This window comes from Ruegeria sp. ABV4_181 (assembly GCF_056158465.1).
On the sequence record NZ_JBSWTI010000002.1, the window covers coordinates 1,648,119 to 1,703,327 of the forward strand.

Consider the following 55,209-nt stretch of genomic DNA (forward strand, 5'->3'; position numbering starts at 1 on the left):
CCGACGAATGCTGCATCGGTTCCATGTCACCGGCTGCGATCGCGTCGGCGTTCTCGGCGTTCTTCTTGTCGGCATAGGCGTTGAAAGCCGCGACAAGTTCAGCATTGGTAATGACGTTCTCGGGCGTGAAAACACCGGTACCGGTGATGGCAGGGGTATACATGGCTGGTCCTGACGGTTTCGAATCCGCCTAAAATGCAGTCACAATGTGATTTGATCAAGGGATGGTGACCCAAGGGAATATACTGGGCCCGATCAAATTCAACTTCACATCTTGAATAGTTCAAATTTTGAAGTATATGCACCCCCTGACGCGCACGGAGCCCCTCATGTCCGACGATATCAGCACCAGACTAAGCCGTCTCAGCCCCGAGATTCAGGCGATCATGGGCGTATATGCGCTGTACTGGAAACTGGAAGAGACGTTCGATTGTATCGAAACGGATCTGAGCCATCCAGAATGCCATATGCTGATTAAACTCGACCAGCCAAAGCGTATGGGTGTTCTTGCGGCTGACATGCTAAGCGTTCCTTCGACGATTACTGCAACTGCGGACGGCCTTGAAAAAGCGGGCTATCTGATTCGCGAACGTGACCCCGAAGATCGCCGGGCCTGGCTGCTGGTTCTGACTGCGAAAGGCGAGGAAGCCCGGAATATGCTGGTCGCCGAAGCGGGAAATCTGTTTCACCGCGCCTCTGGGCTGGACGCCCGGGAAACCGCCGAATTCGCGCGCCTGGCGTGCAAAATCCGTGACAACATTCTGAAAACGGGAATTCCCGAGGGACTGACGAAATGAAAATCCTCTCTGCTCTTAGCGTTGCGCTGATTGTGCTCGCAACGTCCACCGCTGCCGAAGAAATGGCCAAACCGGTAAAGCTGATGGTGGCCAAGGAAACGTCGCCGGGGTTTTCGCGCCAGTTTTTCGGGCGCGTTGCCGCGCGCCAAACCGTTGATCTGGCCTTTCAGGTTGCCGGACAGATTGTCGAAATGCCGGTGACCGAAGGCTTTGTGATCCCCGAAGGTGAGTTGATCGCGCAACTGGATCAGGAGCCGTTTCAACGTCGCTTTGACCGGGCGGTTCTGCAAAAGGATCAGGCGGACCGCACGGTGGCACGGCTGTCGCGGCTGCGGGGGACAACCGCCAGCCAGGTTGCTGTGGATGACGCCGAAACAGCCGCGCAGCTGGCGGATATCGCCGTGCGCGACGCGGAATACGATCTGGAGCAGGCGACCCTGAGTGCACCGTTCGACGCGCTGGTGTCCAGCCGCGCGGTTGAGGCATTCACCACTGTTTCGGCCGGAACGCCCATCGTGCGCATCCACGATATGTCCGAATTGCGGATCGAGGTGGACGTTCCCGAAATCCTGTTCCAGCGCTCGGGCCAGCAGGATGACCTGACGATTACCGCCAAATTTCCCGTCAGCGACGAAGTATTCCCTCTGCAAATCCGCGAATTCGATGCTGAATTGTCGAGCGTTGGCCAGACATTCCGCATCCAGTTCGGCCTGACCCCACCGGAAGGGCTGCAAATCCTGCCGGGGTCTTCTGTGACGGTGACGGTACAGGTGCAGGACAACCAGACGGGCATCGTCATTCCCGCCACGGCTATCGTCGCGGACGCCGAGGGCACGCTGAGTGTCATGGTGTTTTCACCGGCCGGTGCCGAGGAAGGCACCGTGCGCCGCGTACCCGTGACCATCCAGCCAACGCAGAGCGGAGAGGTCCGCGTGCTGACCGGATTGTCCGATGGTGACGAAATCGTCGTCGCCGGCGGGGCTGCGCTGACCGATGGTCAGACCGTCAGCCGCTTTGCCGGCTTTGCAAACTGAAGGGCGGACAGATGAATATCGCGCGCGCATCCATCGACCGGCCGATCTATACTTGGCTGGTCATTCTGATTGCCCTCTTCGGCGGCATCTGGGGTTTCCTGTCGCTGGGTCGTCTGGAAGACCCGGCTTTCACCATCAAGAACGCCGTCATCGCCACCCAATACCCCGGTGCAACTGCCGAGCAGGTCGCCCTGGAAGTGTCCGAACCGTTGGAATCGGCGATCCAGCAAATGGGCGAGATCGACACGATCACCTCGGTCAACCAACCCGGATTCTCATTGATCGAAGTCGAGATCAAATCCACCTATGACGGCACCGAACTGCCGGAGATCTGGACCAAACTGCGCGCCAAAGTGCGTGACGCCGCCCGGGCCTTGCCTTCAGGGGTCGGCCAACCCTTTGTCAATGACGGGTTTGGCGACGTCTTCGGGCTGTTCTACGCGGTAACCGCCGAAGGCTTTTCTGATGCCGAAAAGCACGAATTATCCACCTTTCTGCGGCGCGAGTTGCTGACCGTCGAAGGGGTCGCGGATGTCGAAGTGATGGGCCTGCCGGAAGAGGCGATCTTTATCGAGCCCGACCTGGCCATTTCCGTGAACCAGAACGTGCCCCTTCAGGCGATCAACGAGGCCATCGCCAACGCGGATTCGGTGAATGCATCAGGCTCTTTGCGGTCTGACGGTGACCGCACAACGATCTTGACAGCTGAAGGATCGGACAGCGTTTCGGCGATTGCCGGTCTGTCCGTGGGGTCTCAGGGTCAGGTCGTCAACCTGTTCGATATGTCGGACGTGTATCGCGGCCGCCAGACCGACCCCGAGGTCGTAATCCGTTTCAATGGCAGCGAGGCTTTCACCCTGGGCATCGCGGGCCTGTCGACCGAAAACATCGTCGAGGTCGGCAAACGCGCCGATGCCAAGTTTGCCGAACTGGATATGCAGATCCCATTCGGCGTCGAAATCCTGCCGATCTATCAGCAGCATGTGGTGGTCGAGCAAGCCTCGAACGATTTTCTGGTCAACCTCGCCCTGTCAGTGACCATTGTGGTTGCTGTGCTGGCCATTTTCATGGGCTGGCGCGCGGCGGTGGTCGTGGGATCGACGCTGTTGCTGACCGTTGTGGGCACGCTCCTGTTCATGTCGATTTTCTCGATTGAGATGGAGCGGATTTCGCTGGGCGCCCTGATCATCGCGATGGGGATGCTGGTGGACAATGCCATCGTGGTGGCCGAGGGCATGCAGATCGCCATGCTGCGCGGCAAGGATTCCCGCAGCGCGGCGGAAGAGGCTGCCTCGAAGACGCAAATCCCGCTGCTGGGCGCGACGATCATCGGGATCATGGCATTTGCCGGGATCGGTCTCAGCCCCGACGCGACAGGGGAATTCCTGTTCTCGCTGTTTGCGGTGATCGGCATATCGTTGTTGCTCAGCTGGGTTTTGGCGCTGACTGTCACACCGATGCTGGGCCACTATTTCTTCAAGCAGGAAAAAGAGGGCGCGGTGGATGCCTATGGCGGCATCATGTTCCGTATCTATGGTGGCATCCTGCGCTGGGCACTGCGGTTCCGCTGGCTGGTCATCGCAGCGCTTGCGGGGGTGACGGTGGCGTGTTTCGCGGGCTTCGGGCTGGTGAAACAACAGTTCTTCCCGGACTCCAACACGCCTCTGTTCTTCGTGCACTACAACCTGCCACAAGGCACACCCATCGCCCGCACCGCCGAGGATATGGCGGTGTTCGAAAACTGGCTGGCCGAACGGGAGGATGTCGTCTCGGTTGCCACCTTTGTAGGGCAGGGCGCGACGCGGTTCCTGTTGACCTATTCGGCGGAAAAACCGAACCCCAGCTATGGTCACATGATCATCCGCACCGAAACGCTGGACGACATTCCGGCGCTGCGCGCGGATCTCGAAGCGTTTGGATCGGCGCAGTTCCCCGAAGGTAAGTTCCGCACCAAGCGGCTGATCTTCGGCCCGGGCGGGGGCGATCCGATTCAAGCGCGGTTTTCGGGCAGCGACCCCGCGGTCTTGCGCCAGCTGGCAGATGAAGCGGTGCAGAAAATGCGCGCCGCGTCACCGAACGCCCTGAACGTGTATCACGATTGGCGCGAGCAGGAACTGGCGGTTCAGCCGATCTACGCGACCGAGCGCGCCCAGACCGCCGGGGTCACCCGCGAAGACATTGCCGCCACGCTGCAATTTTCGACCGACGGGATAAATGGCGGCGTCCTGCGCGAACGCGACCGTCTGATCCCCATCATTCTGCGCCGCCCTGCGGACGGCGATTACTCGATCGTGGATCAGGTCGTGTTTTCGGATCAGTCCGAACGGTTTGTGCCGATCGAGCAAATGGTCGACGGGTTCGAATACAAGTCCCTCAACACGCTGGTACACCGAAGAAACCGCGTGCTGACCATCACGGTAGGGGCCGACATCCCGCCGAATATGACTGCCGCGCAGGTGCACTCCGAAGTGCGTCAGGCCATTGAAGAGATGGAACTGCCCGCAGGGTATCGCATGGAATGGGGCGGAGAGTTCGAGAACGCCGGCGACGCCAACGCCAGCCTGGGCCGTCAATTGCCGTTGAGCTTGCTGATAATGGTGTTGATTTCCGTGTTGATCTTCAACGCGATACGGCAACCGATCATTATCTGGCTGTTGGTGCCCATGTCCGTCAACGGGGTCGTTATCGGCCTGCTGGGAACCGGCTTGCCGTTCACATTCACGGCCCTGCTGGGTTTGCTCAGCCTGTCGGGCATGCTGATCAAGAACGGCATCGTTCTGGTCGAGGAAATCGATCTGGTCCGCGAGACCGGGAAGGGTTTGCATGAGGCGATCATCGAAGCGTCGGTTTCGCGCCTGCGGCCTGTCATGCTGGCGGCCATTACAACCATTCTGGGAATGGCGCCGTTGCTGACAGACGCGTTCTTCCGGTCGATGGCCGTAACGATCATGGGCGGGCTGGCCTTTGCCACCATCCTGACAATGGTTGCCGCGCCGGTCTTCTACATGGTCCTCTTTCAGCGGGAAGAAAGACGAAAAACGGCACCGCAACCCGTTGTTTAAATGAAAAACCCCCGGTCGTTGACCGGGGGCTTTGCTTTTCTCCTCAGTGGGGTTTCTCACCCCTGCAGCGATTTCACCTCGACATCCCCTTCGGCCTGCGCCTTGATCGCCAATGCTGCGGCGTGACTGGCGGCTGCGGTCGTGAAATAGGGGATTTTGTCATAAAGCGCGATGGAGCGGATGGACTTGCTGTCCTCGACCGCCTGTGCGCCCTCGGTGGTGTTCATCAGCAATTGGACCTGCCCGTCCTTCAACATGTCCACCACGTCCGGACGGCCTTCATAGACCTTGTTGACCACGTCGCAGCCCACCCCATGGCTGGCCAGCCAGGACTGGGTGCCGCGTGTGGCCACCAGCGCAAAGCCCTGTTCGGCCAGAACCTGCGCGGCCTCCAGCATGGCGGCGGTTTTGTCGGCATCCTTGATCGAGATAAACGCACGGCCCGATGACGGCAGAACCATACCGGCCCCCATCTGCGCCTTGAGGAAGGCACGCGGGAAGTCGCGATCCCAGCCCATAACCTCACCGGTCGAGCGCATTTCCGGACCCAGAATGGTATCGACGCCGGGGAACCGGGCAAAGGGCAGTACCGCCTCTTTCACCGAGAACCACGGCATGTCCGGGTCGGCCAGCGTCATCTGGTCAGCGATCTTGGTGTCATCCACGGTCTTGTAGGCCGGGCGCATCGGGAAGTTCGAGAGTTTCTCGCCCGCCATCACGCGGGCTGCAATTGACGCAATCGCGCTGTCAGTTGCCTTTGCGACAAATGGCACTGTGCGTGAGGCGCGCGGGTTCACCTCGATCAGATAAATCTCATCGTCCTTGATCGCGAACTGCACATTCATCAGGCCGACGACATTCAGCGCCTTGGCCAGTTTGAACGCCTGATCCTTGATCTGGTTGATGATCTCTTTCGACAGCGAATAGGGTGGCAGCGAACAGGCCGAGTCGCCCGAGTGTACGCCGGCCTCTTCGATATGCTGCATGATGCCCGCGACGTGAACGTCCGTTCCGTCGCAGAGCGCATCCACATCCAGTTCCACCGCGCCGGCCAGATAGCTGTCCAGCAGAACCGGGCTGTCGCCCGAGACCACAACCGCCTCGTTGATATAGCGCCGCAGCTGATCCATATCGCGGACGATTTCCATCGCGCGGCCGCCCAGAACGTAAGAGGGGCGGATGACCAGCGGGAAGCCGATCTCGTCGGCAATCTCCAATGCCTGTTCGTCTGTTGAGGCGATGCCGTTCTTGGGCTGTTTCAGACCCAGTTCGTTGACCAGCGCCTGGAAACGCTCACGGTCTTCGGCCAGATCGATGGCATCCGGCGTTGTGCCGAGGATCGGAATTCCTTCGGCCTCCAGCGCATTGGCCAGTTTCAGCGGGGTCTGACCGCCGAACTGAACGATGACGCCGTGCAGCGTGCCGTTTTCCTGCTCTTTCGTCAGGATTTCCATAACGTGTTCGAAGGTCAGCGGCTCGAAATACAGCCGGTCCGAGGTGTCATAGTCCGTGCTGACCGTCTCGGGGTTGCAGTTGACCATGATGGTCTCATAGCCCGCATCGGTCAGCGCAAAACAGGCATGGCAACAGCAATAGTCGAACTCGATCCCCTGTCCGATGCGGTTCGGGCCACCGCCGAGGATGACAACCTTTTTCCGGTCGGAGGGGCGCGCCTCGCACTCGACCTCACCCATCATCGGGGCTTCGTAGGTCGAGTACATGTAAGGCGTCTGCGCCTCGAACTCGGCGGCGCAGGTGTCGATCCGTTTGAACACGGCGGTGACGCCCAGATTGCGGCGGGCGCGGCGAACGTTGCTTTCTTCGCGGCCGGTCAGGTTGCCCAAGCGCGCGTCGGTAAAGCCCAGCATCTTCAGCTTGCGAATGCCCTCTTCAGTCACCGGCAGGCCGTCTTTACGCACCGTGCGCTCGGCCTCGATGATCTCGCGGATGCGGGCCAGGAACCATGGGTCGAACTTGGTGACGCCAAAGATTTCGTCATCGGTCAGCCCATGACGCATGGCTTGCGCGATTGTGCGCAGGCGGTCAGGCGTCTGCTGGCTGATCGCCTTGATCACGGCGGCCCTGTCGTCAGCCTCATCCCAGAGACCCACGTTCAGACCGGCGATTTCGATCTCGTCAAACCCGGTCAGGCCGGACTCCATCGAGGCCAGTGCCTTTTGCATCGACTCGTGAATCGTGCGGCCAATGGACATTGCCTCACCCACCGACTTCATCGCGGTGGTCAGATAGGGTTCGGAGCCCGGGAATTTTTCAAAGGCGAATTTCGGAATTTTTGTCACGACATAGTCGATGGTCGGCTCGAACGAGGCCGGGGTCACTTTGGTGATGTCATTGTCCAGTTCGTCCAGCGTATAGCCCACGGCCAGCTTGGCTGCGATCTTGGCAATCGGGAAACCGGTCGCCTTGGACGCCAGCGCCGAGGAGCGCGACACGCGCGGGTTCATCTCAATCACGACCATCCGGCCATCATCGGGGTTGATCGCCCATTGCACGTTCGAGCCGCCGGTCTCGACCCCGATCTCACGCAGCACGGCGATCGAGCCGTTGCGCATGATTTGGTATTCCTTGTCGGTCAGCGTCAGGGCCGGGGCGACGGTGATCGAGTCACCGGTATGCACGCCCATCGGGTCGACGTTTTCGATGGAACAGACGATGATGGCGTTATCGGCCGTGTCGCGCACCACCTCCATCTCGTATTCTTTCCAGCCCAGAAGGCTTTCATCGACCAGGATTTGATTGACGGGCGAGGCATCCATGCCTGAGCGGCAGAAATGGATGTAATCCTCACGGTTATAGGCCACGCCGCCGCCGGTGCCGCCCAGGGTAAAGGCGGGGCGGATGATGGCGGGCAGGCCGATCTCTTCCAACTCGTCCAAGGCAAACTGCACACCGGCATCCAGATCGGCGCTGCCGTCTTCCTTGCGAGGGGCGGTGACAATGGTTGCCTTGGGGTTCTCAAGCCCGAGCCGGTCCATCGCCTCGCGGAACAGTTTGCGGTCTTCTGCCATTTCGATGGCGTCGCGTTTGGCCCCGATCATCTCGACACCAAACTCGTCCAGCACTCCCATTTCTTCCAGAGCAAGCGAGGTGTTCAAGCCGGTCTGACCGCCCATCGTGGGCAGCAGCGCATCGGGGCGTTCTTTTTCGATGATCTTGGCGACAACCTCGGGCGTAATCGGTTCGATATAGGTGGCGTCCGCCAGCCCCGGGTCGGTCATGATCGTGGCCGGGTTCGAGTTCACCAGAATGACCCGGTATCCTTCTTCGCGCAGTGCCTTGCACGCCTGAGCGCCGGAATAGTCGAATTCGCAGGCCTGACCAATGACAATGGGGCCTGCCCCGATTATCATGATCGACTTGATGTCGGTTCTTCTCGGCATGGCCTTGCCCCTTCGATTTTCCACGAGTCACGGGCACCGCCCAAGCGCCCAAATTGTCCTGCCTTATAGGCACCGCACGAAAAGGTTCAAGAGGTATCGGAATCGGGGATGAAATTGCCGCTTTCCCCTCTTTCCCTTGCCGACGTATTCTCTATACCGCGCAGCACGGCAAATGAGGATGCACTTGCGTATTCGTTTCGATCAGGGCCCGGCCGGGCCCGGAACCAGTTTCGACCGGCCGGCCGATGTGATCCGCGCAGACACGGCGGAGGATGTGCCCCAGGCGATGGCGGCGCTGGATGAGGCGCGGACCGAAGGCGCATGGGTGGCGGGTTACGCCAGCTATGAGCTGGGCTATGCGCTGGAGCCGCGGTTGGCCGACCGGCTGCCAAAGGGGCGGCGTCTGCCGTTGCTGTGTTTCGGTGTGTTTGACGAACCCGCACAGCGTGACCTTCCGGCGCCTGCCGGTGGGGTCACCGGGTTCATCCCGCGCTGGAACGAGGCGCGGTATACGCAGGCTTTCCGGCAGGTTCATGATGCCATTGGGGCGGGCGACATCTATCAGGCCAACCTGACCTTTCCGATCGACCTGACCCTGGAAGGGGACAGTTCCGCCCTCTATGCCACGCTTGCAGGCGGCCAGACAGTCGGTCACGGCGCGCTGGTGCAACAGGACGGGTTGCCCGATCTGCTCAGCCGCTCGCCCGAGCTGTTCTTTCGCACCGATACCGACCGCGGTATCGAAACGCGCCCGATGAAAGGCACCCAGCCGCGCAGTGAAGACATGGCCGAGGACGCGCGCAGCCGGGCCTTTCTGTCGACCGACGAAAAGAACCGGGCTGAGAACCTGATGATTGTCGACCTTTTGCGGAACGACATCAGCCGCGTCGCGCTGCCCGGGTCCGTCAAGGTGCCGGAGCTGTTCAAGGTTGAAACCTATGCCACCGTGCATCAGATGGTTTCGCTGGTGCAGGCACAGCTTCACATGGGCGCGGAACTGTCCGATATTCTGGCGGCGCTGTTTCCCTGCGGGTCTATCACCGGAGCGCCCAAGATCCGCGCGATGGAGATTCTGTCCGAACTGGAACCCTGGCCCCGCGACATCTATTGCGGCACCATCGGCTGGGCTGCGCCGGACGGACGGTCCGAATTCAATGTCGCGATTCGTACCCTGATGGTCGAAGACGGTTCTGCCACGCTGAATGTTGGCGGTGGGGTGGTCTGGGACAGCACCGCCCCGTCAGAATATGAGGAAGCGCTATGGAAAGCCCGGTTTGCCAGCCAGTTCCACAAGGAACCCGCCTGATCGAGACGTTCCGCTACGATCCCGGTTCAGGATTTTTCGACATGCCGCGGCATTTGCAACGAATGGAACGCTCTGCCAGGGAACTTGGGTTTTCCTTCGACCGGAGCGCTGCGCAAGACCGGCTGGATGCGTTCCGGGCTGAGACGGTCAAGCGATGCCGCATGACACTGGGCGTTAATGGCGATCTGGATTTTACCTCCGCCGATCTGATCCAACCCAACGGCCGTTGGGTCGTGGCCATCGCTGAACAGCGGTTGCGCTCGGACGATCCCTGGCTGCGGCACAAGACGACGCGTCGCGCGATCTATGACGAAGCCCGCAAGACAATGCCCGAAGGGGTCGACGAACTGCTGTTTCTCAATGAACGCGACGAACTGTGCGAAGGGACCATCACAAACTTCTTCGTCAAACTGAAAGACGGAGCATATGTGACACCGCCGGTTTCCTCCGGCTGCCTGCCGGGGGTGCTGCGCCAAAGGTTGCTGGACGCAGCAAAAGTGCGCGAACGCGTCCTGTCCTTATACGATCTGCGTGATGCCCAGCATATCTGTGTGGGAAACTCTCTGCGTGGTGAAATCCGTGTTGACTATCGCGCATCGCCGGACAGTCCGCCAAGCCCTTGACCTGATGGGCAATGACGCGATTAATCATCTGTACATCTGTTGTCATGGGCAGGATCAGGCGAGGTTGGAAACCGGGTGAACAGGGAACGGGTAATTGCAGACCTGATGCCGGCTCAGGCCCGGCTGCGACTGGAGTTCGGGCTGTTTTTCATCGCGGTGCCGGTGCTGATTGCCGTCTTCTTTCCGCCCAGTTGGATGTTTCCGTCGCTGTTTACGTTCACGGCCATCGGCATTGTGCTGCTTCATTTTACGCCGGGATTTTCCTGGGCTGAACTGCGTTACAACTGGGGCAACTGGTCCTGGGCAGAGGTTGCGGTTTTCGCAGTGGCGATGACGGCCTTCTGCTCGGCGCTGGTGATGGCGACCCGTCCGGGAATGGCCTTTGCCCTGCTGCGCCAGCGGCCCGAATTCCTGGCGGTGATCTGGTTGGCCTATCCGGTGCTTTCGGCCCTGCCACAAGAGCTTTTGTTCCGCTCGCTGTTCTTCCGCCGTTACCACGCGATCCTGCCGGACGGGCGGGCGGCCTATCTGCTGAATGCGGCGCTGTTTTCGCTGGCACATCTGATGTACTGGAGCTGGATCGTCGCGGTCATGACCTTTGCCGGCGGGCTGCTGTTCACCTGGGCCTACCGCAGGCGCGGATCGTTTTTCTATGCCGTTCTGCTGCACGCCATCGCAGGGAACATCATCTTTGCGGCGGGTCTGGGCATCTATTTCTACTCTGGCAACGTGCAAAGGCCGTTTTGACGGCGCGACCTGCCTTGACTTTCCAAGTCTGACGGGGTGTATCGGCGCGACGAATTCTGCGCCCGAAGGGATATGATCCATGCACGCCTATCGCAGCCATAACTGCGCCGCTCTGACCGCCGCCAATGTCGGTGAAACCGTCCGCCTGTCCGGCTGGGTGCATCGTGTCCGAGATCACGGCGGCGTGCTGTTCATTGACCTGCGCGACCATTTCGGCGTGACGCAGGTTCTGTGCGATGGCGACAGCGCGGCGTTTGCCGAGCTGGAGAAGGTGCGCTCGGAATGGTGCATCCGCGTCGACGGCACCGTCAAGGCGCGCGATCCGGAGCTGGTGAACCCGAAACTGCCCACCGGCGAGATCGAAGTGTATGTGCGTGAGCTGGAAGTTCTGGGTGCTGCCGACGAATTGCCGCTGATGGTATTCGGCGATCAGGAATACCCCGAGGAAACCCGCCTGCGCTATCGTTATCTGGACCTGCGCCGCGAGGCGATGCAGCAGAACATGACCCTACGCTCGGACGTTGTTGCATCCATGCGCAAACGGATGTGGGATCAGGGCTTCCGCGAGTATCAGACGCCGATCATCACCGCCTCGTCGCCCGAAGGCGCGCGCGACTTCCTGGTGCCCTCGCGTTTGCATCCGGGCAAGTTCTATGCGCTGCCGCAGGCCCCGCAGCTGTTCAAGCAGCTGATCATGGTTTCGGGCTTCGACAAGTATTTCCAGATTGCGCCATGCTTCCGCGATGAAGACCCGCGCGCGGATCGTTCGCCGACCGATTTTTACCAGCTCGATCTCGAAATGTCGTTTGTTGAACAGCAGGATGTGTTTGACACCATCCAGCCTGTTCTGACCGGTGTGTTCGAAGAGTTCGGCGGCGGGCGCAAGGTTGATCAGGACTGGCCGCAGATTTCCTACAAGGATTCCGCGCTGTGGTATGGCACCGACAAGCCGGACCTGCGGAACCCGATCAAGATGCAGGTGGTCTCTGAGCATTTCCGCGGTTCCGGCTTTGCAATTTTTGCCAAGCTGCTGGAGCAGGAAGGCACCGAAATCCGTGCGATCCCAGCGCCAACCGGCGGCAGCCGCAAGTTCTGTGACCGGATGAACGCCTTTGCCCAGAAAGAGGGTCTGCCCGGCATGGGCTACATCTTCTGGCGTGATCAGGGCGAAGGGATGGAGGCCGCAGGGCCTCTGGCCAAAAATATCGGCCCCGAACGCACCGAAGCGATCCGTCAGCAACTGGGTCTGGGCGTCGGCGATGCGGCGTTTTTCCTGGGTGGCAAGCCGAAAGCCTTTGAAAAAGTCGCGGGCAAGGCGCGCGACGTGATCGGTGACGAACTGAACCTGACCGAGAAGGACCGCTTCGCCTTTGCCTGGATCGTGGATTTCCCGATTTATGAGCAGGACGAGGAAACCGGCGCGATCGACTTTGAGCACAACCCGTTCTCAATGCCGCAGGGCGGGATCGAAGCGTTGCAGGGTAACCCTCTGGACGTGCGCGGGTATCAGTACGATCTGGCCTGTAACGGGTACGAGCTGGTCTCGGGCGCGATCCGGAACCACAAGCCGGAGATTATGCTGAAAGCCTTTGAGCTGGCGGGCTATGGTGAGGATGAGGTCAAGTCCCGCTTTGGCGCCCTGTTCAACGCGTTCCATTATGGTGCCCCGCCGCACGGCGGCTGCGCCGCGGGGATCGACCGGATCGTTATGCTGCTGGCGGATGAGGCCAACATCCGCGAAGTCATGATGTTCCCGATGAACCAGCGCGCCGAAGACCTGATGATGGATGCGCCGTCCGATCCGACTTCGGATCAGTTGATGGAGCTGGGGCTGCGCATCATCCCGCAAGATTGATCAGAAACCCGCCGCAAACCCTGCGGCGGGTTTTTTCTGCGGCCGGCGCGCGGGAACACCAAAGTTGCGCCGGTTCCTCACTCCAACGGGTCGGCCATGCCGCCGCGATTGACGCGAATGTTTCGGGCCGTTGTACGGGTTTGGCGATAAACCCAGATACTCAGGATTGTTGCGGTCAGAAAATATGCCGTCGCCATCTCAGATCGCCTCACGCTGTTCCAGCCGGGCCTGAACGATGCCCGCGACCTGAGCTGTCAGCGCGGTTACGGGCGAGCCGTCCATCCGCGACGCGGCCAGTTTTCGCGCGGCGATTTCCAGAACCGTGTCGTCGGCATCGCGGGCGACACCGCGCAAAAACTGGGCGACGTAGTCAAGCGTGCGTTGATCGTTTGGTCCGGCCAGCACATCTGCGATATGCGCCATGTCGTCCTGATAGGCCATCGGGTCAGGGCGGATAACTTCGTCACGAATGGCGTTCAGGCTGCTGGGGCGGCGATCTTCGGGCAGGCATTCCAGGATGAGTTTCTGAAAGCAGGACAGCGATTTCAGAGGCTTGGTCAGAAACCCGTCTGCACCCGCTTCAAACGCCGTTTCCTGCGTGTCGTGGTCGCCGGACATGCCAAGAATGGCCCCGATGCGCGGCATTGCGACCGACAATTCAGCAATCAGGTCTGCCCCGCACCCATCCGGCAAACCCATATCCACCAGTATTACCGAGGGGCGGTAGATCTGCAGATGCCGTCGCGCCGATGTCAGGCAATCCGCGCGCCGGATACGAGCGCCGCTATGCAGGCACATAAGCCGGATCGCATCACAGGCATAACGGCTGTCTTCGACAACCAGAATGGTTTGGCCCAGCAAAGGCCGCGTCGCGGTCGGCTGCGCGGGGGAGGCGAATGCGCTCGAATTGTCCATGACAGAACTCCTAATCAGCAGATGCCTCACGCTAGGAACTTCTGGCTAACACAGGGTTAACGGCAATTTGGCGCACTTGTCCTTTGCCCCAACAGCCCCCATAACCGCTGCAACGCAGAACCGAAGGAGAGTTCCATGATTGGTCGCCTGAACCACGTCGCCATTGCCGTTCCCGATCTTGATGCCGCGTCCGAACAGTATCGCAGCGCGTTGGGTGCAAAGGTCGGCGCGCCGCAGGACGAGCCCGACCACGGCGTGACCGTCGTGTTCATCGAACTGCCCAACACCAAGATCGAGCTGCTCCACCCGCTGGGCGACGACAGCCCGATCAATGGGTTTCTGGAAAAGAACCCGGCTGGCGGTATTCATCATGTCTGCTATGAGGTCGACGATATTATCGCTGCCCGTGATCACCTGAAAGACACCGGCGCCCGCGTGCTGGGCTCGGGCGAGCCCAAGATCGGCGCGCATGGCAAGCCGGTTCTGTTCCTGCACCCCAAGGACTTCAACGGCTGCCTGGTCGAGCTTGAGCAGGTCTAACCCAATCGAAGAGAGGCCAATATGACGATCACCGCTGCGTTGGTTCTGTTTGCCGTCATCTGGTTCATGACGCTGTTGGTGGTGCTGCCGATCCGCATCAAGACGCAGGGTGATTTGGGGGATATTGTTCCGGGCACCCATGCAGGTGCGCCGGAAGTGCATCACATGAAAAAGAAAATGTGGATCACCACCGGCATTTCAGTGGTGCTTTGGGCCATTATTGCCGGGATCATCATCTCTGGCGTGATCTCGGTGCGCGATTTCGACTGGCTGAACCAGTTGGAGCCGCGCGGCTAGCTGTCAGGGCGTTGGCCCCGACAAGCGGTGGAAAATATGCGTGAATGTGGCGGCTCCGATAATCGGGATCACCAAATTTACCAGCGGCACAGACAGCGGAATGGCCATCAATGTGCCCGCCAGCCAGATGGTGGATGAATGTTTGGCGCGCAGCTTGCGCGCGCCGTCGCGACCCACCCGGCGCATCGCGGCCAGTGTAAAATACTCCCGACCCAGCAAGAAGCCGTTCATCGACCAGAAAATAAACGGAGCCAGAGGCGTGAAGATTACGTAGAGGATCAGCGCCAGCAGGTTGGCCACGATCAAGACACCCAGAAACCCAAGCGCATCGCGCAGCGCGTCGCTGAACGGTATGCCGGGCACGCGGGGCAGGGCGGGGTAATGCTTGTCCTCAACCGCCTGTGCTACTTCTTCCAGAAACATCGACGTAATCGCCGAAGCCACCGGCACCATCAGGAAGACAGGCAGGATGATGACCAGAAATATGCCGGAATAGTTCATCACGTCATTCAGCCAGGGAACCGCCCCGATAAAGGGCAGCGAAATCTCATTGCCGGAAAGCCGGTTGATCAGCCAGATCGCTCCGGCGCAGGCCGCGATCAGCAGTACGATCGTCAATCCGACGCCGCGCAGCAACACGGCGCGAAACTTCGGGTCACCGATCTGGCCAAGTGCAGCGAAAAAGGCGTTGAGGATGATCATTCCGAGACCCATTCTGTCAGCGCGGCGACATCCGGGCGCGGTCGTTCCGGCGGCGTTGTGCCTTCGGTTGCAATATGGATCAGCCCGGCGACCCGTTCGTTTTCCTGCAGGCCGAACGCCTTGCGACAGAAATCGCGGTCATGCGTTTGCCAGCCCGACAGCCAGTTGGCCCCCCAGCCGGCGGCAAGGGCGGCGTTCAGAAGCGCCAGACAGACCGCACCCGCGGAATAGGTTTGTTCGATCGGCGGGATTTTTTCCGAAGGTTTTTGCACTTCGATCACGGCAACGGCCAGATGGCCCATGTCGAACTGGCTGCGCGCCTTTGCGATCTCCTCGGGGGATTTGCCCAAAGCCGCACCGCAGTCCTGCGTCAGGTCAGACAGGCGTTGCATCGCGCCCTTTTCCAGCACCAGGAACCGCCAGGGTTCAAGCTTCCCATGATCCGGGCTGCGCGCTGCGGCCGTCAAAAGCGGCATCAGCTGTTCCCGCGTGGGTGCCGGTGACACCAGCGTCTTGGCCGGGCGCGACCGGCGCGATTGCAGGAACTCCAGGGCGGCCGGGTTGTTCAGGGACATATGTTAACTTCCTTTACATGGGCAGTCTGTATCTGGTTGAACGTCTGGCGGGATTCAAGGGCAAACGGCTGGATTGGCTGGATCAATTTCATTCCCCGGCGCCGCGTGCAAGAGTGTTGGCGAACAGGAGATGACGATGGCAAAACCGAAACTGCGCGATCTGCCCGATCTGAGCGCGCATGCCACGCCCGGCAGGGTGATCCCGGTGCGGGTTTCACCCAAATCCGCACGTGATGATGTGGCTGTGAAAGGGGGCACCATCCGCATTTCCGTGACCGCGCCGCCGGAGGGCGGCAAGGCCAATGATGCGGCGCGCCGATTGCTGGCCGCTGCGATGGGTGTAGCGCCGTCGGCTCTGATCCTGAAACAGGGTCAGACCGCGCGGGACAAACTGATTGCCTAAGCGCCCTGAGCCGGTTTTTCGTGGATCTGATACACCCCTTCCGGCAGGTCCAGTGCAGCGGCCAGATCACGCACCTGTTCCGGTGACAGGGTGATCCTCTGGATATTGTCCGTGCGGGGGTCCAGCTGCTCTAGCGTGACACATTCAGCAAAGCTGTTGATGACGACATCCTCCTGCAAAGGTCTTGCGCCTTCGTCTACCAGAGTAATGACCGTCGAGTTGAATTCATGCTCAATCGAAAACATGAAACCAGAGTGCAGGGCGGACGTCTGCAATGCAACCCGTTCCTGCGCAATCAGGCTGTGGCAGTCCGCCAGCGACCACGCTATGGTTTCGCAAACGAGGTCGCCGTTTCAAGGGATTATGAATGCGCCGTCTGACCATTTTTCTGTTTCCTCTGGTGCTGGCGGCCTGCGATGCCGGCCCCCTGCGTGTGCAAACGGTGGATGAGTGGACGCAGCAGTCGAATGACTTTCAGGTGGATGCCCAGGCCTTTCAGGAAATCAGCCGTGCGGTCGGCAAAGAGGCGCGCGCCGAATGCCTGCGTCAGGCCAGGGTCAGCAATTGCGATTTCACCATCCTGGTCGACCTGAATCCGCGCGCACCGGCAAACGCCTTTCAAACCCTCGACGACAAGGACCAGCCGGTGATCATTTTCACCCGGTCGATGATCCAATCCGCGCAGAACAGGGATGAACTGGCCTTTGTAATGGGGCACGAAGCCGCGCATCACGTTTTGGGGCATATCGATCGCCAGTCGCAAAGCGCGCGGGAAACCGCGGTGATCTTTGGCGATCTGGGCAAACTGCATGGTGAAAGTGGCAAGGCGCTTGAACGTTCGCAGAAGCTGGGCGCCGAGGTTGGTGTGCAGGTCAATGTCAGGGAATACGAGCTTGAGGCGGATCAACTGGGGACCATCATTACCCATAACGCGGGGTTCAATCCGTTGATTGGCGCCAAGTATTTTGATCGCCTAGTCGATCCCGGAGATTTTTTTCTGGCGACCCACCCACCCAACGCCGAACGCGTTCAGATCGTTCTTGAGACCGCCCGACAGCTTGGCCTGACGCAATGACTTCTCTGACCCGTCTTGGCGTGATCCTGACGGATCGCGGTTCGAAATATGCGGTGACCGGCGCTTCCGTGCGTTCGCGGGCGGATGTCGATGCGGTTCTGAGCGCGCTGAAAACTGACAAAGCCTATGCCAAGGCCACGCACAACACCTGGGCGGCAATGTTGCCAACCGGGGCGCTCAAGGCGGATGACGGCGAAAGCGGGGCGGGGATGGTGATCCTGCGAATGCTGGAGCGTGCGGGGCTGGAAGACCATGTCGTCATCGTCACACGCTGGTACGGCGGTAAAAAGCTGGGCGGAGATCGATTTCGCCGGGTGCAGGATGCCACCCGCGCTTACCTGGACCATATCGGTGTCGGACCTTGACCTGAGTCAAGGGGCTGACGGCACAGGTGCGATACCCTTTCCTGGACCTGCGGTAAGGAAAGGACACGCGATGCTCAACCGAGATACGCTAAGGCGTCATGCCGGGCTGGTTGATCAGATGGCAACAAAGCTCGGGGTCGATCTTGAGACCGCCGCGATCGGCGGCGAGGTTTCGATCGACCAGATTTCGGATGCCGTTATCCGGTGTACCGACTGCCCGAACCCTTCGCATTGTCAGAATTTTCTGAACCGGCCCGACCCCGCAGGCCGGACACCGGAATATTGCCGAAACCAGGAATTGCTAAACAAGTTGATGCCGGAATAAGCAGGGCGCAGACATGCTCCATCTTGGAGAGATCATGACCCATATTCGCCTTGTTCTGCGTATGGGGCAGGCGACGGGAACGGATTTGGTCCTGGCCCATCGGGAAGGGCACCTGACCCAGCAGGACTGGGCAGAGATGATCCAGTTCTGTCGCGGCTGTGGATGGGCGCGACACTGCCCTGACTGGCTGGACCGCCACGAATGCGCCACCGGTGCCCCGCCATGCTGCCGGAACCAGCCGCGGTTTTCTGCGCTGAAAGCAATGCAAAAACAGGAACTCTGATGACACGGTTTGTTCTGGGTGATGTCGAGAAACACTTCTGGCTCACCCGCTCCGTTGCGCGATGCATGAATATTTCGCTGACCGAAGCGATGGTCGAAGGGCGTCTGACGGCTGAGGAGTACGCGGAATTGGTGACGCGCTGCCGGGCGTCGCATTGCAGCGGTCAATGCGCGATCTGGTTGTCCGAACAACAGACGCGGGCGCAACAAGCCCCGGACTTCTGCCCGAATGCGCCCGTTCTCAACAGGTTGAAGGTCTAGTCAGAGCCTGGAGTGAGTGCCGTCGCACAGCGGAGGATTTCCGCTGTGCTTACATCCGCAGAAAAACACCTTCTTGCTGCTGTCGGCGGTGTATTTGACCGGCTCAAACCCGGTGTCCTTGTGGGATCCGTCGCAAAACGGTTGCCGCTTGGATCGTCCGCACGCGCACCAGAAATAGCTTTTGCCCTCGGTCACTTCGACCGGGAAAGGCGCTTTTTGTGCGATGTTGGGGCTGTCTGACATGTGGCTACTCCGTTTTTAGCTGCTGTCACGATGCCAGTGTAAACGGAAGCGCGGAAAACGGTAGCAATTGCTCAAAAAACCGCTGTTTTTGGCCCGGTTACAAGCGTTGTTCCGCCTCTGGTCACGATCCCGTGACTGATTTCGTTGCAATAGTACCATTGAGGTCGTATTCTGAGACCGGCCCCGAATTCTTGGGCAATATCAGAAAATTAATAGAGGATTGACGGACATGAAACTCAAATTTGCTGCCGTTAGCGCATTTGCCCTTGTACTGGCTGCATGCTCGCAGCAGGAGGAGCCGGCGCCGGTTTACATCACGCCCGAGTATGACAAGTTCGGCTCGCCGAGCTGTCCGGCGGGAACTGAACTGGCCACGACCGAAGCGGGACAGACTGTCTGTAACCCGGTCGCACAATAAGCATTCCGCGGGCGGCTTTCCCCAAAGCCGCCCGCACCTATTTCACACGAATTGACCGCCCGGGTGGCGGTTTTTTCTTGCCCACCCTGGCGGATCAGGATTTAGTGCGGCCGAGTGCAGGACAGAGGGCGCATGCGGAACTTCTTTACCCGTCTCAGAGATCGCTGCCGTTGGAGTTGGCAGGGGCTGATCGCTACTTGGCACGCGGAATACTCATTTCGCGTTTGGGCCTGGGCTAACCTGCTTTCCGCAGCGCTTGCCCTATGGCTGCCCCTGACGGCGGGATTGCGCGCGCTGATACTGGTATTGGGTCTGCTCGTCCTTGTCGCCGAACTGTTCAACACGGCGATTGAGCGGGCGGTTGATCACACCTCGACCGAACGCAGCGAACTGGCAGGGCAGGCCAAGGATATCGCCAGCGCTGCGGTCGCATTGACAGCCATTGCAGCCGGCGTGGCATGGGCCGTTGGCCTTTTGAGCCTGCTCTGATTCATATATTCGGCTTCAGTACCTGTTCCGCAGCAAGCCGCGGCGGTAATAGTGGCGCTTGATGCCGTAACGCCTTGGTATGTAGTAGGGCGTATATCGCTTTTTGGGATGTCCAAACACCGACCGGTGATGTCTTTTCACCGGTTTGACGTGATGGACCCTGGGTTTGGCCTTGTAGTGGTACACCTTTGGCGCAGCATAGTACCGGTTCACCCGGTATTTGCCGTGGGTATGGTGCAAGGGTTTTGATCCGACGAAAACAAAACCGCCAGAGCTGATGCTGAAGCCATTGGCGACAGCGGGTGCGGCATAAAGCTGGACGGCAAGAACCGCCGTCATGCATTTCAACGCAAAGGGGCTCAGACTTGACATTGGACCCTCCTGGATACGAATTCCGGGTGTCCTGTCATGATCCGGCATTTGACGGCAAAGCGCTAATAAACTTGGCTCACGCTTCGCCTATCCGGGGTGAGCGGGCAAGCCGCGTCAGCGCAGCTTGCCCCAGAGGTCGTAATCTCCGGCCTCGTCAACCTCGACCCGGACCACGTCGCCGGGAGAGAGATTTTCGAACCCTTCATCGATGAACAGGTTGCCATCAATCTCCGGAGCGTCTGACTTGGTACGGCAAGTGGCGGCCTCACCGTCGACCTCATCCACGATCACGTCGAGCGTCTGGCCGACCTTGGCGGCCAGCTTGGCCTCGGAAATGGCCTGCGCCTTTTCCATGAACCTTTCCCACCGGTCCTGTTTGACCTCGGACGGCACATGGTCGGGCAGATCGTTCGACCGGGCGCCATCCACGTTTTCGTATTGAAAACACCCGACACGATCCAGCTGCGCCTCGTCCATCCAATCCAGAAGCGTCTGGAATTCAGCCTCGGTTTCACCGGGGTAACCCACGATAAATGTCGAGCGCAGGGTGATATCGGGACAGGTCGCACGCCAGGCGGCGATCTCGTCCAGCGTTTTGGCGGCTGCCGCCGGACGTGCCATGCGCCTGAGAACGTCGGGATGGGCATGCTGGAAGGGAATATCCAGATAAGGCAGAATGTTACAGCCTGCGTCCGCCATCAGCGGGATCAGGTCGCGGACATGCGGATAGGGGTAGACGTAGTGCAGCCGCACCCAGGCGTCCAACTGCCCCAATTCGCGCGCCAGATCTGTGATGTGGCTGCGCACCTCGCGATCTTTCCACGGGTTCACATCGTATTTCCGGTCAAGCCCATAGGCTGAGGTATCCTGCGAGATCACCAGCAACTCGCGCACACCGTTTTCGACCAGCTTCTCGGCCTCACGCAGAACCGCATGGGCCGGGCGGCTGACCAGTTTGCCGCGCATGTCCGGGATGATGCAGAATTTGCACTTGTGGTTACAGCCCTCGGAAATCTTGAGATAGCTATAGTGGCGCGGGGTTAGTTGCACGCTGGCGGCGGGCAGCAGGTCCACGAATGGGTCGGGATCAGGCGGAACGGCCGTATGCACGGCATCCAGAACCTGTTCGTACTGGTGCGGGCCGGTAACGGCCATGATTCGCGGATGGTGTTCGCGGATGTAGTCGGGTTCTGCACCCAGACAGCCGGTGACGATGACCTTGCCGTTTTCAACAAGAGCTTCGCCAATGGCGTCCAGCAACTCGGCCTTGGCGCTGTCGAGAAACCCGCAGGTGTTCACGATCACGGCATCCGCCCCTGAATAGTCCGGTGAAATCCCGTATCCTTCGGCTCGCAGGCGGGTCAGAATCCGCTCGCTGTCGACCAGAGCCTTTGGGCAGCCCAGCGACACCATGCCGATCGTGGGCTGGTTCGGACGGGGCGCATCGGTGATCCGGGCGGCAGGCGCCAGGTCGGGGCGGAGGTTTGGCGGGTTCGTGGTCATGGCGCGGCATATAGTGGGGAACGCTTCCCCTTGCAAATGCAGCGCAGGCTTTGAATGATCTTTTTAACGCATGCCAGATAAGCGGAGAGCAGAAAAATGAAGTGGCTGTTGCGCATCCTGTTTCTTTTTGTCGCCGCATTTGGCTTGGTCATAGGCGCCTTGTTGCTGATGCCGGGCGACAAGCTGGCCGCGATTCTGGCCGAACAGGTCAAGGGTGAGACCGGCCGCGACCTGACGCTGTCCGGTGACGTCAGCCTGTCCTTCTGGCCGGTTCTGGGGATGGAAACAGGCCCGGTCACTTTCGGAAACGCGCCCTGGGCAGGACCCGATCCGATGCTAAGCGCTGAAAGCCTGGCCGTCGGTGTCGATGCGGCCGCGCTGTTGAATGGCGATTTGCGGATCAGGCGCATCGTTGCGGACAACCCGGTGCTGCGCCTCGAATTGTCTGAGGGACGTGGCAACTGGGAGCTGGATGCCACAACTCCTCCCGCATCGGGCACAGGCACAAGCGCAAGCGGCGGCACAGCGAATACGGCAACCGTAGCCCCAGGTGGGGCCGTCACGCTGGACCGGCTTAAGTTCACCAATGCGCGGCTGATCTACGTCGAAAATGGCGTCGAAACTTATGATTTTTCCAATGTCGATCTGTCCGCCAGCTGGCCCGATATATCCGCGCCCATGGTGCTGGACGCGCGGATGGACGTTCCGGGCGGCAAGGTCAGGGTGGACCTGAAAATCCCTGATCTGCCTGCCTATGCCTCGGGCGCGGTGGCACCTCTGGAACTTGCGCTGACCGCGCCGGGCGGCGAGGTCGGCTTTGACGGGCGCGTCAATCTGGCCGGAGAGATGGACGGCAAGCTGAACGTCAAGACGAAGAACACCGAGCGGATGCTGGCGGCGTTTGGTCAGAGCGGCGTCGGCGTACCGCTGGGTCTGGGCCGCGCGGCAGAGGTTTCAGCGAAGATGACATATACGAAGGAGGGCCGTATTTCGCTGCGCGACCTGGTGGCGGCACTGGACCACAACCGGCTCACCGGCGAGGCGGACATCGAAATCTCGGATCCGCCGAAGATCACCGCCCGTCTGAAGGGCGGGGATATCGACCTGTCCCGCTATAACAGGTCCGCCGCCCCGACCGGCGGCGGAACCGGGTCGACGGGTGGTGGAGCCGGTTCGGCGCCCAGCCAAAACAGCGGCTGGTCAAAAACCCCGATTGACGCCTCGGCCCTGGCACTGGCGAACGGAGAGATACGCCTGACGGCCAATTCCATCGCGGTGCCGGATCTGACGCTGGGCCCAAGCGACCTGACGCTTAACCTTGACCGCTCCCGCGCGGTTCTCAGAATGAACCCGGCGACCTTGTTTTCAGGTCAGCTGAACGGGCGGGTCGTGGCCAACAACCGCAACGGATTGTCTGTGGGTGGCAAGCTGAGAGCCAAGGACATCAACATCCAACAAGCCCTTTCGACGCTGGGCGGGATCGACCGCCTGTCTGGTTCCGGTTCAGGGACGTTCGAGTTTCTGGGCGTCGGGCAATCCGAAAACCAGATCATGCGCTCGCTGAGCGGTAAGGGGAATCTGAAGGTCGGCAAGGGCGTGATATCCGGCATCGATCTGGATCGCCTTATGGGACGCGGCAAAGGATCCGGTGGAACAACTGTGTTCAACAGCCTGACCGCCAGTTTCAACATTGATAAGGGCGTGCTGACCAATAAGGACCTGTTGATGTCGCTGGATAACTTCCGCGCGGACGGAAAGGGGCGCGTCGGCATCGGTGCGCGCAATATCAACTATCTATTTACCCCGGTGGCTCTGCGCGCCAATTCCGGCAAAGGCTTGTCCGTACCTGTCCGTATCACTGGCCCGTGGAGCAACCCGTCCATCAAGCCGGACCTGAGCAAAGTGATCGAGGCAGCTGCCGAAGGTAAACTCAAGGACCTTGAGGACGACGCCAAGCAGCAGGTTCTGGACAAGGTCGGGGACGAGTTGGGCACCGCGGTCCAAGACAGCGAAAGTGTCGAAGATGTTCTGAAAAACAAGCTTGAAGAGGAAGCGAAGAAAGGCTTGCTCAATCTGCTGGGCGGAAATTAGGGAACCGGGGCGCTAATCCGCCCCGACCCGTGCTTTGTTCAGATGGTCTGATCGTAGTCGCCGACGCCGGGCTCGGTTTGGATGACCGCATCGATATCGGCGAAAATCGCGCGCATTTCCGCTTCGCTTTCGCAGCTTTCGCAGACAACAACAAGGTTCGGAGTGTTCGACGAAGCGCGCACCAGACCCCAGCTGCCATTGTCCAGAATGACCCGCGCGCCGTTGACGGTGACAACCTCTTTGATCGCGCGGCCCGCGAGTGTTTCACCCGCGTCGGCCATGGCGACCAGCTTACCGACCAGCCGCTTGAGGACATCGTATTTCTCGGTGTCGGCGGCATAGGGTGACATGGTTGGCGTCGACCAGGTTCGGGGCAGCGCCTTGCGCAGGTCCGACATGCTTTTGTCCGGGTTGCGGTCCATCAGCTTGCAGATCTCCACCGCGACCCGCATGCCGCAGTCATAGCCGCGCCCGATCGGTTCGGCCAGAAAGTAGTGCCCTGATTTCTCGAACCCGGCCAGGGCGTTGATTTCCTTGACCCTGCGCTTCATGTGGCTGTGGCCGGTTTTCCAGTAATCCGCCTTGACGCCATGGGCTTGCAATTCGGGGTCGCTGGCAAACAGGCCGGTCGATTTCACGTCTGCCACGAAGGTCGCATTGGGATATAGCTTGGCCAGATCGCGGGCCATGATCACACCGACCTTGTCGGCGAAAATCTCCTCGCCCTCGTCATCGACAACACCACAGCGGTCGCCATCACCGTCAAACCCAAGCGCCATGTCGGCACCGCTGGATTTCACGGCATCAGCCATGTCGTGCAGCATCTCCATGGCCTCGGGATTGGGGTTGTAGTTGGGGAAGGTGTAGTCCAGCCGGTTGTGGCTGGGTACAATCTCGACCCCCATCCGTTCGAAAATCTCGGGCGCAAAGGCCGAGGCGGTGCCGTTTCCGGTTGCGCAAACGACCTTGAGCGGGCGGGACATTTTGAAATCCCCAACCAGATCGTCGATATACGCCTCTTTCACCCCTTCAACGAACTCATAGGATCCGCCTTCATGGGGCAGACCTTCACCATTCAGGACGATGTCGCGCAGTTCGGACATTTCGTCGGGGCCGTGGGTCAGCGGGCGGTCAAAGCCCATCTTGACGCCGGTCCAGCCGTTCGGGTTGTGGCTGGCCGTGACCATGGCCACAGCCGGAACATCCAGATGGAACTGGGCGAAATAGGCCATCGGGCTGAGCGCCGGGCCGATATCCTTGACCTGAATGCCAGCCTGCATCAGCCCCAGAATCAGTGCGTTCTTGATCGCCAGCGAATAGTCGCGATAGTCGTTTCCGACCGCGATCACCGGGTCGATCCCGCGCCTGCGCATCTGCGTACCCAGACCCAGCCCAAGGGCGGTCATGCCGGGCAGGTTGATCTCTTCCGGATATTTCCAGCGCGCGTCATATTCGCGAAAGCCGGTGGGCTTGATCATCGGGTCGCGCAGAAAACTCCAGGTGTTGGGGGTCACCTCGGGGATGGGCTTGGTCATATTATTGCTCTTGTTCAGACTTGAATTGGGTTGGCCTTGGCCAGTGCATCAAAGCGCATCAATGTGTCAACCAATTGAGGCATCTGGTCCAGCGGGATCATGTTGGGCCCGTCAGAGGGTGCGTTATCCGGGTCCTGATGCGTTTCGATGAACACTGCACCAACGCCCAGCGAAACCGCGGCGCGCGCCATGACTGGGGCGAACTCTCGCTGTCCGCCGGATGAACCGCCTTTTCCGCCAGGTTGTTGAACCGAATGGGTCGCATCCATGACCACGGGATAGCCGGTTTTGGCCATCTGCGGCAGCGCCCGCATATCGGCGACAAGGGTATTGTATCCAAATGAGGTTCCACGTTCCGTTAAAAGGATGTTCCGGTTACCGGTGCTTTCGATCTTTTCAACGATATTGGTCATTTCCCAAGGGGCCAGGAATTGACCCTTTTTGACATTCACGGCCTTGCCCGTGTTGCCGGCCGCCAGCAGCATATCTGTCTGGCGGCACAAAAAGGCCGGGATTTGCAGGATGTCGACGGACTGGGCCGCAATGGCGCATTGCGCTTCGGTGTGAACGTCGGTCAGCACCGGAACACCCATCGTCGTGCGGATGTCATCCAGAACTTTCAGCCCTGCATCAATCCCCATGCCGCGCTTGCCGGACAGCGAGGTGCGGTTCGCCTTGTCATAGGAGGCCTTGAAAACATACTGCGCACCGGCGGCGTCGCAGGCCTCTTTCATTTTGCCTGCGATCATCTGAGCATGATCGGCAGTTTCAAGCTGGCAGGGGCCGGCAATGATCGTCAGAGGCAGATCATTGCCGACCGTGAGATCGGAGATTTTTACATGTTTCATGTGTCTTACGAGGATACCTGTTCACGAAGGACCGACGCGGTAAGCGAGATCATCAGGTAGATACCAGCAAACAACAGGAAAGCCAAAATCGTATTTTCGAACTTGCGCGGATAGCTGGGTTCCTCGCTGGGCACCGGGTTAACCGACACCGTCAGATAGCGAACCTTGCGGTTTGCTTCGGTCCGCGTGGTTTCCATCTGTTCCATTGCGGTTTGCAGCATCATGTCACGGGCTGCCAGATCGGCCTGGGCCATCTGAATGCGCACGCTCAGACGAGCCAGCGAATTCTCGCCTGCCGAGACATCCAGCATTTCGGCGTTCAGCTCTGCAAGAACAACTTCCAGACGTTCGATATCCGCGCGGACACCATCGACCTTGGCCTGGTTCGGGCGCAGGTTGTCCAGCAGAGCCGCCAGCTGAAGCTCTTTATCCTGTATCTGGATCTCGATTTCATTGATGCGGGTCCGCAAGCCTGCCAGCACGTTTTCAGGGTCAAGAACGGCGCCCTGCAACTGCAACTCGATCAGTGTTTCCTGGGCTTTCCGTCGTTCTTCCTGTGCGGACTTAAAGCCCTTCAGCGCGTCTCGCATCTGGTCTTCGCGTTTCAGCTCTGTCAGCCCGTTTATTGTCTCTTCGGCATAGGAAATAAGCTTGCTTGACAGGTCCACCGCGATGTCCGCGGTCGGTGCGGCGACCTCCATTCGGATGATGCCGTCGGTCGGATCGTATCCGATGACCACCATTCGCTTGTACAGCTTGTATGTTTCTTCCAGCGACGCGTCCGGCGACAGCCTCTGGATCGGATCGATCCAGTCCTGTTTGAAAATCCCGGAGAACCCGACATCCCGTTCCAGCCGCTGCAGCGCGTCTTTGGATTCCAAAAACTCCTGCGTCGCGACTGAATCCTGCGCCGTGGCAAATTGCGTGCCGGACAACAGCCCGCCGATTGATCCGCCGCCGCCATCTGCCTGCAGGATCGAAAACGCCGAGTCGCTGGCGTACATCGGCGTTGCCACACGGTAAAAATACAGACCCACGATCAGCGTGGGCAGCAGGACAAATGCCGCCAAACGGGCAAACAGAGCAAACAGCTTTCGCTTGCGGCGGCGCGCGATGTCCTTCTGTATCTCACTGATTTCAAAATCGCGGCGCTGTGCCGGGCTGATTTCGCGGCCCGGCAGGGTTTGTGGTCCTTCCGTCACCGTCTGTGGCAGCTGAATCGTGATCTTGTCCTTGATCCGGTCGTCCGCAGCCGTTCGATCGGCCGCCAGATCCAGCAGGTTTGCACGTTCAAAGGGGTCGATCCCCATCAAGCGCAATTGCCGGACCGCATCATAATCCGATGTCACCGCAAGACCGTTTTTCTGCGCCAGACGCCGCGCCACGCGCAATTGCCGGCCGGTCAGCCCTTCCTGCCTGATCTCGTCGATCTCGGTTGCCGGGGGCGCGTCAGCGACATCCTCGGCCGGTTGCGTCGCCTTTCTGATGCGCGAAATGGCATCCGCGCGGGCGTCAGGCGTGCCGGCGGCTTTGCGACTGCGGCGCAGATTGTACTTTCTAGCCCTGGGTTTGGTAGTCATATAGCTGCTTCGCTTCTTCCAAGGTTTCGAACATGTATAGCTGGCCGTCCAGAAGAACCGCGGCCTGACGGGCGAATTTTTCCAGCACGGCCGGATTGTGCGACACGATTACCAGAGTTGTCGTGCGCAGCCTTTCCTGCAGGATGTCGCCTGCTTTCCTGTTGAACTCAACATCCGTCGTTGCCGGCATGCCCTCGTCGATCAGGTACATGTCGAAGTCAAGCGCCAGCATCAGCGCAAAGGTAAACCGCGCCTTCATCCCGGATGAATAGGTGGCCAGCGGCTGATTGAAATATTCACCCAATCCGCACAGCCAACTGCAATAGGCTTCGACGTAATCCGGGTCCATCCCATAGATCTTGGCGATGTACCGGGCGTTTTCCAGCGCCGACATTTTGCTGGATACGCCCCCGGTGAACCCCATTGGAAACGAAATCCGGCAGGATTTGCGGATCACACCCTCATCCGGTTTTTCCAACCCTGCCATCATGTTGATCAGCGTGGTTTTTCCGGTTCCGTTCGGCGCAAGAATGCCGATGGATCTGCCAAGCTCGACCCGGAACGAGACCCGGTCCAGGATCACCTTGCGGCGCGTCCCGGTCCAGAAGGACTTGCTGACATTCTCGAACTCAAGCATTCAGGGCCTGCTGCTCTTGGTGTTTGGTGCACCGGTCTGACCGGTGAAGGAGCGGTTAATTTATGGGTCCATGTTGGCTACATTATGTCGAATTGTGAAACAAATGATCAATGCGATCCTAAGCCCCCTGTTGGTATTGTGACTTTTGCACCGGTTGGCCCCCGGCGGCGCGTTGACTACATTTCAACCCGACCGTGAACCAGTTTGAAGTGGGAAACCTTGCGATCCGATGAATTCGCTACAAAAGGAAATAGCGTCCTGCCGCATTTGCGCGGACAGGTTCCGGGCGACGGAAACCGCGCATGAGCCGCGCCCAGTGGTCTGGTTTCGGCAGGGCACGCCGATCCTGATCGCAGGGCAGGCACCGGGCGCGCGTGTGCATGCCTCCGGCCGCCCTTTCACGGATCCGTCCGGGGACCGGCTGCGCGAGTGGTTGGGGATCGACGATTCCGTGTTTTACGACCGTGACCGGGTGTCGATCGTTCCGATGGCGTTTTGTTTCCCCGGTTACAACGAACGCAAAGCAGACCTTCCGCCGCCGGCGATTTGCGGGCAGACGTGGCATGAGCAGGTCATGAAGGCGTTGGGTGATGTGCCCCTGACGGTTCTTGTCGGTGGCCACGCGCATAAATATCACCTTCACGTGCGCACGCCTGTTTCCGAGACCGTCCGCAACTGGCGGGACCATGCGCCGCGGGTCTTTGCCTTGCCCCATCCGTCCTGGCGGAATACGGCATGGTTGAAGAAAAACCCGTGGTTCGAGGCCGAGCTTTTGCCGGTTCTGCGCGCCCGGGTGCAAGAGGTTCTGAATGACTGAGACTACGGCCCTGGATGCTGCACATGCCGCGATGGAAGCCGCCCCGCAGGATGACGCGGCGCGTCTGCGGTTTTTCGAAAGGCTTGCGGATAGCGAGCTGTTCCTGTTGCTGACCGAAGAAGCAAAAGACGAACACATTTCGCCCGAATTTTTTGATGTTGCGGATGGCCGGTTCGTTCTGGCCTTTGATCGAGAGGACAGGCTGGCCCGTTTCGCCGAACGCCCTGTGCCCTATGTGGCGCTGTCCGGTCGGGTGCTTTCATCCATGCTGTCCGGGCAGGGGATCGGTCTGGGATTGAATCTTGAGGTCGCGCCATCTTCGATGCTCATCCCCGCCGAGGCGCTGGGCTGGCTTTCGGATACATTGCGGCATGGCCCCGAACAGGTGCAGCAGCGACTGGCGCAGTTCCTGGCGCCATCGGGGTTGCCGGACGATCTGCTGACCGCGCTGGATGCGAAACTGGCCACGGCCGTTGGGCTGGCCCAGTCGGCCTATCTGGTCGGAACCAGATCGCATGAAGGTGTCGCGGGGCATTTGCTGGGCTTTGTGGGGGCGGTGGAGGGCGCCGAACCGGCCCTCGCCAAGGCGGCGTCCGAAGCGTTGACGTTTTCGGGAATCGAGGCCGGAGCGATGGATGTCGGCTTTTTTGCCGCGCAGGATCAGGTGGCAGCGGCTTTGGCGCGGGTCGGGCTTCGCTTTGACCTGCCGCAACCCGAACAGCGCGTGGTCACGCAGATTGCGCCGGGCAGCGATCCGGCCAAACCGCCAATTCTGAAGTGACCTGACCTTGCGAAAAGCCCCGCAGGTATCCGACCTGCGGGGCGATCCATTATTCGGCGGCGGGCTCCAGCTTGTCCTGAGTGCGGGTCTCAAAATCGCTGGCGTCATGACGTTCGTGAAGCTGGGTGTGCGGCTCTCCGAACGGGCGGTTGACCATGCGGCCGCGTTTAACCGCAGGCCGCGCGTCGATTGCCTTGGCCCAGCGCATTACGTTTTCGTAGGATTCCACATCCAGGAATTCCGCAGCGTCATACAGACGCCCCAGGGCCAGCTGGCCGTACCAGGGCCAGATCGCCATATCCGCGATCGTATAGTCCTCGCCCGCGATATACGTCTTGGTGGCCAGCTCGCGATCCAGAACGTCCAGTTGCCGCTTGGTCTCCATCGCGAACCGGTTGATCGGGTATTCCCATTTCTCCGGCGCGTAGGCATAGAAATGGCCGAACCCGCCCCCCAGATAAGGCGCGCTGCCCATCTGCCAGAACACCCAGTTCATCACCTCGGTGCGTTCAGGGCCGGATTTCGGCAGGAAGGCATCGAATTTCTCTGCTAAATGAAACAGGATCGACGCGCTTTCAAAGACGCGAGTCGGTTCCTCGCCGGAACGGTCCCAAAGTGCCGGTATCTTCGAGTTCGGGTTCGCCCCCACAAAGCCTGAACTGAACTGATCGCCCTCACCGATATTGACAAGCCAGGCGTTGTATTCGGCCTCCTCGTGACCCAGCGCCAGAAGCTCTTCCAGCATCACGGTCACTTTGACACCGTTGGGTGTTGCCAGCGAATACAACTGCAGCGGATGGCGGCCGACGGGCAGGTCCTTGTCATGGGTGGCGCCGGCAATCGGGCGGTTGATATTGGCGAACTGCCCGCCGCTGGTGCTGTCCCATGTCCAGACTTTGGGCGGTGTGTAACTGGATTGCTCGGTCATTACTTGCCTTTCTCAGCAAAGTTCGGGTGAATTGTCCGTTCGCCTCAACAGCTAATGTTGCAATGGGCAGAGTCCAACCCCGGATGTCGGTCGGGTCCTGTAACAATCGGGGCTGATCATCTCACGATTTCTCATTCGATGTCACAGCGCCGCGAGCGGGACTGCCTAACCAGACGAATTCGCCTATTGTCTGTCCAGACCCGCAAGGCGGGCCGCCCCAGAACCCCGAGGACAAAAGGATTGACCTTATGAAACGTTTCGCCCTGACCTTTGCAACCGCCCTGACCTTTGCCGTTCCGGCCTTTGCCGGTGATCAGTATGTGGATGGCACCGGGTATGCTGTGTCGGGTTATGACGTCGTTGCCTATCGCAGTCTGGATCAGGTGCCGGTCGGTCAGTCCCAGCCCGAGGGCGTGCGTGGCCGCGCCGATATCACCGCGGAATATAACGGTGCAACCTGGGCGTTCGCGTCCGCAGAGAACCGCGACAAGTTCCTTGAGAACCCGGCCTATTATGCTCCGCAATATGACGGGCACTGCGCCTATGGCGTGTCGCGCGGCGGCAAGGTTCCGGCAAACCCGAACCTCTGGCGGATTGTGGATGACAAGCTGTACCTGAACATCACCGACGTCGTCGTCGGCTTCTGGGAAGAAGACGTACCCGGCAACATTAACCTGGCCGAAGGGAACTGGCCGGGGATCGAACCGGACGGCGCGTCCTCCAGCGTCATTCCTAAATTCACCTCGGAAGGTCCGGTTGCGAACTGAGCATTCTTACGCGCCCGCAAAGCCCGGCTGGTTTGGCCGGGCTTTTTTGATGTCACATCAGCCGGCCAGCCAGAACTCATCCCGTATCTGCTGATCGGCTTCGAATTTGATGCGAACGCTTTTGGCGCCGGGGAATTTGCGGGCGGTGATCGTTTCCGGAACCACGACCTCACCCGCACCCGAATCTTTAGACTGAAAGCTGAGCACCTCGGTCTCCAACCGCCGGGCCGCGGCCAAAACCGAGGTCGGCAAAGCCACCCGGTTTGCGCCCTGACAAACAGGTGTGGGGACAAAATAAGTCAGGTGGCGGCCGAAAAAGCCAACCGCGTCGGGCACGTGATCCGCGTCGGCGGTGGGATGGGCCTCGGCACCTGTGTCGCCTCCGTCCGGCGTGTGCGGCAATGCTGTGTTCAACAACACGCGACAGGCATCGATGTCCGTGCTGTCCAATTCGATCACGCGTTTTCGCAGCTTTGGCCGGCGCGGCTGGCCCGTGGCTTGTCCTTTGACGGTCAGCCCTTCGCGGCGCAGATAGTCATAGGCCTCTTTGGCGCGGGCAAAACTGGTGCAATCGCCGTTGGTATGGTCGGGATGGGCATGAAAAGCGATATGGCGCCAGGCGTCCCGGATATCGTCGGACCCGGCATTTTGATCCAGGCCAAGGGCCCGCAGCGCATCGGCGCGTGCCCTGATCTTTTCGACAGGCTCCATTACTCAAATCACTCATTAACAAACCGTACAGGCGCAGTTTGAAGAGGCAGGCCGGTTTGTCAAATTTGAACGAAAATTCAGGAAGTTCAGAAAACAATTGGACGGGTTGCGAGCTGATTGTTCATGCCCTTGCCCCGCCAAAAATGAGCACGCTTCGCAGACAACCGCCCGGTGCCTGAAACAGGCCCGGGTCGGCAAAGGGTTCAGCCTTTGATCAGGCGACGTTCTGCAGCTCGGCTTTCGGGGTAATACCCAGTGCAAAGCACACGTCGCGCGTAAGCTCCGGGCGGTTCAGTGTATAGAAGTGCAGCTTGTCGACACCACCTTCGATCAGGTCCGAGCACAGCTCGGTGCACAGGGCCGTGGCCAGCAATTCCTCGCGGTCGTCGCGCACGGCTTTTTCAAACGCCTGATCGATCCATGGCGGGATTCGCGTGCCGCACCGGTTGGCGAAATTGCGGGCGCCCTTCCAGTTTTCGATCGGCAGAATGCCGGGCACTATGGGCTTGTCGATACCCGCCTTGGCACAGGCATCGCGGAAGCGAAAGAATGTCTCGGCCTCAAAGAAAAACTGTGTCAGGGCTTCGTCAGCACCGGCGTCCAGCTTGGCCTTCAGCCAGTCGATATCCGTACGGGCGTTCTGCGCTTCGGGGTGAATGTCCGGGTAGGCACCAACGCGAATGCTGAACATCTCGGTTTCTGCCAGGGCAGAGATCAGTTCAACCGAGTTTGCAAACCCGTTGGGATGCGGCTCGAACCGATCCTGACCGTTGGGCGGATCGCCGCGCAAGGCCACGATGTCCTGTACGCCCGCGCGCGCGAAGGTATCCGCGATTTCCAGCGTTTCCTGGCGCGAGGCGTCGACGCATGTCAAATGCGCGGCAACCGGCAGGCCCGAGGATTTGTGCAGCGTGGCCACGGCATCGCGGGTCAATTCCCGTGTGGTGCCGCCGGCGCCATAGGTGACCGAGACAAAGCGTGGCTCAAGCGGGGCCAGTGTCTGAACCGTATCCCAAAGCCGAAACGAGGCCTCAAGCGTCTTGGGCGGAAAGAACTCGAATGATATTTCTGGCTTGGTCATGGCGGCCTCACTTGTTCCTTGCTTAAACCTTGTGCCAGTTTGCGCAATGTGAGACAAACTCATATTATTCAAGAACAACATGAGTCACGCTGCAATGCACATTGAATTCCGACACTTGCGCACGATCAAGGCAATCCACGAATGCGGTGGGCTTGCCCGTGCGGCGGATCAGCTGAATATCACGCAATCGGCGCTGAGCCATCAGATCAAGGGGTTAGAGGATCAGGCCGGGGTCGAATTGTTCCTGCGCCGGTCGAAACCGATGAAACTGTCGGCGGCCGGATTGCGCCTTTTGCGGCTGGCCGAGCAAATCCTGCCGCAGGTCGAAGCAACCCAGCAGGAGTTTTCGTCACTGCGCGACGGGCGCACCGGGCGGATGCATATCGCGATCGAGTGCCATGCCTGTTTCGAATGGCTGTTCCCGGTGCTTGAAACCTTTCGAAAATCCTGGGGTGATGTTGATGTCGATATCCGTCCGGGTCTGGCGTTTGACGCGTTGCCTGCGCTGCAAAAAGAAGAGGTCGATCTTGTCGTCTCATCCGACCCCGAGGACCTGCCCGGCGTCGAATTTATCGAACTGTTCGATTATGATGCAGTATTCGTGGCCGCATCGGCGCATCCGCTGGCGCAGAAAGAGTTTATCGAGGCCGAGGATTTTCGCGGACAGACCCTGATCACATATCCGGTTGAGCGCACGCGGCTGGACGTGTTCAGCCAGTTGCTGATCCCCGCGCGCGTCGAACCGGCGGCGATCCGGCAGGTCGAACTGACGGCGGTGATCCTGTTGCTGGTCGCCTCGAACCGTGGAATTTCCGTCCTGCCCGACTGGGTTGTTCGCGAAGTGAAATACAGTTCCGACTATGTTACGCGCCCATTGACCAAAGACGGGATCACCCGCAGCCTTTACGCGGCGGTCCGGACTGAAGATCTTGAAAAACCCTATGTGCAGGAACTGATCGAACTGGCAGGGACCGAGGCGCGCAAGCTGCAGACGCAATAGGCGCTGAACGCGGGTCGGCTATGCGCATCATTCCTCTTGGCAAGGGCGCGTTGCATCAGTATACGCGCGGTTTGACCGGACAGGAGCCTTTGGAAAATGGTTGGCAGTGCAAACCTCAACATCATGATCAAAGCCGCGCGCAAAGCGGGGCGTTCACTGGTCAAGGACTTTCGTGAAGTCGAGAACCTGCAGGTGTCGATGAAGGGCGCGGGGGACTTCGTCTCGAAAGCCGACATTGCCGCCGAAGCGATCCTGAAAGAGGAACTGCTGGGCGCGCGCCCGACCTATGGCTGGCTGGCCGAAGAAGGTGGGTCCATCGCTGGCGAAGACCCGACCCGCCGCTGGATCGTGGACCCGCTGGACGGCACCACCAACTTCCTGCACGGCCTGCCGCACTGGGCGATTTCAATTGCACTGGAACACAAGGGCAAGATCGTGGCCGGTGTGATTTACGACGCGGCCAAGGACGAGATGTTCTTTGCCGAAAAAGGCGAAGGCGCGTGGATGAACGACACCCGTATCCGCGTGTCGGGTCGTCACCGCATGATCGAGTTGATCTTTTCGACTGGCTTGCCTTTCGGGGGGCGCTCGGACCTGCCCGCCACATTGCAGGATCTGGCCCGCCTGATGCCCGTCTGTGCCGGCGTGCGCCGCTGGGGTGCCGCGGCGCTGGACATGGCCTATGTGGCGGCCGGCCGGTACGAAGGATTCTGGGAACGCCGCCTGAACGCGTGGGACCTGGCCGCCGGGATCATCATCGTGAAAGAGGCTGGCGGATTCGTTCAGGCCCTGAACCCCGAAGGCAGCGTGCTGGAGGATGGCGAGGTGATCTGTTCGAACGAACCGATCTTCGACCAGTTCGCCAAGGTGATCCGGGGCTAAATCGCCCTTTCAAAAACCACAGTTGCAAGCGCGCCCCGATCGAGGCGCGCTTTTTCAGTTCAAAGGATCACGCGCTGGGCCAGACCGGCCTCATCCGCCAATTGCGCGGCGACAGAGGCGACGGCAAGGTCCTGAAGACCCACTCCGGTTCCATCGAACAATGTAATCTCATCCGGGTTTATCCGTCCGGGATGATTGCCGTTGATGACGGCACCGATCGGCGTGATTGCATCTCCGCTCAATGTGCCGGCGGCAACGGCGTGCTGCGCTTCGCCGATGCTCACGGATTGGGCGACTTCGTCGGTGAAGACCGTGGCGCCCGCGACAAGGGCGGCGTCGACCTCCTGCTTGCCCTTGGTGTCGGTGCCCATGCAGGCGAGATGTGTGCCGGGTTTGATCCAATCCTTCATCAGCAGCGGCTCGAAGGCAGAAGTGATCGTGATGATCACATCCGCCTGCGCGCCCAGGTCCTGTTGGTTGACGGCCTCGAACTCCAGCCCGACCTCTTCGGCGACGGCCGCCAGACGGGGCAGCATCTCGGGGTGCGGGTTCCAGGCGACAACTTTTTCAAAGTCGCGCTGCTCGGCCGCGGCGCGCAGTTGAAAGGTTGACTGGTGCCCGGCACCGACCATGCCCAGAACCCTGGCGTCGGACCGGGCGAGATGGGCGATGGAAACCGCCGAAGAGGCGGCCGTGCGCAACGCTGTCAGATAGTTGCCGCCAACAAGTGCCGAGACCTGCCCGGTATCGGGATCGAACAGGAACACGGTGGATTGGTGATTGGTCAGGCCCTGCTGGGCATTGCCCGGCCAATAGCCGCCGGATTTCACGCCCAATACCTGTCCGTCCCGGTCGAAGCCCGATTTGAAACCGTAAAGCGCATCTGCATATCCTAGCGCCTCACGAACCACCGGAAAGTTCCGCGCCCCACCGCTGGCCATGGCGCCAAAGACGGACTGGACGGCGTCAAATGCCTGTTTCCGTCCAAGCAGTTGTTCGCACAGCTCTTCGCCCACAATCAGCAGGCCGTCTTGTGTGTTCATGACATCCCTCATCCTTCAATAGGCCTTGCCACGGGCAGAGACGGGCCAAAGCGCTTCGACCTTGCCGTTGCGCACGCCCACATACCAGTCATGTACGTTACAGGTGGGATCACAGTGCCCGGGCACAAGCCGCAGCTTGTCATTGACCTTCAGAACGCCGTTCGGGTCGCCGATCACCCCATGCTCGTCCGAGCATTTGAGGTATTCCACATCGTCACGCCTGTAGATGAAGGGCAGACCGCTGTCGACCGACTGCGCCTTGAGGCCCGCATCGCAGATCGCCTTGTCTGCCTTGGCATGGCTCATCACGCCGGTCAGGATGAACAGCGCGTTTTCCCATTCGCCCTGATCGATCCGCTTGCCGTCCTTGTCCAGAATGCGACCATAATCGGCGTCCATGAAAGCGTAGGATCCGCATTGCAATTCGTTGTAAACCCCCGAATTGCTTTCGAAATAATATGACCCCGTGCCGCCGCCCGAGACCAGCTCGCATTCAATGCCTTCGGCCTTCAAACCGTCGACCGCGTCCTTGACCATGGCGATGGCTGTATCCAGCTTTTCCTTGCGCGCCTCATAGGTATCGAGGTGCTGCATCGCGCCCTGATAGGCCTGAATGCCGGTGAATTTCAGGTTGGGTGCTGCTTTGACCGCCTTGGCGATGTCGATGACAGCCGGAGTCGTGGTCACGCCGCAGCGCCCAGCGCCACAGTCGATCTCGACAAAAACCTCCAGTTCGGTGCCATGTTGGACAGCCGCGGCGGACAGATCGGCCACGTTTTCGATGTCATCGACGCAGACAATAGTGCGGGCCCCCAGTTTCGGAAGCAGCGCCAGCCGGTCGATCTTGGCCGGGTCGCGCACCTGGTTCGAGACGAGAATGTCCTTGATGCCGCCGCGGGCAAACACCTCGGCCTCCGACACTTTTTGGCAGCACACACCTACAGCCCCGCCCAGTTTTTCCTGCAGCTTGGCCACATCGACAGATTTATGCATCTTGCCATGCACGCGATGGCGCATGCCGTGGGCCTTGGCATAATCGCCCATCTTCCTGATGTTGCGCTCCAGCGCGTCCAGATCAAGGATCAGGCAGGGCGTCTGAATCTCGCTTTCGTCCATGCCAATCGCGGCGGGGATGTCGAAGCCAACCTCAAGCTCATTGATGTTCGCGGGTTTGTTCATGTTGTTCCTCCTTACCCCTTCAGCCAGGGCAGCTTGTCCAGATCCACATTGCCGCCGGTGATGATCACCCCGACGCGCCTTCCCCGAAACACGTCGGGGTTCTTGAGAATGGTCGCCAGTGGCACCGCCGAGGACGGCTCCATCACCACGCGCAGGTATTTCCAGGTCAGTTTCATCGCCTCGACGATCTCGTCTTCAGAAGCTGTGAAGATGTCGGTCACGTGGTTGGATACGAAATGCCACGTGTTCTCCTTCAGTGGCACCAGCAGCCCGTCGGCCACGGTTTTGGGCGCGTCGTCGGCAATGATGTGTCCGGCCTTGAACGAACGGTAAGCATCATCTGCCTGTTCGGGCTCGGCCGCGTAGATGGCGGTTTCAGGTGCCAGGTTCGAGACCGTCAGACATGTGCCTGACACCATGCCGCCGCCACCGATGGGGGCAATGACCGCATCCACGCCGCCAGTCTGTTCGAGCAGTTCGGCTGAGCACGTGGCCTGTCCGGCAATGACACGCGGGTCGTTATAGGGGTGCACAAATTCGCCGCCGGTCCGGGCCTGCACTTCGGTAAAGGTCGCCTCGCGGGATGAGGTCGACGGTTCGCATTCGGTGATGGTGCCGCCATAGCGGCGTACTGCGTCCTTCTTGGCCTGTGGGGCCGTGCGGGGCATGACCACGTTGCAGGGGATACCCCGACGTCCGGCAGCATAGGACAGGGACAGCGCGTGATTGCCGCTGGAATGCGTGCATACGCCGTTTTCCGCCTTGTCGTCACCCAGGCCAAACACGGCGTTGCAGGCACCGCGCACCTTGAAGGCACCGGCCTCCTGAAAATTCTCGCATTTGAAGAACAGTTGCGCGCCGGTCAGGTCGTTCAGGTAGTCGGACACCATCACCGGAGTGCGCCGGATATGGGTTTTGATACGCGCATGCGCGGCGCGCATGTCGTCAACGGTCAGGTCTGCGGCGGGGGTGTGATCCAACATCGCCATCCTCCTCAGGCTGCCGCTTTGGCGCTGTCGGACGGGCCGGTGCGGAAATAGTCCTGCGCTGCGGCGACGCCGCTGCCCAAAGTGATCGGATAGTTCAGATCGGCCATTGCCATCTCAATCGTGCTGAGCCCGGACAAGACCATCACATCGGTCAGGCTGCCCAGGTGGCCGATGCGGAAAGCCCGGCCATTCAGTTGGCCCAACCCGACGCCGAAGGACACGCCATAGGCATTGAACGCGTGGTCGGTCAGCAAGTTGCTGTCGAAACCTTCGGGTACATAGATCGCGCTGACGGTGTCGGAATACAGATCGGGCGATTGCGCGACCAGTTTCAGGCCCCAGGCATCCACCGCGCGGCGCACACCTTCGGCCAGACGGTGATGGCGGGCATAGACGTTCTCCAACCCCTCTTCGAACAGCATCTTCAGGCTTTCACGCATCCCGTAGATCAGCTGCAGCGGCGGCGTATACGGGAACCCGCCGGACGTGTTGGCGGCCATCATGTCGCCGAAGTCAAAGAAAGTGCGCGGCAGTTTTGCGGTTTTTATCGCCTCCTGCGCCTTGGGGCTGACGCACAGGATCGCCATGCCGGTGGCCAGCATGAACCCCTTCTGCGAGCCCGAGACGGCGATATCGACGCCCCAGTCATCAAATTCGAACGGCATCGAGGCCAAAGAGCTGACGCAATCCACGAACAACAGTGCCGGGTGCTGGGCGGTGTCCATTGCCTGTCGCACGGCACTGATATCCGACCGCACACCGGTGGCCGTCTCGTTATGTGTCACCAGAACCGCGCGGATGTCCTGGGCTGTGTCTTCGGCCAGGGCGGTCTGAAACAGATCTGCCGGAGCACCAGTGCCCCAGGGGCAGTCGATCACCTGCACATCCAGACCGTGGCGTTCGCACAGGTCAATCCAGCGATGGCTGAAAACGCCGTAGCGCGCGACAAGGACTTTGTCACCGGGGCTGAGCGTGTTGGTGACCGCGGCTTCCCACCCGCCGGTTCCGCTGGCCGGGAAGGTCACAATCTGGCCGGATGTGGTGCCGAACACCTTTTTGGTGTCTTCAAGAACCGGCGCAAAGGTTTCGACAAAATCCGGCGCGCGGTGATCCTGCGTCTGAACCTGCATGGCAAGGCGCAACCGATCCGGGATGTTGGTGGGGCCGGGTATGAAAACCGGGTTTTGGTTGGACATCTCTTGTTCCTCCGCTTTGGAGGTAAGTGTCACGGAAATCCCTGCTCGGTGCAATTTTCTTGAAAAACATTTTCATTTTTGCAATTAAATACCCAATTCACTGTAATCGTGAAGTTTTCTGTTTTTCATTTTCCAATGCGAAAATGGGCCGATTCAGAAAATCTCGGCGCGTCGAAGGGAGTGAGACGGGATGGACGCTCAGAAAAGGCCGCGTGGCCGGCCCAAATCACTGTTCAAGGAAAGCTCGGCCGGGACCATGCAGTCGCTGGATCGCGCGCTGGGCGTATTGACGTCGGTGGCGCGGCTGGAACGCGCGGCGCTGAGCGATCTGGCCCGCGAGGTCGATGTTCCGACCGCCACGACTCACCGCATTCTGGTGACCTTGCAGAAACACGGATTTGTTGCCTTTGACGAGGAACGGCAGGAATGGATGATTGGGGTCGAAGCCTATCGCACCGGTGCCTCGTTCCTGCGCCGCAACAGTGTGCTTGAAATCGGTCGGCCGATCCTGCGTCGCCTGATGCAGGACAGCGGCGAGACGGCGAACCTGGCAGTACCGGACGGGGCAGAAGTGGTCTTTGTCGGACAGGTCGAGACACCCAACCCGATCCGGGCCTTTTTCCCGCCGGGCGCACGGACGCCGATGTACGCGTCGGGCACCGGCAAGGCGATTCTGGCGGCGATGAGTGAAGCCGTGGTTTCAAGGATTCTGGCTGCTTCCGAGATGGAGCGTTTTACCGGCCATACGCTTGTGCCCGGGCAAGGGTTGCAGGCGGACCTTGCAACGACGCGCGCGCGCGGCTGGTCGCATGACCGGGAAGAGCGGTATGAGGGTATGTCCTGCATCGGCGCTGCGATTTTCAATGACCGCGCGGAACCTTGCGCCGGGATTTCCGTGTCCGGACCAACGGTCCGGTTCAACACCGAACGGGCACAGGGTCTCGGAGAGCTGGTCCAGAGCGCGGCAAGGGAGATCACACAGCTAAGCGGAGGGCGGATTCCGGAACAATCCGGTGGATGACGCCTATTTGCGCGGCACCCGCGGGATACGGGATTGCGACATCTTGTACTTATGTTCCGGGTGGGGCGGGTGACCGTGGGTGCGGCTCCAATATTCCGGCCCGCCGCGTTTCAGCCAAAGCGGCACGCACAAAATCAGCCCAACGACGAAGCCGCCGGTATGCGCCCAATAAGCGACGCCGCCTTCGTCCGGGTTGCTGGAGAGGCTGCCCAGAAATTGCATCCCCAGCCAGACGCCCAGCATGACAAAGGCCGGAATGGAAAAGACCCGGAAATAGACGATCACAATCAGCAGAATGTCCACCCGCGCCTTTGGGAACAAAAGAAGGTAGCCACCCATGACACCGGCAATTGCCCCGGACGCGCCGATTGTTGGCACCACGGAACCGGGCGCGGTGGCGACGTGGATCAGGCCGGCTCCGATCCCGGCGACCAGGTAAAACAGTAAAAAGGGCAGGTGCCCCATCTCGTCTTCCAGATTGTCGCCGAAGATCCACAGAAACAGCATGTTCCCCGCCAGATGCATCCAGCCGCCATGCAGGAACATCGAGGTCACAAGGGTTTCAAGCGCAACCCCGTCGGTAATCCGGGCCGGAATGACGGCATAGTCGAAATACAGGCGGTTGATGCGTGGAGCGTCCTGCATGATCCCGACATAACTCAGGAAAATCAGGATATTGGCTGCCATCAGCAGGTAAACGACAAACGGCGTGCGCCCCGAAGGGTTATGGTCACGGATCGGAAACATGAGGCGACGCTGGGCTTTTCCCGGCCCAGCGTCAAGGCACGCTTACGCCGCACCACCCAACAAGGCCGCGTTGCCGCCTGCCGCGGTGGTGTCCACACAGACGTGGCGCTCACCCATGACCCGCGCTTTGTCAGGCAGACCCGGGATCAGCGGCAGGATCGGGCCGTCGCGGTCAGAAAGATGGCGTTCCAGATCGCGGGCCGTATCTTCGTCACCCCACCACAATACGCCGGAAATACCAGTGACATGCGTCAACCTGTGAACGTCAAACGACCCGGTTGCCCGGATCGTGGTGCCACCCATAGCCTCGACCGCCTCAGCCTGAGCGCGTACCGCTTCTGCGCCGGGACCCAGGCACAGCAGCGGCGCGCGCGGTATTTCACTCAATCGGTTGGATTCGCCCGTCGGTCCGGGCAGGGACCGGGTGCGAACCGACGCGGGTTGGCCATCGGGGGCGGGCAGCTCGCTCATGACCGTGTCCCACTGTCCGGTGTGAGCTTTGCGATCGGGCGCGCAAAACCGGGCCAGGTAGTTTGGGCCGCCGGCCTTCGGGCCCGTCCCCGACAGCCCCTCGCCGCCAAATGGCTGAGAGCCGACAATCGCGCCGATCTGGTTGCGGTTGACATAGATGTTGCCGGCATGGACGGCCTCGGTGATGTGTTGCACACGGTCGTCGATGCGGGTGTGCAGGCCGAATGTCAGCCCGTAGCCTGTCGCGTTGATGTCGGCGATGACCTGATCGATCTCGGACGCCTTGAACCGGGCGACATGCAGGACAGGGCCGAACACCTCACGCTCCAGCGCGGCAATGCCAGGAATCTCGATCAGCGTCGGCGCGATGAAAGTGCCCTCGGGCGGAGTGCTGACTTCTTTGACGACGCGTCCGTCGGTGCGGGCCTTGGCGATGTGTTCCGCGATGCCCTGCCGCGCCACCTTGTCAATCACCGGGCCGCAATCGGTCGCGATCAGCCACGGATCGCCGACTTGCAGAGCATCCATCGCGCCCGTCAGCATGGTCAGCAGATCGTCGGCGATATCTTCCTGAACATAGAGGCATCGCAGCGCTGAACATCTTTGACCAGCCGACTGAAACGCGCTTTCAATGATCGATTGCACGGCTTGTTCGGGCAGGGCGGTACTGTCCACGATCATCGCGTTCAGCCCGCCGGTTTCCGCGATCAACGGTGTACCCGGGCGCAGATTATCCGCCATCGAAGACCGGATTTTCAGCGCCGTGGCGGTTGATCCGGTAAAGGCCACGCCGGACACACGCGGATCCGAGGTCAGCGCCGCGCCCACAGACGGCCCGCCCGGCAACAGCTGAAGCACGTCGCGCGGCACTCCGGCCTCATGCATCAGTTGAACCGCCCGATGGGCAATCAGCGGGGTTTGCGGTGCGGGTTTGGCCAGCACGGCATTGCCGGTGGCCAACGCGGCCGAAATCTGCCCGGTGAAGATTGCCAGCGGGAAATTCCACGGGCTGATGCAGGTGAACGTTCCGGCCGGCTGGGCATCAGGAATGTTTGCGGCGTAGTAACGCAGGAAATCCACTGCCTCGCGCAGTTCCGCGACCGCGTCCGGCAGGGATTTTCCCGCCTCACGCGCCAGCAGGGCAAAGAGTTCACCGAAATACGCCTCATACAGATCAGCGGCGGTGTTCAGAATGCGCGACCGGTCCGACGCTGCGGCCTGCCACGCTGAGGCTGAGGCCAGCGCCAGTTCGACGTCGGCTGAACTGGCAGGGGCCACCGCGCCGGGCGTGTCCTGTGGCTGCGCCGGGTTGATGACCGGCTGGTCGTCTTCGGGATTTGCATCGTCTGAAAGAAGCGGCCGCGCGTACCAGTGGTGTGCCCGAAACGCATCGCGCGCGGCGTCGATCCTGTCGAGCGTCGGCGTATGGTGCAGGTCAAAGCCGCGCGAGTTCGGCCGCTCGGGCTGAAACAACTCCGGGCCGGTCGGCAGGGGTGGCTTTGGCTCCTGAATGGTGGTGAACGGGTCTGCGGCAACTTCTTCGGGCGGAACCGCCTCATCCACGATCTGGTTCACGAAGGACGAGTTCGCGCCGTTCTCAAGTAGACGCCGAACCAGATAGGCCAGAAGATCGCGATGCGCTCCGACCGGAGCGTAGATCCGACAGCGCGTGTTGCTTTGGTCCCTGACGATCTGGTGCAGGGTTTCACCCATGCCGTGCAGGCGCTGAAACTCAAAAGGTTGCGCCTCGGCCATGTGCAGGATCGCGCTGACGGTATGGGCGTTATGGGTTGCGAATTGCGGGTAGATCCGGTCGGTCATGCCCAGCAGTTTGCGCGCGTTGGCGATGTAGGAAACATCCGTTGCGGCTTTGTGGGTAAAGACAGGAAACCCATCCACGCCCTCGACCTGCGCGCGTTTGATCTCGGTGTCCCAATACGCGCCCTTCACAAGCCGCACCATCAGCTTTCGGTCATGGCGTTCGGCCATGTCGTACAGGGTATCCAGCACCGTCCCCGCGCGCGGCCCATAGGCCTGCACCACGATTCCGAAGCCATCCCAGCCGGCAAGCGCGGGTTCGGCCATCACGGCCTCGATCACCTGAAGGGACAATGAAAGGCGGTCGGCTTCCTCGGCGTCGACATTCAGGCCCATTCCAGCGGCCTTGGCCAGCAGGCACAACGCCCGCAGGCGGGGGACGAGCTCGTCCATCACCCGTTGTTCCTGCGCCAGTTCATAGCGCGGGTGCAGCGCCGACAGTTTCACGGAAATCCCCGGGTTGGCCCGGATATCGTCATGGGTGCAGGCATCGGCGATAGCCGCAATCGCACGGGAATAGGACAGGTGATAGCGGGCGGCGTCGGCCTCGGTCCGCGCGGCCTCGCCCAGCATGTCATAGGAATACGTGTAGCCCTTGGCCTCCATCCCGCTGGCACGGTCCATCGCGGATTGGATGGTTTCGCCCAGAACGAACTGACGACCCATTTCCTTCATCGCGCGCCCGACAGCGGTGCGGATGACCGGCTCGCCTAACCGTTTGATCGCACCGCGCAGGGCACTGACCGGCGATGTTTTGCCTTCGTCCAGCACCTTGCCCGTCAGCATCAGCGCCCAGGTGGACGCGTTGACCAGCGAAGATGAGGACTGCCCCAGGTGTTTACCCCAGTCGGACGGTGCGATTTTGTCCTCGATCAGCGCGTCGATCGTGTCGGCGTCCGGAACGCGCAACAGCGCCTCGGCCAGACACATCAGCGCGACGCCTTCATCGGTGGACAGGCCGTATTCGGCCAGAAACACCTCCATCATGCCCGGCGAGGTGCTGGACCGGATATCGCGGACCAGCTGTGCGGCGGCTGTGCTGATCGCGGCGCGATCGGTTTCGGACAACTCAGCCTGCGCAATCAGCGCCTCCAGAATGGTGGCCTGATCGGCATAGGTTTGGCTGTCAATATGGGTGCGCAGGCTGTGTGACATAAATCCTCCGGGCTTTTGATGAGTATATCGCCGAATTTTCGGGACAATCGCCTTAAATGAGGTATTCAGAAAGCGAACGACCTGATTTTTTGAGGATTTCCGATGCAAAAAGACCGCCTTGATCTGGACCGGTTTGACAGGACTATCCTGACAATTCTGGCCGAAGACGGACGAATTTCAGTCGCCGATCTGGCGCGGCGGATCGGGTTGTCGAAATCCCCGACCCAGGCGCGTGTGAAACGGCTTGAGGCCGAAGGCATCATCACTGGATATCGCGCCATGCTGGACCCTATTCGTCTGGGTCTGGACCATGTCGCCTTCGTCGAGGTTCGTCTGACGGACACGCGGGAAAAAGCGCTGGCAGAATTCAACGCGGCAGTGCGCAGGGTGGCCGAGATTGAGCAAGCCCATATGATTGCGTCGAATTTTGACTATTTGCTGAAAATCCGCACCGGGTCGATGTCCGAGTACCGCGCCGTGCTGGCCGAGAAAATATCGTCTCTCCCCCATGTTGCCAACACTTCGACCTTCGTGGCGATGGAGGCGGTAAAGGAAACCGGCCTGTCCGGGGCGATTGACGGGATGGGTTGACGAAACCTTTGTCTGCGTCACCATAGGGCCATGAAAACCATCGCCGCCGCCTGCATTCTGCTGACCTTTTCCACCGTCGCGGCCCGGTCCGAGGGCTGCCCTGCCGCACCGGATCACTCCGGCGGCATATCGGACGTGATTGCCCAGATTCAGCAGGCCGAGAGCGAACAGGCCGCCCGCGCATTGTCCGGCCAGTTGTGGGCATTCTGGACGGATGCACCGGATGCCAGAGCGCAGGCCACGCTGGATCGGGGTATGGCCCGGCTGCACGCGTGGGATCTGCTGGGCGCGATCCAGGATTTCAACGGCCTGATCGCCTACTGCCCGTCCTATGCAGAAGGATATAACCAGCGCGCGTTCGCGCATTACCTGGGGCAGAACTTTCCGGCGGCGCTGGCCGATCTGGACAAGGCGATTGATCTGTCCCCGAACCATGTCGCGGCCTTAAGCGGCCGGGCGCTGACACTTCTGGGATTGCAGCGGATCGACGAAGCGCGCGCTGCGCTGACACTGGCACTGGAGCTGAACCCGTGGTTGTCCGAACGCCACCTGATGGGTCCGAACGGGCCGCTGGCGCCACCGGGTGAAGATATCTGACAAAACAACGCCCCCGATCCGACGAGATCGGGGGCATTCTTTGGACTTAACCGACCAACCCGTTATCGGCGCGCTTGATCGCGATCACCGAAGAACGCGGTGTGCCGCCATCGGGCCAGTTGCTGCCCGGGTGCTGAATGCCGACAAACATGGTGCGCAGGTCGCTGGACCAGGCCAGACCGGTGACCTCACAGCCGTTCGGCCCGGTCATGAAGCGCGCGATCTCGCCCGTCACCGGGTCACCAACCAGCATCTGGTTGTTGCCGTTGCCTGCGAAATCTTCCTCGTTGTCGTCATTACCGTCAGTCTGGATCCAGACCAGACCAGTTGTGTCGATGGCCATCCCGTCGGGCGAGTTGAACAGGTTGCCCTCGTTCACATTTGGCGAACCGGCGCGGTCATCCGAATGCACGGTCGGGTTACCAGCCATGACGTACAGATCCCAGTCGAATCCATCCGCGGCGTGATCGTCATCCGCCGGGCGCCAGCGCACGATCTGACCGTACTTGTTCTCGTTGCGCGGGTTTGGCCCGTTCGCCGAGGTTTCGTCGCCGCCGGCATTCGGTTTGACGCCACGGTTCTTGTTGTTGGTCAGGCAGCAATAAGCCTCGACCGCAACAGGGCTGGAAGCCACCCATTCGGGACGGTCCATCGTGGTGCCGCCTGCGGCCGAGGCCGCCATGCGGGTGAAGATCAGAATCTCAGCCGCATCCATGCCGGTGGTTTCCGGTGTCAAAGGCAGCCACTGGCCTGTCAGATCGTCGTTGAATTTGGCCACATACAGCGTGCCATCATTCAGCAGGCTCTCGGTCTCACCGCCCGGCTGATAGGTGCCGTTCGAGACGAACTTGTACAGATACTCGCCCCGTTCATCGTCGCCCATGTAAACAACGACACGACCATCCGCCGCCAGCGTCACTTCGGCGTTTTCGTGTTTGAAGCGACCCAGACCGGTATGCTTGACAGGCGTGCTGTCCGGCCTGGTCGGGTCGATTTCGACGATCCAGCCTGCGCGGTGCGGCTCGTTCGGGTTCTTCGATGTGTCAAAGCGCGGATCGAAAAGCTCATAGAAATTCCAGCTTTCGGCCTTGATGCCGTAACGCGCCATGCTGTCCGCGACCTTTTGGTCGTAGGTGGCATTCGCGTCTGACGAACCGAAATAACCGTTGAAGTTTTCTTCGCAGGTCAGATAGGTGCCCCAGGGCGTCTTACCCGACCCACAGTTGTTCATGGTTCCCAGAGACGTGGTTCCGGTCGGGTCAGCTTCGGTTTTCAGTAGGTCATGACCGGCTGCAGGACCCACGATTTTCATAGGCGTGTTGTGATGGATACGACGGTTGAACGGGCTGTCCTTGACAACCGACCAGCCATCGGGACCTTCGGTGATCTCCATCACGGTGACGCCCTGAATGTTCTGGAACTTCAAAACATCGCCTGCGTTGGCCGGAACACCTTCCTGCGCGGTAGGCAGGTTGGTTTTGCGGTTCGGATACTCGTGGTTGATCGCGATCAATTCGTGACCCTGAAACGAGAACGTCTCCATCCCGTCGGTGTTTTCACCGAAAACCATGTCCGAGTTTTCGACCGGGCCACCTTCGGTCACATCGTAACCATCTGCGTCTGCGAACAGCGGATCACCCCAGCGCATCAGCATCTTCCACTCATACCCGTCGGGGACGTGAACGCTGCCATCGGTCTGGGCTGCAATCGGCGTGAACGCAAAGCGCGAGGCGGTCTGCGCCCGGGCCGAAGTGGACCCCAGCAGGCCCGCGCCCATGGCTGCCGCGCCCGAGCCAAAGGCCAGCACGCCGCCCAGGAAGCCGCGGCGCGAAATGGCGCTTTCTACGACGCGGTCAAAATCATTTTCTTCGGGGCGGGGAAAGTGCAGTTCGTCCCAGTCATCGGCGGAAAGGGTGGTGGGGTCAACGTCTTTCATGGATGGCTCCTGGCTGTCTGAAAAAGTAGATGAAAGGGATGTAGAGCGTCATTATGACAGGGCGTTAACAAGAGCGTTAAGGATGCCATCCGCCGGGCTGAGAAATGAATTTTTTTGCGATGCGCTGAGAATAACCGATACGTTCCGCCATTCTGGAAGGGCAGTCTTCGCTGGTTGCAGACAAGATGGTCTGCCTGCGTTTTGACTTGATATCACGTCAGCGTAGTCGCTGGCCCGACGTGTCGAACCGGTAGGCCTTGTCCGGAGCATAGGCAAACCGTAACTCCTGACCTTCCGAGATTGAGTGTTGTCCGAACAGACGCGCGGTCACCGCATGATCAGCCACGCTGGCAATGACATTTGTATCGCCGCCCAGTTTCTCGACATGGCTGACACGGGCCGCAAGCGGGCCGTCATCCGACAGGAACAGGTCCTCGGGGCGGATGCCGATGGTGTTTCGGCCACCATCCTGCACCAATCCCTCGGGCAGGAAATTCATCGAAGGGGACCCCAGGAACCCGGCGACGAACTGGTTGGCAGGGTTATTGTACAGCTCCATCGGACTGCCGATCTGTTCCACCCGGCCATCGCGCAGCACGACGATTTTGTCGGCCAGCGTCATCGCTTCGGTCTGATCGTGCGTGACATAGATCATCGACGCTTCCAGCGCGCGGTGCAGATTGGCAATCTCGATGCGGGTGTTCATCCGCAGGGCGGCGTCCAGATTGGACAGCGGCTCGTCAAACAGGAACAGTTTGGGTTCGCGCACGATGGCACGCCCGATGGCCACGCGCTGCCGCTGACCACCCGACAGTTCCGAGGGGTAACGATCCAGATACGGTTCGAGGTTCAGCATGCGGCTGGCATTGGCGACACGTTCCTCGATCACCGCCTTCGATTTCTTTTCCTGCTTCAGTGCCAGGGTCATGTTGCCGCGAACACTGAGATGGGGGTAGAGCGCATAGCTCTGGAACACCATCGCGATCCCACGCCGGGACGGGGGCACCAGGTTGACTTGCTGCCCGCCGATGCTGATCTCGCCCGAAGAAGCATCCTCAAGCCCTGCAATTACGCGCAGCAGGGTGGACTTGCCGCAGCCGGAAGGGCCGACAAAGACGACAAATTCGCCTTCCTCCACTTCCAGGGTGATGTCCTTTAGAACATGCACGTTGCCGAAGGACTTGTTCACATTGCTCAGCGTCAGGGCGGTCATTTCGCGGGCTCCTGCAGGGAAACGGGCTGGCCGGTGCGGATGCTTTGATCCGCGGCCAGACAAATGGCAAGGGATTGGACGGCGTCATTCATATGGCGGGTCAGGTCGATATCCTCGGCGATGGCGCGCAGCATATAAGCCTGTTCGGCATCGCAGAGTTCCTGATGCCTGGGCTCGTTGGGCATCTCGACGGTACGATCCCCGTCCGGTGTGTGGATCAGCAGACCGCCAACTTTGGTATGGCCGTCGATATCCGCCGACGCGCCCTTGTTGCCGTCAGTGATCGAGACCGAACCATTGGGCGAGACGATGTCCTTCACGAAGAACGCGGTTTCCGACATCATCGGACCCCAGCCGGCCTCGTACCAGCCGACCGAGCCATCGTCGAAGACCACCTGAAACTGGCCATAGTTGTACATGTCCTCTGCGATCTCATCCGACAGGCGCAGGCCCATACCGTGCACACGGACGGGCTGCGCATCGGTGATCTGGCACATCACGTCCACATAGTGCACACCGCAATCGACGATGGGTGAGGTGGTTTGCATCAGCGCCTTATGCGTTTCCCATTCCGCGCCCGAGGATTGCTGATTCAGGTTCAAGCGGAACACATACGGCCCGCCCAAACCTCGCGCTTCGGAGATCAATCGCATCCAGGACGGGTGGTGGCGAAGAATGTAACCCACGACCAGTTTGCGACCCAGCCGAGTTGCCGTTTCGACCACCCGCCATGCGTCGGCGACGTTAGTGGCCAGCGGCTTTTCCACGAACACATGCGCGCCTGCCTTCATCGCCGCGCAGGCGTAATCCGCGTGACTATCGGAATAGGTGGCAACGACCACCAGATCGGGTTTGGTCTCGGCAAGCGCGGTCTGGAAATCCGAATAGGCGGGATACTGGCCCAGCTCGGGGTGATCCACAAAACCCGACCGGTTCACCAGCCCGACGATCTGCGCGTCCGGGTGATGGTGATGGGCCAGCGCGTGGCTCATTCCCATATTGCCAAGACCTGCAATCAGAACACGGGTCATTTGACAGCTCCGGAAGTGATGCCGCGGATCAGCTGGCGCGAGAAGATGACATACAGGATCAGCACTGGCAGGATTGCCATCGACAGGGCGGACAGGACCGCATTCCAGTCCGTCACGAACTGACCGATGAAGACCTGACTGCCCAGCGTCAGAGTTTTGGTTTCCTCGGCGGGCGCAAGGATCAGCGGGAACCAGAGGTCATTCCAGATCGGGATCATGTTGAACACGGCGACAGTGGCCATAGCGGGGCGGACCAGAGGCAGCACGAGGCGGAAGAAGATCGTGTATTCCGACAGCCCGTCGATACGGCCCGCGTTTTTCAGATCGTCGCTGACCTGTCGCATGAACTCGGACAGGATGAACACAGCCAACGGCAACCCTTGCGCCGTGTAAACAAGGATCAGCGCCCAATGGGTGTTCACCAGCCCGGTCGCCACCATCATCTCAAGGATCGCCACGGTGCCGATCCGGATCGGGATCATGATCCCGAGCGCCAGATACAGGCCCATCAGCAGGTTGCCCTTGAACTGGTACTCGGACAGCGCATAGGCGGCCATTGCGCCGAACAGCAGGATGAAGAACAGCGAAGCAACTGTCACGATCATCGAGTTCTGGAAATAGAGGAAGAAATCCCCCTGCTTCATCACCGTCTCATAACCGATCAGCGAGAAGCTGTCCGCGCTGGGCAGGGCAAGCGGCTCGCGAAAGATAGCGCGGCGGGTCTTGAAGCTGTTGATCAGGATCACAAAGACCGGGAACAGGGCGATGAGCGTGTACAGGATCAGTGCGCCGTGCATGGCCGCGGTGTTGAAAGGGTTTTGACGTGCTTTGTTCATCGCTGGACCCTCACAGTTGATACCGGCGCATCCGGGTCTGGATGCCGAACAGGTAAATGCAGACGCCCACAAGGATGATGGCGAACATCGCCCCGGCGATGGCCGAACCCATATGCGGGTCGCCCAGTTGCAACTGGAAGCCAAAGAAGGTGCGGTACATGAACGTGCCCAGAATGTCGGTCGAGAAATCGGGCCCCGCCAACGCGCCCTGCGCGGCATAGATCAGGTCGAAGGCGTTGAAGTTCCCCACGAATGTCAGGATCGAAATGATCCCGATCGACGGCAGGATCAGCGGCAGCTTGATCTTCCAGAAGGCCGAAGCCCCGGTGATGCCGTCAATCTCGCCAGCCTCAAGGATTTCTTCGGGGATCGTCAGCAGGGCGGCATAGATCAGCATCATCGGGATGCCGACGAACTGCCAGACCGAGATCAGCGCCAGGGTGGTCAGGGCGTATTCTTCCTTACCCAGCCACGGAGCGAACAAAAACTTCAGCCCAACCGCGTCCAACATCGAAGGCGCAATGCCCCAGATCGGCGACAGGATCAGTTTCCATGCAAAACCGACGATCACGAAGCTCAGGATCGTGGGAATGAAGATAGCCGAGCGGTAAAGCGCCGAAAACCGCAGGCGCGGATGGCTGAGCAGGGCCGCCAGCGCAATTCCGATTGGGTTCTGCACCAGCATGTGAATCAGGAAGAACCAGAAATTATTCCCCAAGGCATTCCAGAACTGTTCCGACCACACCGGATCGAAAAACAACGTCCGGAAGTTCTGCAAACCGACGAACATGCGGGTCTGATCGACCTCTGTGTACAGCGCCAGACGCAGCGTGTTGAACAGTGGAAAGATCATCACCGCCGTATAGACAAGAACGGCTGGTGCAAGAAACACAACGATATGCCAGCGGAAGCGTGGGCGGGTCATCGGATTGCTTTCAATGGGGTGAAGGGATTACCCGGGCGATCGGTGCCGCCCGGGTAGGGATCAGCTTACTGATGCGGTGCGTACCAGGAGGCGAGGCCCTCCTGCAGCTCTGCACCCAGTTCTTCCGGGGATTTCGCGCCTTTGATGGCTGCGACCGATGCGCCCCAGGTCTCGTTTTCAAGGTTCGGCGTGCCGCGCGACAGGATCTGATAGGTCGAGCGGATGGTCGATTCACATTCTTCGCGCCAGCCGACGATTTCCTTGGCCAGCGGGTCCTGCAGCTCAACCGGAGTGCTGGACAGCGGGAAGAAGCCGGGCAGCGCATTACCGAAAATCTCGGCGAACTCCGGGCTTGCGACCCAGGACAGGAAGGTCTCTGCCGCCTCGGGGTGCTCGGTCGCGGCGTTCATGCCGATGCCGATGTCGGTATGGTCCGAGATATAGCAGGTGTCGCCGGCGTTCTGAACCGGCGGCTTGAACGCGCCCATTTCGAAATCGGCCTGCGCGTTGAAACCCGAAATCTCCCATGATCCGGCCGGATAGATGGCGGCGCGGCCGAGGGTAAAGATGTTCTGGCTGTCGGGATAGGTCTGTGCCTCATACCCGTCGCCCAGATATTCGCCCCAGCGGGCCAAAGTGGCATAGGGTGCGGTCCAGGCTTCATCGGTCAGCTTCTGTTCACCCGAGATCAGCGCCTGACGGCCTTCTTCACCCTTCCAGTAGTTCGGCCCGATGTTGTTGTACCCCATTGTGGCAGCTTCCCATTGGTCGTTGGTGCCCATCGCCATCGGGATGTAGGTGCCGTCTTCCCTGATCTTGTCCAGTGCGGCAAAGAACTCGTCCTCGGTGGTGGGGGCTTCGATGCCCAATTCCGCAAAGGCGTCCTTGTTGTAGATGAAGCCGTGGATCACCGAAGCCATCGGAACGCAGAAGCTGACAGCACCATCATCCGTCTGCCAGGCTGACTTGGCCACGTCCGAAAAGTTGCTCATCGCTTCGACTGCGGACAGATCGGTGAGGTGACCCGCCTCATACAGGGCCAGCGAGGCGTCGAACGGGCGGCATGTGATCAGATCGCCGGCCGAACCCGCGTCCAGCTTTGAATTCAGCACAGCGTTGTATTCTGCCGGCGCAGACGGGGTGAACTCTACCTTGATGCCGGGGTGCTTCGCCTCGAACGCGGGGATGATCTGATCCTGCCACAGGGTCAGGTCGTCGTTGCGCCAGCTTTCAATGGTCAGCGTGACATCTTCGGCATAGGCACCCGTTGCCATGAGGGTGGTGCCAAGTAAGGCCATCTTCAGGCTTCTGTGTTTCATTTCTCTCTCCCGTTTGGTTGGCAATTATTCGTGTTCCGCCAGGGCGGCATTCAGAATTCCGTCGGTCTCCCGCAGTCGCGCGGTCGCGTCCGCCAGCGAAAGGCCCCGCGCCGCGATCAGAACGGCGGGCTTTACATCGCCGTTTGCCGCATCCAGCGCCAGCTGGGCGGTACCGGCATCCACTTCGGCAACCCGGGCCACGATCCCGGCGGCGCGGGCCCGCAGTTTGTCGTTATCGGCCCGCAGGTTGACCATCATCCCGCCATGCACATGGCCGAGTTCGACCGCCATCAGCGATGACAACATGTTCAGGGCGATTTTCTGCGCGGTTCCTGCACCCATTCGGGTTGAACCGGAAATCAACTCTGGCGGTGTGGCCAGCAGGATCGGGATGTCGGCACTCTGCAAAAGCGGGCTTTCCGCGTTGTTGGCGATGCCGATCACGGTTGCGTTGCGCGCCTGCGCGATGTTCATGGCCGCCACAGTGTAACGTGTCGACCCGCTGGCAGAGACCGCAATCACTGTGTCGCGGCTCTGCACGGAACCCAGAGCTTCCTTCAGGCCATCGGTTGCGTCTTCGGCGCCGCCCGGCATCTCGACTCCGGTCGGCAGGCCGCCCGCCATATGGATACGCAAGTTGCCCGGGGGGATCGAGAAGGTGCCGCCCAACTCCTGTGCGTCCGCAGCTGCCATCAGGCCGGACGATCCGGCCGCGACATAATGCAGAACACCGTTTGCGCGGATACTGCGCGCCATGGCCTGGGCGCCAAGTGCGATGGCATCCAGCGCATCGCGCACCGCAGCAGCAGCGGAAATCTGACCTTCCGCCAGCGCACTTGCCGAGGCAATCAGGTCGCCACGGTTCAGGCTTGCTGCATCTTGGTGCAATTGTTCGGTCGACGGCAGCGTCAAGAGAATCCCCCCTATTGCTCCCTTACAATACCTATCTAATACCACTTGTCCATTAAATTCTTTTTCTCCCCGTAATTCACGGTATTCGGTGGGAATTCAGCAGATAAACGGGTGAATGCCTGGAAATGAGGCTTCCCTTCGCTCAATAGGTATTATAATGGTATTGTCATGACTGAGTCTCAGATCAGCGCAGTATTGGCCGTGGACGGCGGTGGAACGCGATGTCGTGTTGCCTGTGACGTCGATGGATCGGTGCATTGTGTTGAAACCGGTGCAGCCAATGTTTCGACAGATTTTGAGGGCGCGCTTGCGCAGATCAAAACCGGGTTTGGAAAGATGGCTGCCCTGTTGGGTGCTGACATCCGTGATTTGATCCGGTGGCCAGCGTTTGTCGGGCTGGCGGGTGTGACCGATGCCCAGATCGCCGGGCGTTTGCGGGATTCGCTGGGCTTGGTTCAGGCCCGGGTAGAAGACGACCGGCCTGCTGCCGTGCGCGGCGCGCTGGGTACGCAGGACGGTCTGATTGCACATTGCGGGACCGGATCTTTCCTGGCCGCTCAGGCCCAAGGCAAGATGCGTTTTGCCGGGGGGTGGGGATCGGTCCTTGGTGATGAGGCGTCGGCGCAATGGGTTGGGCGGCGTGCCCTGTCTGAAACGCTGCGCACATTTGACGGAACGCAGGCGGAGTCTCCGCTGACACGGCAACTGCTGGCAGACTTTGACGGCCCGTCGGGCATCGTACGGTTTGCCAGGGCGGCCACACCCGCGGGATTCGGATCGCTGGCTCCGATGGTAACGGCGGCGGCCAAATCGGGCGACGCTGTTGCCGTTCAGGTTCTGCAAGCGGGCGCGAATTACATTACCGAGACCGCGAAACAACTGGGCTGGCGGCCTGACGGGGCGATCTGTCTGACGGGCGGAATTGCGAATCAATACGCGGATTACCTGCCGTCCAATTTGCAATCTGCCATTCGTCCCGCCC

The 55,209-nt window shown here is 60.2% G+C and carries 56 protein-coding genes (2 of these 56 running past the window's edge); 27 read left to right on the forward strand and 29 right to left on the reverse strand.

All coding sequences use genetic code 11. The features are described from left to right. Positions 1–163, reverse strand: partial view of a beta-ketoacyl-ACP synthase III gene (locus ACXAC3_RS08140; RefSeq protein WP_475158581.1) — the beginning only. 962 nt of this gene lie to the left of the window's left edge; 163 of the gene's 1,125 nt are visible here — the first part of the coding sequence; its start codon is at positions 161–163; the stop codon falls past the left edge of the window. Between the two features lie 166 nt (positions 164–329). Here ACXAC3_RS08140 and ACXAC3_RS08145 point away from each other — a divergent pair, with 166 nt between their 5' ends. From ACXAC3_RS08145 to ACXAC3_RS08155, 3 genes are read left to right on the forward strand one after another with little or no spacing between them, the layout of a single operon-like run. After that, on the forward strand, positions 330–797 hold the full coding sequence (locus tag ACXAC3_RS08145; RefSeq protein WP_475158585.1) for a MarR family winged helix-turn-helix transcriptional regulator: 468 nt from the start codon (positions 330–332) through the stop codon (positions 795–797). Next, entirely contained in the window at positions 794–1,831 is a 1,038-nt protein-coding gene (locus ACXAC3_RS08150; protein WP_475158589.1) for an efflux RND transporter periplasmic adaptor subunit, read from the forward strand. The genes ACXAC3_RS08145 and ACXAC3_RS08150 overlap by 4 nt, the downstream gene beginning before the upstream one ends. 11 nt (positions 1,832–1,842) lie before the next feature. Then, complete coding sequence (locus ACXAC3_RS08155) at positions 1,843–4,893, forward strand: efflux RND transporter permease subunit (RefSeq protein WP_475158591.1); 3,051 nt, start codon at positions 1,843–1,845, stop codon at positions 4,891–4,893. Between the two features lie 56 nt (positions 4,894–4,949). Here the strand turns inward: ACXAC3_RS08155 and carB are convergent, their stop codons facing one another. Then, entirely contained in the window at positions 4,950–8,294 is a 3,345-nt protein-coding gene (gene carB, locus ACXAC3_RS08160) for a carbamoyl-phosphate synthase large subunit (protein WP_475158593.1), read from the reverse strand. Positions 8,295–8,472: 178 nt separating this feature from the next. Between carB and ACXAC3_RS08165 the strand changes: the two genes are divergently transcribed. From ACXAC3_RS08165 to aspS, 4 genes are all read left to right on the forward strand, one after another. Then, the gene (locus tag ACXAC3_RS08165) at positions 8,473–9,600 is read left to right on the forward strand and encodes an aminodeoxychorismate synthase component I (protein ID WP_475158598.1); all 1,128 of its coding nucleotides are present in this window, start codon (positions 8,473–8,475) and stop codon (positions 9,598–9,600) included. Beyond that, positions 9,555–10,223 carry an aminotransferase class IV family protein gene (locus ACXAC3_RS08170; protein ID WP_475158599.1) on the forward strand — a complete coding sequence of 223 codons (669 nt, stop codon included), beginning with the start codon at positions 9,555–9,557 and terminating at the stop codon, positions 10,221–10,223. The genes ACXAC3_RS08165 and ACXAC3_RS08170 overlap by 46 nt, the downstream gene beginning before the upstream one ends. 75 nt (positions 10,224–10,298) lie before the next feature. Continuing rightward, a complete protein-coding gene (locus tag ACXAC3_RS08175; RefSeq protein WP_475158601.1) occupies positions 10,299–10,970 on the forward strand; it encodes a CPBP family intramembrane glutamic endopeptidase in 672 nt (223 codons plus the stop codon). A gap of 79 nt (positions 10,971–11,049) precedes the next feature. Further along, positions 11,050–12,825, forward strand: a complete 1,776-nt coding sequence (aspS, locus tag ACXAC3_RS08180) for an aspartate--tRNA ligase (protein WP_475158603.1) — start codon at positions 11,050–11,052, stop codon at positions 12,823–12,825. Positions 12,826–13,023: 198 nt separating this feature from the next. Here aspS and ACXAC3_RS08185 read toward each other — a convergent pair whose 3' ends face one another. Then, a complete protein-coding gene (locus ACXAC3_RS08185) occupies positions 13,024–13,740 on the reverse strand; it encodes a response regulator (protein WP_475158606.1) in 717 nt (238 codons plus the stop codon). A 135-nt stretch (positions 13,741–13,875) separates the two neighbouring features. Between ACXAC3_RS08185 and mce the strand changes: the two genes are divergently transcribed. Beyond that, the gene (gene mce, locus ACXAC3_RS08190) at positions 13,876–14,280 is read left to right on the forward strand and encodes a methylmalonyl-CoA epimerase (RefSeq protein ID WP_475158609.1); all 405 of its coding nucleotides are present in this window, start codon (positions 13,876–13,878) and stop codon (positions 14,278–14,280) included. Positions 14,281–14,301: 21 nt separating this feature from the next. Then, complete coding sequence (locus ACXAC3_RS08195; RefSeq protein WP_475158611.1) at positions 14,302–14,577, forward strand: DUF1467 family protein; 276 nt, start codon at positions 14,302–14,304, stop codon at positions 14,575–14,577. A 3-nt stretch (positions 14,578–14,580) separates the two neighbouring features. Here ACXAC3_RS08195 and ACXAC3_RS08200 read toward each other — a convergent pair whose 3' ends face one another. Together ACXAC3_RS08200 and ACXAC3_RS08205 are read right to left on the reverse strand one after the other, a co-directional pair. Then, entirely contained in the window at positions 14,581–15,279 is a 699-nt protein-coding gene (locus tag ACXAC3_RS08200) for an EI24 domain-containing protein (protein WP_475158613.1), read from the reverse strand. Beyond that, on the reverse strand, positions 15,276–15,854 hold the full coding sequence (locus ACXAC3_RS08205; protein WP_475158615.1) for a nitroreductase family protein: 579 nt from the start codon (positions 15,852–15,854) through the stop codon (positions 15,276–15,278). Before ACXAC3_RS08205 ends, ACXAC3_RS08200 begins: the two co-directional genes overlap by 4 nt. Before the next feature lie 136 nt (positions 15,855–15,990). Here ACXAC3_RS08205 and ACXAC3_RS08210 point away from each other — a divergent pair, with 136 nt between their 5' ends. Beyond that, positions 15,991–16,257 carry a DUF167 domain-containing protein gene (locus ACXAC3_RS08210; protein WP_475158617.1) on the forward strand — a complete coding sequence of 89 codons (267 nt, stop codon included), beginning with the start codon at positions 15,991–15,993 and terminating at the stop codon, positions 16,255–16,257. Here the strand turns inward: ACXAC3_RS08210 and ACXAC3_RS08215 are convergent. Then, entirely contained in the window at positions 16,254–16,502 is a 249-nt protein-coding gene (locus tag ACXAC3_RS08215) for a hypothetical protein (protein WP_475163385.1), read from the reverse strand. The two genes, ACXAC3_RS08210 and ACXAC3_RS08215, sit on opposite strands and share 4 nt — an antisense overlap. Before the next feature lie 122 nt (positions 16,503–16,624). Between ACXAC3_RS08215 and ACXAC3_RS08220 the strand changes: the two genes are divergently transcribed. From ACXAC3_RS08220 to ACXAC3_RS08240, 5 genes are all read left to right on the forward strand, one after another. Beyond that, positions 16,625–17,332, forward strand: coding sequence for a M48 family metalloprotease (locus tag ACXAC3_RS08220; protein WP_475158618.1), 708 nt, complete (start codon positions 16,625–16,627; stop codon positions 17,330–17,332). Next, positions 17,329–17,697 carry a YigZ family protein gene (locus tag ACXAC3_RS08225; RefSeq protein WP_475158620.1) on the forward strand — a complete coding sequence of 123 codons (369 nt, stop codon included), beginning with the start codon at positions 17,329–17,331 and terminating at the stop codon, positions 17,695–17,697. The genes ACXAC3_RS08220 and ACXAC3_RS08225 overlap by 4 nt, the downstream gene beginning before the upstream one ends. Before the next feature lie 70 nt (positions 17,698–17,767). After that, positions 17,768–18,022, forward strand: a complete 255-nt coding sequence (locus ACXAC3_RS08230; RefSeq protein ID WP_475158622.1) for a DUF6455 family protein — start codon at positions 17,768–17,770, stop codon at positions 18,020–18,022. Between the two features lie 13 nt (positions 18,023–18,035). Continuing rightward, a complete protein-coding gene (locus ACXAC3_RS08235; RefSeq protein WP_475158624.1) occupies positions 18,036–18,305 on the forward strand; it encodes a DUF6455 family protein in 270 nt (89 codons plus the stop codon). Continuing rightward, entirely contained in the window at positions 18,305–18,565 is a 261-nt protein-coding gene (locus tag ACXAC3_RS08240; RefSeq protein WP_475158625.1) for a DUF6455 family protein, read from the forward strand. The genes ACXAC3_RS08235 and ACXAC3_RS08240 overlap by 1 nt, the downstream gene beginning before the upstream one ends. On the opposite strand, the gene ACXAC3_RS08245 is transcribed toward ACXAC3_RS08240, so the two are convergent. Next, positions 18,566–18,808, reverse strand: a complete 243-nt coding sequence (locus tag ACXAC3_RS08245; RefSeq protein ID WP_475158627.1) for a CDGSH iron-sulfur domain-containing protein — start codon at positions 18,806–18,808, stop codon at positions 18,566–18,568. It abuts the gene before it with no gap. 229 nt (positions 18,809–19,037) lie between these two features. Here ACXAC3_RS08245 and ACXAC3_RS08250 point away from each other — a divergent pair, with 229 nt between their 5' ends. Together ACXAC3_RS08250 and ACXAC3_RS08255 are read left to right on the forward strand one after the other, a co-directional pair. After that, positions 19,038–19,226 (forward strand): hypothetical protein, encoded by a 189-nt coding sequence (locus ACXAC3_RS08250; RefSeq protein WP_475158628.1) that lies wholly within the window; start codon positions 19,038–19,040, stop codon positions 19,224–19,226. Positions 19,227–19,358: 132 nt separating this feature from the next. Next, the gene (locus ACXAC3_RS08255; protein WP_475158629.1) at positions 19,359–19,715 is read left to right on the forward strand and encodes a diacylglycerol kinase; all 357 of its coding nucleotides are present in this window, start codon (positions 19,359–19,361) and stop codon (positions 19,713–19,715) included. 15 nt (positions 19,716–19,730) lie between these two features. Here the strand turns inward: ACXAC3_RS08255 and ACXAC3_RS08260 are convergent, their stop codons facing one another. Next, positions 19,731–20,087 (reverse strand): hypothetical protein, encoded by a 357-nt coding sequence (locus ACXAC3_RS08260; RefSeq protein WP_475158631.1) that lies wholly within the window; start codon positions 20,085–20,087, stop codon positions 19,731–19,733. A gap of 114 nt (positions 20,088–20,201) precedes the next feature. Continuing rightward, the gene (gene rimO, locus ACXAC3_RS08265) at positions 20,202–21,590 is read right to left on the reverse strand and encodes a 30S ribosomal protein S12 methylthiotransferase RimO (RefSeq protein ID WP_475158633.1); all 1,389 of its coding nucleotides are present in this window, start codon (positions 21,588–21,590) and stop codon (positions 20,202–20,204) included. 96 nt (positions 21,591–21,686) lie between these two features. On the opposite strand from rimO, the gene ACXAC3_RS08270 reads away from it, so the two are divergent. Continuing rightward, a complete protein-coding gene (locus tag ACXAC3_RS08270) occupies positions 21,687–23,681 on the forward strand; it encodes an AsmA family protein (protein ID WP_475158634.1) in 1,995 nt (664 codons plus the stop codon). A 38-nt stretch (positions 23,682–23,719) separates the two neighbouring features. Here the strand turns inward: ACXAC3_RS08270 and ACXAC3_RS08275 are convergent, their stop codons facing one another. The 4 genes from ACXAC3_RS08275 to ACXAC3_RS08290 are packed head-to-tail and all read right to left on the reverse strand — an operon-like array spanning position 23,720 to position 28,281. Further along, positions 23,720–25,216 (reverse strand): phosphomannomutase/phosphoglucomutase, encoded by a 1,497-nt coding sequence (locus tag ACXAC3_RS08275; RefSeq protein ID WP_475158637.1) that lies wholly within the window; start codon positions 25,214–25,216, stop codon positions 23,720–23,722. Between the two features lie 14 nt (positions 25,217–25,230). Beyond that, on the reverse strand, positions 25,231–26,064 hold the full coding sequence (gene kdsA, locus ACXAC3_RS08280; protein ID WP_475158641.1) for a 3-deoxy-8-phosphooctulonate synthase: 834 nt from the start codon (positions 26,062–26,064) through the stop codon (positions 25,231–25,233). Between the two features lie 5 nt (positions 26,065–26,069). Beyond that, positions 26,070–27,644 carry a KpsE/RkpR family capsule polysaccharide export protein gene (locus ACXAC3_RS08285; protein ID WP_475158644.1) on the reverse strand — a complete coding sequence of 525 codons (1,575 nt, stop codon included), beginning with the start codon at positions 27,642–27,644 and terminating at the stop codon, positions 26,070–26,072. Beyond that, complete coding sequence (locus ACXAC3_RS08290) at positions 27,622–28,281, reverse strand: ABC transporter ATP-binding protein (protein WP_475158649.1); 660 nt, start codon at positions 28,279–28,281, stop codon at positions 27,622–27,624. The genes ACXAC3_RS08285 and ACXAC3_RS08290 overlap by 23 nt, the downstream gene beginning before the upstream one ends. Before the next feature lie 229 nt (positions 28,282–28,510). Between ACXAC3_RS08290 and ACXAC3_RS08295 the strand changes: the two genes are divergently transcribed. Continuing rightward, positions 28,511–29,098, forward strand: coding sequence for a uracil-DNA glycosylase family protein (locus tag ACXAC3_RS08295; RefSeq protein WP_475158650.1), 588 nt, complete (start codon positions 28,511–28,513; stop codon positions 29,096–29,098). Then, positions 29,091–29,879 carry an SseB family protein gene (locus ACXAC3_RS08300; protein ID WP_475158651.1) on the forward strand — a complete coding sequence of 263 codons (789 nt, stop codon included), beginning with the start codon at positions 29,091–29,093 and terminating at the stop codon, positions 29,877–29,879. Before ACXAC3_RS08295 ends, ACXAC3_RS08300 begins: the two co-directional genes overlap by 8 nt. Positions 29,880–29,928: 49 nt before the next feature. Here the strand turns inward: ACXAC3_RS08300 and yghU are convergent, their stop codons facing one another. Next, positions 29,929–30,807: a glutathione-dependent disulfide-bond oxidoreductase gene (gene yghU / locus ACXAC3_RS08305; RefSeq protein ID WP_475158652.1), complete on the reverse strand. Its 879-nt coding sequence runs from the start codon at positions 30,805–30,807 to the stop codon at positions 29,929–29,931. A 248-nt stretch (positions 30,808–31,055) separates the two neighbouring features. Here yghU and ACXAC3_RS08310 point away from each other — a divergent pair, with 248 nt between their 5' ends. Continuing rightward, complete coding sequence (locus ACXAC3_RS08310) at positions 31,056–31,574, forward strand: YHS domain-containing (seleno)protein (protein ID WP_475158653.1); 519 nt, start codon at positions 31,056–31,058, stop codon at positions 31,572–31,574. A gap of 57 nt (positions 31,575–31,631) precedes the next feature. Here ACXAC3_RS08310 and ACXAC3_RS08315 read toward each other — a convergent pair whose 3' ends face one another. Both ACXAC3_RS08315 and metF read right to left on the reverse strand, forming a co-directional pair. Next, positions 31,632–32,285 (reverse strand): J domain-containing protein, encoded by a 654-nt coding sequence (locus ACXAC3_RS08315; RefSeq protein ID WP_475158655.1) that lies wholly within the window; start codon positions 32,283–32,285, stop codon positions 31,632–31,634. Positions 32,286–32,499: 214 nt separating this feature from the next. Further along, on the reverse strand, positions 32,500–33,366 hold the full coding sequence (gene metF / locus ACXAC3_RS08320) for a methylenetetrahydrofolate reductase [NAD(P)H] (RefSeq protein WP_475158659.1): 867 nt from the start codon (positions 33,364–33,366) through the stop codon (positions 32,500–32,502). Between the two features lie 94 nt (positions 33,367–33,460). On the opposite strand from metF, the gene ACXAC3_RS08325 reads away from it, so the two are divergent. Both ACXAC3_RS08325 and ACXAC3_RS08330 read left to right on the forward strand, forming a co-directional pair. Next, a complete protein-coding gene (locus ACXAC3_RS08325; protein ID WP_475158663.1) occupies positions 33,461–34,366 on the forward strand; it encodes a LysR family transcriptional regulator in 906 nt (301 codons plus the stop codon). A gap of 96 nt (positions 34,367–34,462) precedes the next feature. Then, the gene (locus ACXAC3_RS08330) at positions 34,463–35,248 is read left to right on the forward strand and encodes an inositol monophosphatase family protein (RefSeq protein ID WP_475158666.1); all 786 of its coding nucleotides are present in this window, start codon (positions 34,463–34,465) and stop codon (positions 35,246–35,248) included. Between the two features lie 59 nt (positions 35,249–35,307). On the opposite strand, the gene bhcD is transcribed toward ACXAC3_RS08330, so the two are convergent. Genes bhcD through bhcA form a run of 4 tightly spaced genes read right to left on the reverse strand, consistent with a single transcriptional unit; the run spans position 35,308 to position 39,655 of the window. Then, the gene (gene bhcD / locus ACXAC3_RS08335) at positions 35,308–36,291 is read right to left on the reverse strand and encodes an iminosuccinate reductase BhcD (protein ID WP_475158667.1); all 984 of its coding nucleotides are present in this window, start codon (positions 36,289–36,291) and stop codon (positions 35,308–35,310) included. Between the two features lie 15 nt (positions 36,292–36,306). After that, entirely contained in the window at positions 36,307–37,470 is a 1,164-nt protein-coding gene (gene bhcC, locus ACXAC3_RS08340; protein WP_475158669.1) for a 3-hydroxy-D-aspartate aldolase BhcC, read from the reverse strand. A gap of 11 nt (positions 37,471–37,481) precedes the next feature. Continuing rightward, positions 37,482–38,453 (reverse strand): beta-hydroxyaspartate dehydratase BhcB, encoded by a 972-nt coding sequence (gene bhcB / locus ACXAC3_RS08345; RefSeq protein ID WP_475158672.1) that lies wholly within the window; start codon positions 38,451–38,453, stop codon positions 37,482–37,484. A gap of 11 nt (positions 38,454–38,464) precedes the next feature. After that, a complete protein-coding gene (gene bhcA, locus ACXAC3_RS08350) occupies positions 38,465–39,655 on the reverse strand; it encodes an L-aspartate--glyoxylate aminotransferase BhcA (RefSeq protein WP_475158676.1) in 1,191 nt (396 codons plus the stop codon). Positions 39,656–39,845: 190 nt separating this feature from the next. Between bhcA and ACXAC3_RS08355 the strand changes: the two genes are divergently transcribed. Next, positions 39,846–40,676, forward strand: coding sequence for an IclR family transcriptional regulator (locus tag ACXAC3_RS08355; protein WP_475158679.1), 831 nt, complete (start codon positions 39,846–39,848; stop codon positions 40,674–40,676). Positions 40,677–40,679: 3 nt separating this feature from the next. Here ACXAC3_RS08355 and ACXAC3_RS08360 read toward each other — a convergent pair whose 3' ends face one another. Together ACXAC3_RS08360 and putA are read right to left on the reverse strand one after the other, a co-directional pair. Continuing rightward, positions 40,680–41,423: a rhomboid family intramembrane serine protease gene (locus tag ACXAC3_RS08360; RefSeq protein WP_475158680.1), complete on the reverse strand. Its 744-nt coding sequence runs from the start codon at positions 41,421–41,423 to the stop codon at positions 40,680–40,682. A 42-nt stretch (positions 41,424–41,465) separates the two neighbouring features. Then, entirely contained in the window at positions 41,466–44,867 is a 3,402-nt protein-coding gene (gene putA, locus ACXAC3_RS08365) for a bifunctional proline dehydrogenase/L-glutamate gamma-semialdehyde dehydrogenase PutA (protein ID WP_475158682.1), read from the reverse strand. 102 nt (positions 44,868–44,969) lie between these two features. On the opposite strand from putA, the gene ACXAC3_RS08370 reads away from it, so the two are divergent. Together ACXAC3_RS08370 and ACXAC3_RS08375 are read left to right on the forward strand one after the other, a co-directional pair. Next, positions 44,970–45,458 (forward strand): Lrp/AsnC family transcriptional regulator, encoded by a 489-nt coding sequence (locus tag ACXAC3_RS08370; protein ID WP_475158684.1) that lies wholly within the window; start codon positions 44,970–44,972, stop codon positions 45,456–45,458. Between the two features lie 30 nt (positions 45,459–45,488). After that, entirely contained in the window at positions 45,489–46,055 is a 567-nt protein-coding gene (locus ACXAC3_RS08375) for a tetratricopeptide repeat protein (protein ID WP_475158686.1), read from the forward strand. Positions 46,056–46,101: 46 nt separating this feature from the next. On the opposite strand, the gene ACXAC3_RS08380 is transcribed toward ACXAC3_RS08375, so the two are convergent. The 7 genes from ACXAC3_RS08380 to ACXAC3_RS08410 form a co-directional block, all read right to left on the reverse strand. Beyond that, on the reverse strand, positions 46,102–47,991 hold the full coding sequence (locus ACXAC3_RS08380) for a PhoX family protein (RefSeq protein WP_475158687.1): 1,890 nt from the start codon (positions 47,989–47,991) through the stop codon (positions 46,102–46,104). A 217-nt stretch (positions 47,992–48,208) separates the two neighbouring features. Continuing rightward, a complete protein-coding gene (locus ACXAC3_RS08385; RefSeq protein ID WP_475158688.1) occupies positions 48,209–49,204 on the reverse strand; it encodes an ABC transporter ATP-binding protein in 996 nt (331 codons plus the stop codon). Further along, positions 49,201–50,235, reverse strand: coding sequence for a Gfo/Idh/MocA family protein (locus tag ACXAC3_RS08390; RefSeq protein ID WP_475158690.1), 1,035 nt, complete (start codon positions 50,233–50,235; stop codon positions 49,201–49,203). Before ACXAC3_RS08390 ends, ACXAC3_RS08385 begins: the two co-directional genes overlap by 4 nt. Then, complete coding sequence (locus ACXAC3_RS08395) at positions 50,232–51,071, reverse strand: carbohydrate ABC transporter permease (RefSeq protein ID WP_475158692.1); 840 nt, start codon at positions 51,069–51,071, stop codon at positions 50,232–50,234. Before ACXAC3_RS08395 ends, ACXAC3_RS08390 begins: the two co-directional genes overlap by 4 nt. Positions 51,072–51,081: 10 nt before the next feature. Then, positions 51,082–51,996 (reverse strand): carbohydrate ABC transporter permease, encoded by a 915-nt coding sequence (locus tag ACXAC3_RS08400; protein ID WP_475158693.1) that lies wholly within the window; start codon positions 51,994–51,996, stop codon positions 51,082–51,084. 65 nt (positions 51,997–52,061) lie between these two features. Continuing rightward, the gene (locus ACXAC3_RS08405) at positions 52,062–53,315 is read right to left on the reverse strand and encodes an ABC transporter substrate-binding protein (RefSeq protein ID WP_475158694.1); all 1,254 of its coding nucleotides are present in this window, start codon (positions 53,313–53,315) and stop codon (positions 52,062–52,064) included. 24 nt (positions 53,316–53,339) lie between these two features. Continuing rightward, the gene (locus ACXAC3_RS08410) at positions 53,340–54,227 is read right to left on the reverse strand and encodes an N-acetylmuramic acid 6-phosphate etherase (protein WP_475158695.1); all 888 of its coding nucleotides are present in this window, start codon (positions 54,225–54,227) and stop codon (positions 53,340–53,342) included. Between the two features lie 168 nt (positions 54,228–54,395). On the opposite strand from ACXAC3_RS08410, the gene ACXAC3_RS08415 reads away from it, so the two are divergent. Then, on the forward strand, positions 54,396–55,209 hold the 5' portion of the coding sequence (locus tag ACXAC3_RS08415) for a glucosamine kinase nucleotide-binding domain-containing protein (protein ID WP_475158697.1). The gene runs 62 nt beyond the window's last position; 814 of the gene's 876 nt are visible here — the first part of the coding sequence; the start codon lies at positions 54,396–54,398; its stop codon lies beyond the right edge, outside the window.

Excerpts from the sequence above, each read along its gene's own strand:
- ACXAC3_RS08145 (WP_475158585.1), top strand. The coding sequence starts at position 330 with ATGTCCGACGATATCAGCACCAGACTAAGCCGTCTCAGCCCCGAGATT.
- ACXAC3_RS08150 (WP_475158589.1), top strand. The coding sequence starts at position 794 with ATGAAAATCCTCTCTGCTCTTAGCGTTGCGCTGATTGTGCTCGCAACG.
- ACXAC3_RS08155 (WP_475158591.1), top strand. The coding sequence starts at position 1,843 with ATGAATATCGCGCGCGCATCCATCGACCGGCCGATCTATACTTGGCTG.
- carB (WP_475158593.1), bottom strand. The coding sequence starts at position 8,294 with ATGCCGAGAAGAACCGACATCAAGTCGATCATGATAATCGGGGCAGGC.
- ACXAC3_RS08165 (WP_475158598.1), top strand. The coding sequence starts at position 8,473 with ATGCACTTGCGTATTCGTTTCGATCAGGGCCCGGCCGGGCCCGGAACC.
- ACXAC3_RS08170 (WP_475158599.1), top strand. The coding sequence starts at position 9,555 with ATGGAAAGCCCGGTTTGCCAGCCAGTTCCACAAGGAACCCGCCTGATC.
- aspS (WP_475158603.1), top strand. The coding sequence starts at position 11,050 with ATGCACGCCTATCGCAGCCATAACTGCGCCGCTCTGACCGCCGCCAAT.
- ACXAC3_RS08185 (WP_475158606.1), bottom strand. The coding sequence starts at position 13,740 with ATGGACAATTCGAGCGCATTCGCCTCCCCCGCGCAGCCGACCGCGACG.
- mce (WP_475158609.1), top strand. The coding sequence starts at position 13,876 with ATGATTGGTCGCCTGAACCACGTCGCCATTGCCGTTCCCGATCTTGAT.
- ACXAC3_RS08195 (WP_475158611.1), top strand. The coding sequence starts at position 14,302 with ATGACGATCACCGCTGCGTTGGTTCTGTTTGCCGTCATCTGGTTCATG.
- ACXAC3_RS08200 (WP_475158613.1), bottom strand. The coding sequence starts at position 15,279 with ATGATCATCCTCAACGCCTTTTTCGCTGCACTTGGCCAGATCGGTGAC.
- ACXAC3_RS08205 (WP_475158615.1), bottom strand. The coding sequence starts at position 15,854 with ATGTCCCTGAACAACCCGGCCGCCCTGGAGTTCCTGCAATCGCGCCGG.
- ACXAC3_RS08210 (WP_475158617.1), top strand. The coding sequence starts at position 15,991 with ATGGCAAAACCGAAACTGCGCGATCTGCCCGATCTGAGCGCGCATGCC.
- ACXAC3_RS08215 (WP_475163385.1), bottom strand. The coding sequence starts at position 16,502 with ATGTTTTCGATTGAGCATGAATTCAACTCGACGGTCATTACTCTGGTA.
- ACXAC3_RS08220 (WP_475158618.1), top strand. The coding sequence starts at position 16,625 with ATGCGCCGTCTGACCATTTTTCTGTTTCCTCTGGTGCTGGCGGCCTGC.
- ACXAC3_RS08225 (WP_475158620.1), top strand. The coding sequence starts at position 17,329 with ATGACTTCTCTGACCCGTCTTGGCGTGATCCTGACGGATCGCGGTTCG.
- ACXAC3_RS08230 (WP_475158622.1), top strand. The coding sequence starts at position 17,768 with ATGCTCAACCGAGATACGCTAAGGCGTCATGCCGGGCTGGTTGATCAG.
- ACXAC3_RS08235 (WP_475158624.1), top strand. The coding sequence starts at position 18,036 with ATGCTCCATCTTGGAGAGATCATGACCCATATTCGCCTTGTTCTGCGT.
- ACXAC3_RS08240 (WP_475158625.1), top strand. The coding sequence starts at position 18,305 with ATGACACGGTTTGTTCTGGGTGATGTCGAGAAACACTTCTGGCTCACC.
- ACXAC3_RS08245 (WP_475158627.1), bottom strand. The coding sequence starts at position 18,808 with ATGTCAGACAGCCCCAACATCGCACAAAAAGCGCCTTTCCCGGTCGAA.
- ACXAC3_RS08250 (WP_475158628.1), top strand. The coding sequence starts at position 19,038 with ATGAAACTCAAATTTGCTGCCGTTAGCGCATTTGCCCTTGTACTGGCT.
- ACXAC3_RS08255 (WP_475158629.1), top strand. The coding sequence starts at position 19,359 with ATGCGGAACTTCTTTACCCGTCTCAGAGATCGCTGCCGTTGGAGTTGG.
- ACXAC3_RS08260 (WP_475158631.1), bottom strand. The coding sequence starts at position 20,087 with ATGTCAAGTCTGAGCCCCTTTGCGTTGAAATGCATGACGGCGGTTCTT.
- rimO (WP_475158633.1), bottom strand. The coding sequence starts at position 21,590 with ATGACCACGAACCCGCCAAACCTCCGCCCCGACCTGGCGCCTGCCGCC.
- ACXAC3_RS08270 (WP_475158634.1), top strand. The coding sequence starts at position 21,687 with ATGAAGTGGCTGTTGCGCATCCTGTTTCTTTTTGTCGCCGCATTTGGC.
- ACXAC3_RS08275 (WP_475158637.1), bottom strand. The coding sequence starts at position 25,216 with ATGACCAAGCCCATCCCCGAGGTGACCCCCAACACCTGGAGTTTTCTG.
- kdsA (WP_475158641.1), bottom strand. The coding sequence starts at position 26,064 with ATGAAACATGTAAAAATCTCCGATCTCACGGTCGGCAATGATCTGCCT.
- ACXAC3_RS08285 (WP_475158644.1), bottom strand. The coding sequence starts at position 27,644 with ATGACTACCAAACCCAGGGCTAGAAAGTACAATCTGCGCCGCAGTCGC.
- ACXAC3_RS08290 (WP_475158649.1), bottom strand. The coding sequence starts at position 28,281 with ATGCTTGAGTTCGAGAATGTCAGCAAGTCCTTCTGGACCGGGACGCGC.
- ACXAC3_RS08295 (WP_475158650.1), top strand. The coding sequence starts at position 28,511 with ATGAATTCGCTACAAAAGGAAATAGCGTCCTGCCGCATTTGCGCGGAC.
- ACXAC3_RS08300 (WP_475158651.1), top strand. The coding sequence starts at position 29,091 with ATGACTGAGACTACGGCCCTGGATGCTGCACATGCCGCGATGGAAGCC.
- yghU (WP_475158652.1), bottom strand. The coding sequence starts at position 30,807 with ATGACCGAGCAATCCAGTTACACACCGCCCAAAGTCTGGACATGGGAC.
- ACXAC3_RS08310 (WP_475158653.1), top strand. The coding sequence starts at position 31,056 with ATGAAACGTTTCGCCCTGACCTTTGCAACCGCCCTGACCTTTGCCGTT.
- ACXAC3_RS08315 (WP_475158655.1), bottom strand. The coding sequence starts at position 32,285 with ATGGAGCCTGTCGAAAAGATCAGGGCACGCGCCGATGCGCTGCGGGCC.
- metF (WP_475158659.1), bottom strand. The coding sequence starts at position 33,366 with ATGACCAAGCCAGAAATATCATTCGAGTTCTTTCCGCCCAAGACGCTT.
- ACXAC3_RS08325 (WP_475158663.1), top strand. The coding sequence starts at position 33,461 with ATGCACATTGAATTCCGACACTTGCGCACGATCAAGGCAATCCACGAA.
- ACXAC3_RS08330 (WP_475158666.1), top strand. The coding sequence starts at position 34,463 with ATGGTTGGCAGTGCAAACCTCAACATCATGATCAAAGCCGCGCGCAAA.
- bhcD (WP_475158667.1), bottom strand. The coding sequence starts at position 36,291 with ATGAACACACAAGACGGCCTGCTGATTGTGGGCGAAGAGCTGTGCGAA.
- bhcC (WP_475158669.1), bottom strand. The coding sequence starts at position 37,470 with ATGAACAAACCCGCGAACATCAATGAGCTTGAGGTTGGCTTCGACATC.
- bhcB (WP_475158672.1), bottom strand. The coding sequence starts at position 38,453 with ATGTTGGATCACACCCCCGCCGCAGACCTGACCGTTGACGACATGCGC.
- bhcA (WP_475158676.1), bottom strand. The coding sequence starts at position 39,655 with ATGTCCAACCAAAACCCGGTTTTCATACCCGGCCCCACCAACATCCCG.
- ACXAC3_RS08355 (WP_475158679.1), top strand. The coding sequence starts at position 39,846 with ATGGACGCTCAGAAAAGGCCGCGTGGCCGGCCCAAATCACTGTTCAAG.
- ACXAC3_RS08360 (WP_475158680.1), bottom strand. The coding sequence starts at position 41,423 with ATGTTTCCGATCCGTGACCATAACCCTTCGGGGCGCACGCCGTTTGTC.
- putA (WP_475158682.1), bottom strand. The coding sequence starts at position 44,867 with ATGTCACACAGCCTGCGCACCCATATTGACAGCCAAACCTATGCCGAT.
- ACXAC3_RS08370 (WP_475158684.1), top strand. The coding sequence starts at position 44,970 with ATGCAAAAAGACCGCCTTGATCTGGACCGGTTTGACAGGACTATCCTG.
- ACXAC3_RS08375 (WP_475158686.1), top strand. The coding sequence starts at position 45,489 with ATGAAAACCATCGCCGCCGCCTGCATTCTGCTGACCTTTTCCACCGTC.
- ACXAC3_RS08380 (WP_475158687.1), bottom strand. The coding sequence starts at position 47,991 with ATGAAAGACGTTGACCCCACCACCCTTTCCGCCGATGACTGGGACGAA.
- ACXAC3_RS08385 (WP_475158688.1), bottom strand. The coding sequence starts at position 49,204 with ATGACCGCCCTGACGCTGAGCAATGTGAACAAGTCCTTCGGCAACGTG.
- ACXAC3_RS08390 (WP_475158690.1), bottom strand. The coding sequence starts at position 50,235 with ATGACCCGTGTTCTGATTGCAGGTCTTGGCAATATGGGAATGAGCCAC.
- ACXAC3_RS08395 (WP_475158692.1), bottom strand. The coding sequence starts at position 51,071 with ATGAACAAAGCACGTCAAAACCCTTTCAACACCGCGGCCATGCACGGC.
- ACXAC3_RS08400 (WP_475158693.1), bottom strand. The coding sequence starts at position 51,996 with ATGACCCGCCCACGCTTCCGCTGGCATATCGTTGTGTTTCTTGCACCA.
- ACXAC3_RS08405 (WP_475158694.1), bottom strand. The coding sequence starts at position 53,315 with ATGAAACACAGAAGCCTGAAGATGGCCTTACTTGGCACCACCCTCATG.